General features: G+C 72.0%; 47 protein-coding genes (1 of these 47 running past the window's edge). 17 read left to right on the plus strand and 30 right to left on the minus strand.

Going from position 1 to position 57,671, the window contains the following annotated elements:
• Positions 1 to 227: 227 nt before the first annotated feature.
• From ACFWZ5_RS10555 to ybaK, 3 genes are read left to right on the plus strand one after another with little or no spacing between them, the layout of a single operon-like run.
• Positions 228 to 1,247 carry a hypothetical protein gene (locus ACFWZ5_RS10555; protein WP_384795480.1) on the plus strand — a complete coding sequence of 340 codons (1,020 nt, stop codon included), beginning with the start codon at positions 228 to 230 and terminating at the stop codon, positions 1,245 to 1,247.
• Positions 1,248 to 1,258: 11 nt separating this feature from the next.
• Positions 1,259 to 1,999, plus strand: a complete 741-nt coding sequence (locus ACFWZ5_RS10560; protein ID WP_384795482.1) for an LON peptidase substrate-binding domain-containing protein — start codon at positions 1,259 to 1,261, stop codon at positions 1,997 to 1,999.
• 22 nt (positions 2,000 to 2,021) lie between these two features.
• The gene (gene ybaK / locus ACFWZ5_RS10565; RefSeq protein WP_384795484.1) at positions 2,022 to 2,522 is read left to right on the plus strand and encodes a Cys-tRNA(Pro) deacylase; all 501 of its coding nucleotides are present in this window, start codon (positions 2,022 to 2,024) and stop codon (positions 2,520 to 2,522) included.
• A gap of 222 nt (positions 2,523 to 2,744) precedes the next feature.
• On the opposite strand, the gene ACFWZ5_RS10570 is transcribed toward ybaK, so the two are convergent.
• The 4 genes from ACFWZ5_RS10570 to ACFWZ5_RS10585 form a co-directional block, all read right to left on the minus strand.
• Positions 2,745 to 3,437 (minus strand): DUF2567 domain-containing protein, encoded by a 693-nt coding sequence (locus ACFWZ5_RS10570; protein WP_384795486.1) that lies wholly within the window; start codon positions 3,435 to 3,437, stop codon positions 2,745 to 2,747.
• Positions 3,438 to 3,492: 55 nt separating this feature from the next.
• Positions 3,493 to 4,314: an ABC transporter permease gene (locus ACFWZ5_RS10575; RefSeq protein ID WP_384795488.1), complete on the minus strand. Its 822-nt coding sequence runs from the start codon at positions 4,312 to 4,314 to the stop codon at positions 3,493 to 3,495.
• A gap of 88 nt (positions 4,315 to 4,402) precedes the next feature.
• Entirely contained in the window at positions 4,403 to 5,440 is a 1,038-nt protein-coding gene (locus ACFWZ5_RS10580) for an ABC transporter ATP-binding protein (protein ID WP_384795490.1), read from the minus strand.
• 50 nt (positions 5,441 to 5,490) lie between these two features.
• On the minus strand, positions 5,491 to 6,708 hold the full coding sequence (locus tag ACFWZ5_RS10585; RefSeq protein WP_384795492.1) for an NYN domain-containing protein: 1,218 nt from the start codon (positions 6,706 to 6,708) through the stop codon (positions 5,491 to 5,493).
• A 276-nt stretch (positions 6,709 to 6,984) separates the two neighbouring features.
• On the opposite strand from ACFWZ5_RS10585, the gene ACFWZ5_RS10590 reads away from it, so the two are divergent.
• Positions 6,985 to 7,164 carry a hypothetical protein gene (locus ACFWZ5_RS10590; protein WP_384795494.1) on the plus strand — a complete coding sequence of 60 codons (180 nt, stop codon included), beginning with the start codon at positions 6,985 to 6,987 and terminating at the stop codon, positions 7,162 to 7,164.
• Positions 7,165 to 7,298: 134 nt separating this feature from the next.
• Here the strand turns inward: ACFWZ5_RS10590 and dnaE are convergent, their stop codons facing one another.
• Entirely contained in the window at positions 7,299 to 10,841 is a 3,543-nt protein-coding gene (gene dnaE / locus ACFWZ5_RS10595; protein ID WP_384795496.1) for a DNA polymerase III subunit alpha, read from the minus strand.
• A gap of 180 nt (positions 10,842 to 11,021) precedes the next feature.
• Between dnaE and ACFWZ5_RS10600 the strand changes: the two genes are divergently transcribed.
• The 5 genes from ACFWZ5_RS10600 to ACFWZ5_RS10620 all read left to right on the plus strand — a co-directional run bounded on the left by ACFWZ5_RS10600 (position 11,022) and on the right by ACFWZ5_RS10620 (position 17,373).
• A complete protein-coding gene (locus tag ACFWZ5_RS10600) occupies positions 11,022 to 12,350 on the plus strand; it encodes a DUF2252 domain-containing protein (protein WP_384795498.1) in 1,329 nt (442 codons plus the stop codon).
• A gap of 103 nt (positions 12,351 to 12,453) precedes the next feature.
• Positions 12,454 to 13,140: a hypothetical protein gene (locus tag ACFWZ5_RS10605; protein ID WP_384795500.1), complete on the plus strand. Its 687-nt coding sequence runs from the start codon at positions 12,454 to 12,456 to the stop codon at positions 13,138 to 13,140.
• A gap of 43 nt (positions 13,141 to 13,183) precedes the next feature.
• Entirely contained in the window at positions 13,184 to 14,002 is an 819-nt protein-coding gene (locus ACFWZ5_RS10610) for a thioredoxin domain-containing protein (RefSeq protein WP_384795501.1), read from the plus strand.
• Positions 14,003 to 14,214: 212 nt separating this feature from the next.
• Complete coding sequence (locus ACFWZ5_RS10615) at positions 14,215 to 15,831, plus strand: alkaline phosphatase D family protein (protein ID WP_384795519.1); 1,617 nt, start codon at positions 14,215 to 14,217, stop codon at positions 15,829 to 15,831.
• A 33-nt stretch (positions 15,832 to 15,864) separates the two neighbouring features.
• A complete protein-coding gene (locus ACFWZ5_RS10620; protein WP_384795503.1) occupies positions 15,865 to 17,373 on the plus strand; it encodes a protein kinase in 1,509 nt (502 codons plus the stop codon).
• Between the two features lie 37 nt (positions 17,374 to 17,410).
• Here the strand turns inward: ACFWZ5_RS10620 and ACFWZ5_RS10625 are convergent, their stop codons facing one another.
• A complete protein-coding gene (locus ACFWZ5_RS10625; protein ID WP_384795505.1) occupies positions 17,411 to 17,980 on the minus strand; it encodes a dienelactone hydrolase family protein in 570 nt (189 codons plus the stop codon).
• A 49-nt stretch (positions 17,981 to 18,029) separates the two neighbouring features.
• Between ACFWZ5_RS10625 and ACFWZ5_RS10630 the strand changes: the two genes are divergently transcribed.
• Positions 18,030 to 19,124 (plus strand): mechanosensitive ion channel family protein, encoded by a 1,095-nt coding sequence (locus tag ACFWZ5_RS10630; RefSeq protein ID WP_384795507.1) that lies wholly within the window; start codon positions 18,030 to 18,032, stop codon positions 19,122 to 19,124.
• Between the two features lie 36 nt (positions 19,125 to 19,160).
• Here the strand turns inward: ACFWZ5_RS10630 and ACFWZ5_RS10635 are convergent, their stop codons facing one another.
• The 5 genes from ACFWZ5_RS10635 to ACFWZ5_RS10655 form a co-directional block, all read right to left on the minus strand.
• A complete protein-coding gene (locus ACFWZ5_RS10635; RefSeq protein ID WP_384795510.1) occupies positions 19,161 to 20,747 on the minus strand; it encodes a Na+/H+ antiporter in 1,587 nt (528 codons plus the stop codon).
• 140 nt (positions 20,748 to 20,887) lie between these two features.
• Positions 20,888 to 21,370 (minus strand): GNAT family N-acetyltransferase, encoded by a 483-nt coding sequence (locus ACFWZ5_RS10640; RefSeq protein ID WP_384795512.1) that lies wholly within the window; start codon positions 21,368 to 21,370, stop codon positions 20,888 to 20,890.
• Positions 21,367 to 22,308 carry an RluA family pseudouridine synthase gene (locus ACFWZ5_RS10645; protein ID WP_384795513.1) on the minus strand — a complete coding sequence of 314 codons (942 nt, stop codon included), beginning with the start codon at positions 22,306 to 22,308 and terminating at the stop codon, positions 21,367 to 21,369. The genes ACFWZ5_RS10640 and ACFWZ5_RS10645 overlap by 4 nt, the downstream gene beginning before the upstream one ends.
• 63 nt (positions 22,309 to 22,371) lie before the next feature.
• Complete coding sequence (lspA, locus tag ACFWZ5_RS10650) at positions 22,372 to 22,956, minus strand: signal peptidase II (protein WP_384795515.1); 585 nt, start codon at positions 22,954 to 22,956, stop codon at positions 22,372 to 22,374.
• Positions 22,957 to 23,033: 77 nt separating this feature from the next.
• The gene (locus ACFWZ5_RS10655; protein ID WP_384890621.1) at positions 23,034 to 24,356 is read right to left on the minus strand and encodes a TraR/DksA family transcriptional regulator; all 1,323 of its coding nucleotides are present in this window, start codon (positions 24,354 to 24,356) and stop codon (positions 23,034 to 23,036) included.
• Between the two features lie 607 nt (positions 24,357 to 24,963).
• Between ACFWZ5_RS10655 and ileS the strand changes: the two genes are divergently transcribed.
• The gene (gene ileS, locus ACFWZ5_RS10660) at positions 24,964 to 28,110 is read left to right on the plus strand and encodes an isoleucine--tRNA ligase (protein ID WP_384806264.1); all 3,147 of its coding nucleotides are present in this window, start codon (positions 24,964 to 24,966) and stop codon (positions 28,108 to 28,110) included.
• Positions 28,111 to 28,322: 212 nt separating this feature from the next.
• Here the strand turns inward: ileS and ACFWZ5_RS10665 are convergent, their stop codons facing one another.
• The 16 genes from ACFWZ5_RS10665 to rsmH all read right to left on the minus strand — a co-directional run bounded on the left by ACFWZ5_RS10665 (position 28,323) and on the right by rsmH (position 46,251).
• Complete coding sequence (locus ACFWZ5_RS10665; RefSeq protein WP_384801316.1) at positions 28,323 to 29,411, minus strand: DivIVA domain-containing protein; 1,089 nt, start codon at positions 29,409 to 29,411, stop codon at positions 28,323 to 28,325.
• 46 nt (positions 29,412 to 29,457) lie between these two features.
• On the minus strand, positions 29,458 to 29,742 hold the full coding sequence (locus ACFWZ5_RS10670) for a YggT family protein (RefSeq protein ID WP_030361669.1): 285 nt from the start codon (positions 29,740 to 29,742) through the stop codon (positions 29,458 to 29,460).
• A gap of 78 nt (positions 29,743 to 29,820) precedes the next feature.
• Positions 29,821 to 30,468: a cell division protein SepF gene (locus ACFWZ5_RS10675; protein ID WP_384801312.1), complete on the minus strand. Its 648-nt coding sequence runs from the start codon at positions 30,466 to 30,468 to the stop codon at positions 29,821 to 29,823.
• Between the two features lie 125 nt (positions 30,469 to 30,593).
• Entirely contained in the window at positions 30,594 to 31,313 is a 720-nt protein-coding gene (locus ACFWZ5_RS10680; RefSeq protein ID WP_384801309.1) for a YggS family pyridoxal phosphate-dependent enzyme, read from the minus strand.
• A 6-nt stretch (positions 31,314 to 31,319) separates the two neighbouring features.
• On the minus strand, positions 31,320 to 32,024 hold the full coding sequence (pgeF, locus tag ACFWZ5_RS10685) for a peptidoglycan editing factor PgeF (RefSeq protein WP_384801306.1): 705 nt from the start codon (positions 32,022 to 32,024) through the stop codon (positions 31,320 to 31,322).
• 26 nt (positions 32,025 to 32,050) lie between these two features.
• The gene (ftsZ, locus tag ACFWZ5_RS10690) at positions 32,051 to 33,277 is read right to left on the minus strand and encodes a cell division protein FtsZ (protein ID WP_384801303.1); all 1,227 of its coding nucleotides are present in this window, start codon (positions 33,275 to 33,277) and stop codon (positions 32,051 to 32,053) included.
• Positions 33,278 to 33,553: 276 nt separating this feature from the next.
• A complete protein-coding gene (locus tag ACFWZ5_RS10695; protein WP_384801300.1) occupies positions 33,554 to 34,345 on the minus strand; it encodes a cell division protein FtsQ/DivIB in 792 nt (263 codons plus the stop codon).
• A 14-nt stretch (positions 34,346 to 34,359) separates the two neighbouring features.
• Complete coding sequence (gene murG / locus ACFWZ5_RS10700; RefSeq protein ID WP_384801297.1) at positions 34,360 to 35,454, minus strand: undecaprenyldiphospho-muramoylpentapeptide beta-N-acetylglucosaminyltransferase; 1,095 nt, start codon at positions 35,452 to 35,454, stop codon at positions 34,360 to 34,362.
• A gap of 6 nt (positions 35,455 to 35,460) precedes the next feature.
• Positions 35,461 to 36,801, minus strand: coding sequence for a putative lipid II flippase FtsW (ftsW, locus tag ACFWZ5_RS10705; protein WP_384801294.1), 1,341 nt, complete (start codon positions 36,799 to 36,801; stop codon positions 35,461 to 35,463).
• 118 nt (positions 36,802 to 36,919) lie between these two features.
• Positions 36,920 to 38,353 (minus strand): UDP-N-acetylmuramoyl-L-alanine--D-glutamate ligase, encoded by a 1,434-nt coding sequence (gene murD / locus ACFWZ5_RS10710; RefSeq protein WP_384890624.1) that lies wholly within the window; start codon positions 38,351 to 38,353, stop codon positions 36,920 to 36,922.
• Positions 38,335 to 39,408, minus strand: a complete 1,074-nt coding sequence (gene mraY / locus ACFWZ5_RS10715; RefSeq protein WP_384801288.1) for a phospho-N-acetylmuramoyl-pentapeptide-transferase — start codon at positions 39,406 to 39,408, stop codon at positions 38,335 to 38,337. The genes murD and mraY overlap by 19 nt, the downstream gene beginning before the upstream one ends.
• Positions 39,405 to 40,841 carry a UDP-N-acetylmuramoyl-tripeptide--D-alanyl-D-alanine ligase gene (gene murF, locus ACFWZ5_RS10720; protein ID WP_384801285.1) on the minus strand — a complete coding sequence of 479 codons (1,437 nt, stop codon included), beginning with the start codon at positions 40,839 to 40,841 and terminating at the stop codon, positions 39,405 to 39,407. Before murF ends, mraY begins: the two co-directional genes overlap by 4 nt.
• A gap of 4 nt (positions 40,842 to 40,845) precedes the next feature.
• Complete coding sequence (locus ACFWZ5_RS10725; protein WP_384801282.1) at positions 40,846 to 42,546, minus strand: UDP-N-acetylmuramoyl-L-alanyl-D-glutamate--2,6-diaminopimelate ligase; 1,701 nt, start codon at positions 42,544 to 42,546, stop codon at positions 40,846 to 40,848.
• A 13-nt stretch (positions 42,547 to 42,559) separates the two neighbouring features.
• Positions 42,560 to 44,578 carry a peptidoglycan D,D-transpeptidase FtsI family protein gene (locus ACFWZ5_RS10730; protein ID WP_384890627.1) on the minus strand — a complete coding sequence of 673 codons (2,019 nt, stop codon included), beginning with the start codon at positions 44,576 to 44,578 and terminating at the stop codon, positions 42,560 to 42,562.
• 5 nt (positions 44,579 to 44,583) lie between these two features.
• Positions 44,584 to 45,159 (minus strand): septum formation initiator family protein, encoded by a 576-nt coding sequence (locus ACFWZ5_RS10735; RefSeq protein ID WP_384890630.1) that lies wholly within the window; start codon positions 45,157 to 45,159, stop codon positions 44,584 to 44,586.
• A 132-nt stretch (positions 45,160 to 45,291) separates the two neighbouring features.
• Positions 45,292 to 46,251, minus strand: a complete 960-nt coding sequence (gene rsmH / locus ACFWZ5_RS10740) for a 16S rRNA (cytosine(1402)-N(4))-methyltransferase RsmH (RefSeq protein WP_384805156.1) — start codon at positions 46,249 to 46,251, stop codon at positions 45,292 to 45,294.
• Between the two features lie 394 nt (positions 46,252 to 46,645).
• Here rsmH and ACFWZ5_RS10745 point away from each other — a divergent pair, with 394 nt between their 5' ends.
• From ACFWZ5_RS10745 to ACFWZ5_RS10760, 4 genes are all read left to right on the plus strand, one after another.
• A complete protein-coding gene (locus tag ACFWZ5_RS10745) occupies positions 46,646 to 47,233 on the plus strand; it encodes a beta-class carbonic anhydrase (RefSeq protein WP_384805158.1) in 588 nt (195 codons plus the stop codon).
• Between the two features lie 282 nt (positions 47,234 to 47,515).
• A complete protein-coding gene (locus ACFWZ5_RS10750; protein ID WP_384805160.1) occupies positions 47,516 to 48,535 on the plus strand; it encodes an AAA family ATPase in 1,020 nt (339 codons plus the stop codon).
• Complete coding sequence (locus ACFWZ5_RS10755) at positions 48,535 to 49,902, plus strand: DUF58 domain-containing protein (RefSeq protein ID WP_384805162.1); 1,368 nt, start codon at positions 48,535 to 48,537, stop codon at positions 49,900 to 49,902. The genes ACFWZ5_RS10750 and ACFWZ5_RS10755 overlap by 1 nt, the downstream gene beginning before the upstream one ends.
• Positions 49,899 to 52,319 carry a transglutaminaseTgpA domain-containing protein gene (locus tag ACFWZ5_RS10760; RefSeq protein WP_384805164.1) on the plus strand — a complete coding sequence of 807 codons (2,421 nt, stop codon included), beginning with the start codon at positions 49,899 to 49,901 and terminating at the stop codon, positions 52,317 to 52,319. The genes ACFWZ5_RS10755 and ACFWZ5_RS10760 overlap by 4 nt, the downstream gene beginning before the upstream one ends.
• Positions 52,320 to 52,632: 313 nt before the next feature.
• Here ACFWZ5_RS10760 and ACFWZ5_RS10765 read toward each other — a convergent pair whose 3' ends face one another.
• The 3 genes from ACFWZ5_RS10765 to ACFWZ5_RS10775 all read right to left on the minus strand — a co-directional run bounded on the left by ACFWZ5_RS10765 (position 52,633) and on the right by ACFWZ5_RS10775 (position 54,841).
• Positions 52,633 to 53,049: a DUF3040 domain-containing protein gene (locus ACFWZ5_RS10765; protein WP_384800116.1), complete on the minus strand. Its 417-nt coding sequence runs from the start codon at positions 53,047 to 53,049 to the stop codon at positions 52,633 to 52,635.
• A 303-nt stretch (positions 53,050 to 53,352) separates the two neighbouring features.
• Positions 53,353 to 54,195 (minus strand): methyltransferase, encoded by an 843-nt coding sequence (locus ACFWZ5_RS10770; protein ID WP_384800118.1) that lies wholly within the window; start codon positions 54,193 to 54,195, stop codon positions 53,353 to 53,355.
• A gap of 118 nt (positions 54,196 to 54,313) precedes the next feature.
• Positions 54,314 to 54,841 (minus strand): SAV_6107 family HEPN domain-containing protein, encoded by a 528-nt coding sequence (locus ACFWZ5_RS10775; RefSeq protein WP_384800121.1) that lies wholly within the window; start codon positions 54,839 to 54,841, stop codon positions 54,314 to 54,316.
• 272 nt (positions 54,842 to 55,113) lie between these two features.
• Between ACFWZ5_RS10775 and ACFWZ5_RS10780 the strand changes: the two genes are divergently transcribed.
• Both ACFWZ5_RS10780 and ACFWZ5_RS10785 read left to right on the plus strand, forming a co-directional pair.
• Positions 55,114 to 55,896, plus strand: coding sequence for an ATP-binding cassette domain-containing protein (locus ACFWZ5_RS10780; RefSeq protein WP_384800124.1), 783 nt, complete (start codon positions 55,114 to 55,116; stop codon positions 55,894 to 55,896).
• Positions 55,868 to 57,671, plus strand: partial view of a YhgE/Pip family protein gene (locus ACFWZ5_RS10785; RefSeq protein ID WP_384800127.1) — the 5' portion only. It continues 281 nt past the right edge of the window; 1,804 of the gene's 2,085 nt are visible here — the first part of the coding sequence; it begins with the start codon at positions 55,868 to 55,870; its stop codon lies beyond the right edge, outside the window. Before ACFWZ5_RS10780 ends, ACFWZ5_RS10785 begins: the two co-directional genes overlap by 29 nt.

The following is a 57,671-nucleotide window of genomic DNA, read 5'->3' on the forward strand; positions in this document are numbered from 1 at the left end:
CCGTCCGGCGTTTGAGGACGAGCGCGAAGCGCGGATAAAAGGGGTCCTAGGGGCGAGCCCCTAGTTTCGGGAAGGGGCGGGCCTGGGGCGCCCCCGCGAGGCACCACCCACCCGCACCCGAAAAACTTGCCGAACCGTTACCCAACCCCGGACAACCATCCCCCGCCCCCACCCGTCAACCAACAGCGACCGCACCAGACCACCCAGGCGCAAAGGGGGACCGCACCATGCCACTGCTGCGCGCCCTCATCCGCACGGCCCGCATGGTCCGCCACACCCCCCGCCTGGCCACCGGCCTCACCCCCGACGACGACGTACTCCTGGACGTCCCGGACGACCGCCTCGCCCCCGCCCTCGTCGCCGCGGGCCGCGGCGAGTACGGCCCGGCGGCCAAACTGCTCGCCACCACCCGCGAAGCCGCCGAGTGGGAGAACCGCGACCGCTACGCGACCCGCCTCGCCGCCTTCGCCCGCTCCCGCTGCGAGTGGTTCGACGACTGGCTGACCGCGGCCCCGCACGACCCGGACGCCCTGCTGCTCAAGGCCGAGCTCGCCGTCGTACGCGGCTGGGAGTCCCCCGCCCGCGCCGAGCTGCTCCGCGAGGTGAGCCCGCTGCTCACCGCGGCCGCGGACGCCGACCCCCGCGACCCCGTGCCGTGGCGCGTCGCGCTCGACCACGCCCGCGGCACCCACGCCTCGCACTCGGAGTTCGAGGAGCTGTGGGCGCAGGCGGTCCGGCGCTCCTCGTACCACTACGGCTGCCACGCCTCGGCCCTGATGTACCTGTCGGCGGACTGGTACGGCTCGCACGCCGAGTGCTTCGACTTCGCGGAGCGCGCGGCCGCGGACGCGCTGCCCGGCTCGTTGATACAGGCCCTCCCGGTGCGCGCCGCGTTCGCGTACCTGACGAGCACCGGCGGCAAGCTGCCCCGCGAGCGCCTGGACGCGGCCGCCGACCTGGCGATCGCCCTGTCGGCGGCGTACGCGCCCGCCGACCCGTGGCCCGCGGAGGTCCGCAACCTCCTCGCGTACGTCCTGATCCGCCTGGAGCGCTGGCAGGACGCCCTCGCCCAGCTGCGCCTCATCGGCCCGTACGCGACGTCCTTCCCGTGGGACCGGATCGCCGACGATCCGCTCGGCCAGTTCCTCGAGCTGCGCGACGGCGTCCGCATAGAGGTGGCCTCGCGGATGCCGCTGCGGTCCGCGCGAAACGGGCACGAGGCGGGACCGGGTGCCGACGGCCGTTAGGCTTTCGGCTCGTGACGACCGTCCGGCTCCCGCTCTTCCCGCTCAACTCGGTGCTGTTCCCGGGGCTCGTGCTGCCCCTGAACGTGTTCGAGGAGCGATATCGCGCCATGATGCGCGAACTGCTCAAGACTCCCGAGGACGAGCAGCGACGGTTCGCCGTCGTGGCGATCCGCGACGGACAGGAGGTCGCGCCGAGCTCCCCCGGCCTGCCCGACCAGACGACACAGCCCGAGCAGGGGCCCGGCGCGGGCTTCGGCGACGACCCGGTCAAGGCCTTCCACACGGTCGGCTGCGTCGCGGACGCGGCGACCATCCGCGAGCGCGAGGACGGCGGCTTCGAGGTGCTCGCCACCGGCACGACCCGGGTGCGGCTGCTCTCCGTGGACGCGTCGGGGCCGTTCCTGACCGCGGAGCTCGAAGAGCTCGGCGAGGAGCCGGGCGACGAGGCGGGCGCGCTCGCCGAGGGCGTCCTGCGGGCGTTCCGCTCGTACCAGAAGCGCCTGGCCGGGGCCAGGGAGCGCTCCCTGTCGACGGGCGCGGAGCTGCCGGACGACCCGTCGGTGGTGTCGTACCTGGTCGCGGCGGCCGCCGTCCTGGACACCCCCACGAAGCAGCGCCTCCTCGAAGCCACCGACACGGCGTCCCGGCTGCGCGACGAGCTGACCCTGCTGCGCACGGAGACCGCCATCATCCGTAATCTGCCGTCGTTGCCCGCGACCGAGCTGACGCGCGGCGCGACGAGCCTCAACTGACGCATCCCGACGGGCAGGCGAAGTGGCGAAGAAGCAGAAGAAGTCCCAGGCGGGCGGCACCCCCGCGACGGTCGCCCTGACGGCCGCGGGCACGCCCCACACCCTTCACGCGTACGAGCACGATCCCTCCCACCCCTCGTACGGCGAGGAGGCGGCCGAGGCCATGGGCGTGTCCCCGGACCGGGTCTTCAAGACCCTGGTCGCCGACGTCGACGGCGAGCTGACGGTCGCGGTGGTGCCGGTCGCGGGCACGCTGAACCTCAAGGCCCTGGCCGCGGCGGTCCACGGCAAGCGCGCGACGATGGCCGACCCGGCCGCCGCGGAGCGCACCACGGGCTACGTACGCGGCGGCATCTCCCCGCTGGGCCAGCGCAAGAAGCTCCGCACGGTCCTGGACGACTCGGCGTCGGCCCACACCACGATCTGCGTATCGGCGGGCCGCCGCGGCCTGGAGGTCGAACTGTCCCCCGCCGACCTCACCACCCTGACGAACGCGGTCCTCGCCCCCATCGGACGTGAATGACCCCTCGACGCGCCACCGGTCTTCGACTAGGACCACACCCATGTCGAAGAAAACAAGAAAGCGCAAATGGCGGGTGAAGAAGTCCAAGTCCAACCATGGAAGGCGCCCGGCCTAAATCAGCCCGTCCGGCGTTTGAGACGAGCGCGAAGCGCGGAAAAAGGGGTCCTAGGGGCGGAGCCCCTAGTTTCGGGAAGGGGCGGGACTGGGGCGCCCCCGCGAGGCCTACCGCCCCGCACCTTCCTCCGCAGCCCCCGCCTCCGCCCCCACCCCATAGGACGCGAACGGCTCAGGATCCCGCGGCCCGAAGATCGCCGTGAGCACCAGATGCACCACCATCGCGGCAACGGGCCACGCAAGCAGCACCCCCTTGGCCTTCAACTCCATGGGCGCGTCGAACACGACCCCCCGCCCCACGGACCGCGCATGGGCCACCACATCGGTCTCGGGCCCGAACCACACCCCCACCTTCCAGGCGAGCACCGCCCCGAGCAGCGCACCCGCGGCGAGCCCCACGACGAGCGGAATCCCGCCCCGCCGCCGTACCCAGAAGACGACGAGCGCGCTGACGAAGCCGAAGCCGAGCCCGAGCAGGGTGAACGTTCCATCGACCCCGATGGCCTGCTCCCCCTCGGTGTCCTTGAGGTAGACCGCCTCCTTGTCGGCGATCAGCGGCACCCGCGGGGCGAGCCAGAGCCACAGCAGCCCGAGCAGCACGCCGCTGACCGCCACCGCGACCATGACCACCGCGGCCTGGACGACCTCACGCTTCATGCCGGGGTCGCCCTCCTCGTGCCAGGGGCCGGACACGGCCCCTGGCGCCTGCGCGGATACGTGCGGCGCTTGCCAGGGGTTGTACTCAGGCTGGTGCTCGGGCTCGTCGCGCGGGGGTTGGGAGGGTGTCAGCGGAGCAGTCACGCACACATGGTGCCAGCTCCACCTGGGAACCGCCCCACCGGACGGCACAACGGCGTCAGCGGACGGCGGCCCTGCGGTAGGCCCAGGTGGCGACGGCGAGCGAGACGACGCCGACGCCCGCGCACACGCCGAGGTCCAGCGCGACGGCGCCCCAGTCGGGGTCGGCGCCGAAGGTGCGGGCGAGGGCCTCGACGCCGTACGTCGACGGCAGCAGGTCCCGCGCGTACTGGAGTAGCTCCGGCATCCGCGAGGCCGGGAGCACCCCGAGCAGCAGCGCCGCCGACATGCCCATCTGGCCGAGCAGGGTGGCCAGTTCGGGCCGGGGCGCGAGCAGGCCGAGCGCCGCGCCGAGCCCGGCGAGGGCGGCGCCGGCGAGCGGGATCACCGCGGCGAGCACCCACAGGTGCGTCAGCGGCAGGCCGAACAGGGCACAGCCGACGACGGCCGTGACGATGGTGCCGGGCACGGTGAAGGAGGCGTACGCGGCGGCGGCGCCGAGGACGACGGCGGCGGGCGGCACGGGCAGCGTGGCGTAGTGGTCGAGCCCGCCGGCGCCGCGCAGCTGCCCGAAGTACTGTGCGAGCAGGTTCAGGGCGACGAAGGCGACGACGAGCACGGACGACCCGGCGACGACGGCGTGCGCCTCGCCGCCCCCGTCCACCACGCCCCGCATCAGGACCATGATCCCGACGGACTGGAAGGTGGCGACGAAGAGCAGCGGAAGCCGGGCGACCCGCGCGCGGGACAGCTGCGCGCGGTAGACGGCCGCGAGGGCGGGCAGGAGCCGCGCCCGCGGGCCGAGCGGCGCCGCGACGTCCGGCACGGCCTCCGGGCCGCCCTCGACCCGCGCCACGGCTTCCAGGGAAACGGCACTCACCGATGAACCTTCCTGCCGAAAACGGGTGGGTGGGTGGGAGGAATCCGCCCCGGAGCGGCGTCGGGGAACCCCACCACGACAGCGGCGCTCACGACTTGACCAGCCCCTCCCCGCCCAGCCCGCCGAGGGCGAGATACACATCCTCCAGCGACGGCGTCGCCAGCGTGAAGTCGTCAAGGGCGGCGAACGCGCTCCCGCCGGTCACCGCCGCGACGGCCGCCCGCGCCTCGTCCGGGGCGAGCCGCAGCGTCCAGCGCCGCCCGGACTCGACGGCGAAGGACTTGAGCGCGGCGACCTCCGGCACGTCCACGGGCGCCCGGTCCCGCCACACGAGCTCGACCCGCACCTCGCCCGCGACCTGCTCCTTGAGCCCCGCGGGCGTGTCGCAGGCGATGACCTTGCCGCGGTCGAGCACGGCGACGCGGTCGAGGACGGTCTCGGCCTCGATGACGTTGTGGGTGACGAGCAGGACCGTCGTGCCGCGCTCGGAGCGCCGCCGGTCGACGGCGCCCCACACGGCGCGCCGCGCCACGGGGTCCATGCCGGTCGTCGGCTCGTCGAGCACGAGCAGCTGCCGCTCGCCGACCAGGGCGGTGGCGAAGCAGGCGAGGCGGCGCTGGCCGCCGGAGAGCTTCTTCAGGGGCATGGAGGCGAGCGGGAGCAGCCCCAGCTCCTCCAGGACGGCGTCGCGCTGGGCCCGCGCGTCCGGCACGTCGAGCCCGCGCAGGCGCGCGGTGGTCTCGACGGCGAGGGCGACGGTCAGCTCGTCGAGCGCCGTCGACTCCTGCCCCAGATAGGCGAGGAGCCGGGCGGCCCGCTCGGGGTGGCGCACGATGTCGTGGCCGAGGACCTCGACGCTGCCGCTGTCGGGCCGCATCAGACCGGTCAGCTGGCGCACGAGGGTGGACTTGCCCGCGCCGTTGGGGCCGAGGAGCCCGAAGATCTCACCGCGGCCGACCTCGATGCCGATGCCGTCGGACGCCCGCACCTCGGGCGTCGCGGGCCTGCCGCGTCTGCCGCGGGCCGCGGGGTAGACCTTGACCAGGTCGCGCACCACACAGACGGCATCGCTGCCGTGCCCCTGCCGGAGCCCCTGTCGGACTGCCTGTGCCGCGCGCGTACTCACGAAGGACGAGGGTACGGGGTCCGATGTCCGGTATGGCGCCCGGGGCGGTCTCACTCCCCCGCGGGCGCGTGCTCGGCGGCGGTGCGCACGTCGATTTCGCGCCAGAATCCGGCCCTGATCGCATACCGGTCGTGCTCGTCGATCTGGTCGTCCTTGTGGGCGAGGAGGCCGAAGCGGGCGGCGTACCGCAGCAGTTCGCCGTCGATGCGGTGCGGGATGCGGGGGTACATCGTGGACAACTTCTGCAGGTTGTGCTGTTCGGGCAGGCGCGCCATCCAGCGGCGGGCGAAGACCTGCCCGACCTCGTACGGGTCGCCGCCGACCGTGGTGATGTCCTCCTCGCGGTCGGCCCACCGCTGCTCGGCCGTCGTGAGCTGGGCGAGCGTGGGAAGCACCGCGGCGTCGGGAGGCTCGGAGGGGATGCCGGGGCGGTCCACCCAGCCCTTGTCGGACGACCAGCGCAGGGTCGCGCTCGCCTGCTCCTTGCCGGGCTGCGCCGGGGCGGGGCCGCGCAGCGCGGCGAGGTCCTTGGGCGTGGGGACGCCCTTCGCGGCCCGGTCGCCGTTCTCCTGCGCCCGGGCGGGGGCGCCCGCGGCCACCGCGGCGGCGGGCTCGGCGGGCTCGGCGGCCGTGGTGAGCGTCGATTCGGGCAGCGGCGCGGAGAGGATCGCGGCGATCTCGGGGCGCGGCGCGGGCGGCGGCGCGCAGACCCCGCCGAGCTCCTTGGCGCGCACGGCCTTGGTGATCCAGACGCGGTCGAGGACCCGCCGCTCGTCGGCCTCGGCGACCAGGTCCTCGGACTGGTTGTAGTCGCCGTCGGCGGCCTGCACGGCCCACAGGTGGACGGCGACGCCGTGCTCCTTGGCGGCCATCATGCCGGGCAGCAGGTCGCCGTCGCCGGTGACGAGCACGACGTCGGAGCAGGCACGGTTGCGGGCGAGCTCGGTCAGCTCGGCGTGCATGGCGGCGTCCACGCCCTTCTGCGCCCACCGGCCGTCGCTGCGGGTCAGCGCGCCCAGGCGGACGGTCACGCGGGGCATGACGCGCAGCCTGCGGTGCTCGGGCTGCGGTACGCGGTCGGGGGCGCCGTCGAACCAGTAGATGCGCAGCAGGGGCTGCTGCGTATCGGACTCGGCGCGTTCGCGCAGGCCCTGGATCAGGGCGGTGTGATCGACGGTGATCCGGGACCGGGACGGCTCTCCCGCGAGGAGGCTCGCGGCGGCTCCCAGCAGATACCCGGCGTCCACCAGGACGACGCAGCGGTCCACGCGATCCACCCTCTTTCGCTGGTTTACCTGGCCTTGCCTGACAGCTCCCTGTGGGTACTCCGAACGGTCCCCACGGGGGTCACTTCGGGTTTGCTTCGAGTCTGCCCGACCTCGCGGAGGTTAACGGCCGGAACTCGATCTTCGGCGTGGCGTAACCGCTCCGTACCCTCCGGTGGCCCTTATTACGCACGGTGATTGCCCAAAATGCGGCTTTACATATTTCATGTGAGCCTTGTCGGGTCTGGCCCCCAGGTCCCCCGCAGGAGGAAGATCACCATGGCCAAGAACAAGAACCGTAAACAGGGCTCCCAGCAGAACCGCGCCTCGCAGGCCGAGCAGGCCCAGGAGCGGGCGAAGTCGGCGGCGACGGACGCGCAGCAGGCGATGCAGTCGCAGGCCCAGGGCAGCCCGGCGGACGTCGCCCGCAAGCACCAGCGCCGTTTCGGCCACAACTGACATCTGCACAGGCACACATGAGGGGCGCACCCGATCCGGGTGCGCCCCTCAGTCGTGCTCCGGCGCGGTCAGTCGTGCTCCGGCGCGGACCAGCCGTGTTCCGGCACAGGTCGGCCGCGTTCCGGTGCGGCCGGTCAGCCCGCCAGGCAGGACGGGCCGAGCAGCACCTTCAGATCACCGAAGAGCGCGGGGTCCGGCTTCACCCGGTGCCGGTCGAGTCGGAGCACGGTGGTCTTCTGCGCCCCCTGGAGCTTGATGCGCACCTCGCTGTTGCCCTTGTGGTGGCTGAGGATCTCGCCGAGGCGCGTGACCATCGGCGGGCTCACCTTCACCGTCGGGATGGTGATGAGGACGGGGGCGTTGGTGCCCGCGTTCGACAGGTCGGGGACCTGCATCTCCATGGCGACGAGGCGCGGCACGTCCTCGCGCTTGTCCAGGCGGCCCTTGACGAAGACGACGGCGTCCTCGACGAGCTGGGTGGAGACCAGCTGGTAGGTGGCGGGGAAGAACATGCACTCGATGGACCCGGCGAGGTCCTCGACGGTGGCGATGGCCCAGGCGTTGCCCTGCTTGGTCATCTTGCGCTGGAGGCCGGAGATGATGCCGCCGATGGTGACGACCGCGCCGTCGGAGAAGTCGCCGCCGGTGAGCTGGCCGATGCCCGCGTCGGCCTTGTCGGACAGGACGTGCTCCAGGCCGAACAGGGGGTGGTCGGAGACGTAGAGGCCGAGCATCTCGCGCTCCTGGGCGAGGAGGTAGGTCTTGTCCCACTCGTCGGTGGTGAACTCCACGTCCAGGCCGAAGCCGGGCTCGTCGGCGCCCTCGTCGCCCATGCCGCCGAAGAGGTCGAACTGGCCCTCGGCCTCCTTGCGCTTGACCGCGACCACGTTGTCGATCATGGGTTCGTACTGTGCGGTCAGGCCCTTGCGGGTGTGGCCCATGGTGTCGAAGGCGCCGGCCTTGATCAGCGACTCCGTGGTGCGCTTGTTGCAGGCGGCGGCCTCGACCTTGTCCAGGTAGTCGGGGAAGGAGGCGTACTTCCCCTTGGCCTTGCGGGAGCGGATGATCGCGTCGACGACGTTGGTGCCGACGTTACGGACGGCCTCCAGGCCGAAGAGGATGACGTCGTCGCCCTGGGCGGCGAAGTTGTGCACCGACTCGTTCACGTTCGGCGGCAGGACCTTGATGCCCATGCGGCGGCACTCGTTCAGATAGACCGCGGACTTGTCCTTGTCGTCCTTGACCGAGGTGAGCAGCGCGGCCATGTACTCGGCCGGGTAGTTCGCCTTCAGATACGCGGTCCAGTACGTGACCAGGCCGTACGCGGAGGAGTGCGCCTTGTTGAACGCGTATCCGGCGAAGGGGACCAGGACGTCCCACAGGGCCTGGATGGCCTCGTCGCTGAAGCCGTTCTTGCGGGCGCCCTCCTGGAAGATGGTGAAGTTCTTCGCCAGCTCCTCGGGCTTCTTCTTGCCCATCACGCGGCGCAGGATGTCGGCCTCGCCCAGCGAGTAGCCGGCGACGATCTGCGCGGCCTTCTGCACCTGCTCCTGGTACACGATGAGGCCGTAGGTGAGGCCCAGCGTCTCCTTCAGGGGCTCTTCGAGCTCCTTGTGGATCGGCGTGATCTCCTGGCGGCCGTTCTTGCGCTCCGCGTAGTTCGTGTGCGAGTTCATGCCCATCGGGCCCGGCCGGTACAGGGCCGAGACGGCGGAGATGTCCTCGAAGTTGTCGGGCTGCATCTGGCGCAGCAGCGAGCGCATCGGGCCGCCGTCGAACTGGAACACGCCGAGCGTGTCACCGCGGCAGAGCAGCTCGTACGTCTTGGGGTCGTCGAGCGGGATCTCGAGCATCTCCAGCTTGACGCCCTTGTTGGCCTCCACCATCTTCACGGCGTCGTCCATGATGGTGAGGTTGCGCAGGCCCAGGAAGTCCATCTTGATCAGGCCGAGCGACTCGCACTGCGGGTAGTCCCACTGCGTGATCGTGACGCCGTCGGTGTGCCGCACCCAGATCGGGGCGTGGTCGATGATGGGCTCGCTGGACATGATCACGCCGGCGGCGTGCACGCCCATCTGCCGGACCAGGCCCTCGACGCCCTTGGCGGTGTCGATGACCTTCTTGACGTCCGGCTCGTTCTCGTACATCCCCCGGATCTCGCCCGCCTCGCTGTAGCGGGGGTGGCTGGGGTTGGTGATGCCGTCCAGGTCGATGCCCTTGCCGAGGACGTCGGCGGGCATGGCCTTGGTGAGGCGGTCGCCCATCGCGTACGGATAGCCGAGGACGCGGGCGGAGTCCTTGATCGCGTTCTTCGCCTTGATCTTGCCGTACGTACCGATCATGGCGACCTTGTCCTCGCCGTACTTCTCGGTCACGTACCTGATCACTTCGACGCGCCGACGCTCGTCGAAGTCGATGTCGACGTCGGGCATCGAGACGCGCTCGGGGTTGAGGAACCGCTCGAAGATCAGACCGTGCTCGATCGGGTCGAGGTCGGTGATGCCCATCGCGTACGCCACGATCGAACCGGCCGCGGAGCCACGGCCCGGACCCACCGCGATGCCGTTCTTCTTCGCCCACATGATGAAGTCGGCGACCACGAGGAAGTAGCCCGGGAACCCCATCTGGATGATGATGTCCATCTCGTACTCCGCCTGCTTCTGGCGGTCGTCCGGGACCCCGTTCGGATAGCGGCGGGCCATGCCGCGCCGCACTTCCTCCTTGAACCAGGTGACGTTGGTGTAGCCCTCCTCCGGGATGTCGAACTTCGGCATGAGGTCGCGCTTCTCGAACATGCCGGTCGTGTCGATCTGCTCGGCGACCAGGAGGGTGTTGCGGCAGCCCTCCTGCCAGGCGTCCGAGGAGTCGACCGCGTACATCTCGTCGGTGGACTTCAGGTAGTAGCCGGTGCCGTCGAAGCGGAAGCGGTCCGGGTCCGAGAGGTTCTTGCCGGTCTGGATGCACAGCAGGGCGTCGTGGGCCGTCGCCTCGTGCGCGTACGTGTAGTGCGAGTCGTTGGTGACCAGCGGGGGGATGCCGAGCTTCTTGCCGATCTCCAGGAGCCCGTCGCGGACCCGGCGCTCGATCTCGATGCCGTGGTCCATCAGCTCCAGGAAGTACCGGTCCTTGCCGAAGATGTCCTGGTACTCGGAGGCCGCCTTCAGGGCCTCGTCGAACTGGCCGAGGCGCAGACGGGTCTGGAGCTCGCCGGACGGGCAGCCGGTGGAGGCGATCAGGCCCTCCGACCACTGGGAGATCGTCTCCTTGTCCATGCGCGGCCACTTCTGCAGCCAGCCCTCGGCGTACGCGTCCGAGGACAGCTTGAACAGATTGTGCAGGCCCGTCTTGTTCGCCGCCCAGATCGTCTTGTGCGTGTAACCACCGGAGCCGGAGACGTCGTCCCGCTTCTGGTGCGGCTGGCCCCACTGGATCTTGCGCTTGTTGCGCCGGGACTCCGGCGCCACGTACGCCTCGATGCCGATGATCGGCGTGACGCCCGCCTTCTGCGCCGAGTGGAAGAAGTCGTACGCCCCGTGCAGGTTGCCGTGGTCCGACATGGCGATGTGCGTCATCCCCATCTCGTTGCACGCCTGGAACATGTCCTTCAGCCGCGCCGCGCCGTCCAGGAGCGAGTACTGGGTGTGCACGTGCAGGTGCGTGAAGGGGGGCTTCGACACGGCTGTGGCCTCCAACGGAAACACTTGGCGACAGGCTGCGGACAGTCTGGGGGGACAGCGGGGAAGTCTAGTCCGGGTCACTGACAGCCGACGGGCACTCGGGGGTACGGTCGAGCGTTGGAGAAGGACAGGGGGACAAGGAACACCTGTCCCACGTCATGCACCAGGAGGCACCCCGCGATGTCGGTCCCGCAGCCCACCGCCGAGCAGCGCGGTGAGCAGATCCTCGCCGTCTTCGACACCGCGTTCGGCGAGCTCCTCGCCGCCGACCCCGCGGCGTTCCGGGTGAAGTTCCGGAAGATGGCGGCCTCCGCCTTCGCGTTCTACCGGGGCACGGCCTGCCTCTTCTACCAGGACCTGGAGCGCGAGCAGCACGGCGGTCCGTACGTGGACGACCGCACGGGCCGGGTGTGGATCCACGGCGACCTGCACGCGGAGAACTTCGGCACGTACATGGACGCCCAGGGCCGCCTGATCTTCAACGTGAACGACTTCGACGAGGCGTACGTCGGCCCCTTCACGTGGGACCTGAAGCGCTTCGCCGCGTCCGTGGCCCTCATCGGCTACGCGAAGGCGCTCAGCGACGAGCAGATCACCGACCTGGTGCGCACGTACGCGACGGCGTACCGCGCGCGCATCCACGACCTGGCCACGGGCGCGAAGAGCGACGAGGTGCCGCCCTTCACCCTGGACACCGCCCAGGGCCCGCTCCTGGACGCGCTGCGGGACGCCCGCTCCCTGACCCGCTTCGGCCTGCTCGACTCCATGACCGAGATCCGTGACTTCGAGCGCCGCTTCGCGCCGGGCGGCGGCTCCATCGAGCTCGACGCCGCCACGCGGTACAAGGTCCTCGCCGCGTTCGACGGGTACCTGGAGACGCTGCCGGAGTCCTCCCTGTCCCGCCCGGACTCCTACCGCGTGAAGGACGTCGTCGGCCGCCGCGGCATCGGCATCGGCTCCGCGGGCCTGCCCTCGTACAACATCCTCCTCGAGGGCAACAGCGACGCCCTGGAGAACGACGTCGTGATCTACATGAAGCAGGCCCAGACCCCGGCCGTCTCGCGTCACCTCACGGACCCGGCGATCCGCGACTACTTCCAGCACGAGGGCCACCGCACGGTGATCTCCCAGCGCGCCCTGCAGGCGCACGCCGACCCCTGGCTCGGCTGGACCGAGCTCGACGGCGCGGGCCAGCTGGTCGCCGAGGTGTCGCCGTACGCCGTGGACCTGGACTGGTCGGACATCGACGACCCGGAGGAGATCGCCGCCGTGGTCGCCGACCTGGGCCGGGCCACCGCCACGATGCACGCCGCGGCGGACGACGAGAGCGGCCACTCGGACCTGGTGCCGTTCTCCACGGAGCGGGCGATCGACGCCGCGATCGCGGCCGACGAGGACGGCTTCGCCGGCCTGCTCGTGGACTTCGCGCACAGCTACGGCGCGCGGGCGCGGGCGGACCACCAGATCTTCGTCGACCTGTTCCGCAACGGCCGGATCCCGGGGCTGTAGGAGGCAGGAGCGGGGTCGTCCCGGCCGCCCGGTGATTCTCATGGGATTCAAAGGCCCCCTTTGGGGGTGTCCTACGACGGCTCATGGCACACTCGCTTGCGCGATGGACATATCCGGGACCCAGATCAGAGTGGTGCGCGCGGCACTGTTCACGGCGCTCGCCGTGACGCTGTCCGCCGCGTCGCACGTGCTGCTGTCCCGGGCCCCGCTGCCGCTCACGACGTGCCTGGCGGTCACGGCCGGCATCTACGTCATCGCGTACGCCCTGGCCGGGCGTGAGCGCGGCTTCGGCAGGATCGCCGCGCTCCTCGTCCCGCTCGAGCTCGCCGCCGACACGGCCTTCACCACCGGCCAGCACGTCTGCTACGGCGAGGCGGGCGGCCCGGTCGCCGGGCCCCTGCGCTCCGTCGGCTTCGACGTGCTGTGCGGCGGCAGCAGCGTCGGATCGCCGCTGGCCCGGATGGCGGGCGGCGAGGCCCACGGCGCCGCCGCGCTGCTCGCCGACGCCGATCCGGCCGCGGCCTGGCTCCTGCTCGGCGCGCACATCGGCGTCGGCCTCCTCGCCGCCGCCTGGCTGCACCGCGGCGAGCGCGCCATCTCCCAGCTGCTCCGTGCCGTGGCCGCGGCCACGTTCCGGCCGCTGCTCATCGCCGTCGCCGCGGTGACCGCCCGGGTCGCTCCGGGGCGCCGCCTGCCGAGGCCCGTCCGCCGTACCGTCGCGGTGCGGACGCGGCTGCTCGTGCACTGCGTGGGGCGGCGTGGACCGCCGTGCTCGGCCGTTCTCGCCTGAGCACACCCAGTCCACAGCACCGCCACACCCACGGAGTACCGCCATGAGCAAGCGCAACAGCCAGGCCTCGAAGCAGGCCGCCCGCGAGCGGATCCGCGCCCAGCAGGAGGCCGAGCGCCGCCGCGAGAAGCGCAAGCGGTCCACGATCGTCGGCGCGTCCATCGTCGCCGTCCTCGCCGTCGCGGGCGGCATCAGCTACGCCGTCGTCCAGAACAACAAGCCCGGCTACTGGGACGAGGCCAAGGACCAGAAGCTGGTCAAGCCCGCCAACACCTCCGGCGCGAACGGCACGACCGTCGTGCTCGGCAAGGAGAGCGCCAAGAAGACCCTGAAGGTCTACGAGGACCCGCGCTGCCCCGTCTGCGCCGGGTTCGAGCAGACCGTCGGCCCGACGGTCGAGAAGGACCTCAAGGACGGCAAGTACAAGGTCCAGTTCGTCGGCGCCACCTTCCTCGACAGGAACTTCCCGGGCGAGGGCTCCCGCAACGCGATGAGCGCGCTCGGCGCCGCCCTGGACGTCTCCCCGGACGCCTTCCTCGCCTACAAGAAGGCGCTGTACTCGGAGGCCAACCACCCGGCCGAGAGCGACGACAAGTTCAAGGACGACGCGAACCTCCTGAAGATCGCGAACGAGGTGCCCGAGCTCAAGAAGAGCGCGGCCTTCAAGAAGGCGGTCAAGGACGGCACGTACGACCGCTGGGCCCTGGAGATGTCGGACGCGTTCCAGGACAACAAGGACGGCGTCGAGGGCACCCCGGCCTTCGTCATGAACGGCAAGCAGCTCAAGGGCCCCGACGGCCGGAACGCGCCGATGACGGTCGAGGACTACAACAAGGCCGTGAACGAGGCCATCAAGGGCTGATCGGGAGCTATCACGCAAGCGGAGTAGACGACTTGCGGAAGAGCGGGCGAACTTTTCGAAAGGCGCCCGCTCTTCGCCGTTACCGGTCCGTAGGGTTCCTCCTCGTGACCCATCGAATAGGCACCGCATCGCCCGAGCCCGCCGAGGTCTCCGAGAGACCCCAGGCCCCCGCGCTCACGCCCCGCCGCCGCACCGTCGTCAAGGCGGCGGCCGTGACCGCCGCCCTCGCCGCCGCGCCCCTCGCGGCCTCCTCCCCGGCGTACGCCGCCGAAGGCCCCGCCTTCCTGCACGGCGTCGCCTCCGGTGACCCGCTGCCCGACGGTGTCCTGCTGTGGACGCGGATCACGCCGACACCGGACGCGGTGCCCGGCTCCGGCAAGGGGCCGGACGTACAGGTGCGTTGGGAGGTGGCCGAGGACAAGGACTTCACCCGGGTCGTCGGGCGCGGCGCGACCACCGCGAAGGCGGCGAGCGACCACACCGTCAAGGCCGATGTAAGGGGCCTGCGCCAGGCGACGGCCTATTACTACCGCTTCTCCGTAGAAGGCGGTTCGACAGGAGCCGGTTCGGCAGGAAGCGTCCACTCCCCCGTCGGCCGCACCCGCACCACCCCCGCCCACGACGCCACCGCCCCCGGCGTCCGCTTCGGCGTGGTGTCCTGCTCCAACTGGGAGTCCGGCTACTTCTCCGCGTACCGCCACCTCGCGGCCCGTACCGAGCTCGACGCGGTCCTGCACCTCGGCGACTACCTGTACGAGTACGCGTCCGGCGGCTTCGCCTCGCCCGGCGGCGTCGTGCGCGAGCACCAGCCCAAGCACGAGATCGTCACGCTCGCCGACTACCGCGTCCGGCACGCCGCCCACAAGACCGACCCCGACGCGCAGGCGATGCACGCCACCCACCCGGTCATCGCGATCTGGGACGACCACGAGGTCGCCAACGACGCCTGGTCCGGCGGCGCCGAGAACCACCAGCCGGACACCGAGGGCCCCTGGGCCGCGCGCGTCGCGGCCGCCAAGCAGGCGTACTTCGAGTGGATGCCGGTGCGCCCGGCCACGGAAGGCACCGTCTACCGCCGCCTGCGCTTCGGCAAGCTGGCCGACCTGCACCTGCTCGACCTGCGCTCCTTCCGCTCCCAGCAGGCGAAGGTGGGCAGCGGCGCCGTGGACTCCCCGGAGCGCACGATCACGGGCCGCGCCCAGCTCGACTGGCTGAAGGCGGGGCTCGCCTCGTCGGACGCCGCGTGGAAGCTGGTCGGCACGTCGGTGATGATCTCGCCGGTCGCCTTCGGCTCGCTCCCCGCCTACCTCCTCGCGCCGCTCGCGGAGCTGCTCGGCCTGCCCAAGGAGGGCCTGGCCGTCAACACCGACCAGTGGGACGGCTATACGCACGACCGCAAGGAGCTGATCGGGCACCTGCGGGACAAGGGCGTGCGGAACACCGTCTTCCTGACCGGTGACATCCACATGGCGTGGGCGAACGACGTGCCGGTGACGGCCGCCACGTACCCGTCCTCGCCGTCGGCGGCCACGGAGTTCGTCGTGACGTCCGTGACCTCCGACAACGTCGACGACTTCCTGAAGGTCCCGCCGCACACCCTGTCGCTGGCCGGCGTCGCCGCCGTCAAGGCCGCCAACCGCCATGTGAAGTGGCTCGACATGGACTCGCACGGCTACGGCGTCCTCGACGTGACCGCCGAGCGCTCGCAGATGGACTACTACGTGATCTCCGACCGCGAGGACCCGAAGGCGACGTCGTCCTGGGCCCGTTCGTACCGCACGCTCAGCGGCACGCAGAAGGTGGAGCGGGCGCAGGCGCCGGTGCGCTGACCGGCGCGCGCCCGAGCGCCTACCCTGTCGCCCATGAGTGGCCAGGGGGATGTGATCGACGGCCGCTTCGAGCTCGTCGAACGGCTCGGCAGCGGCGGCATGGGCACGGTGTGGCGGGCCCGCGACACCGTGCTCCACCGCGAGGTGGCGCTGAAGGAGGTACGGCCTCCGGGTCCCGGTGCGACCGGCGAGTCCGCCGCCGTCCTGCGCGAGCGGGTGCTGCGCGAGGCACGGGCGCTCGCCCGCCTCAACCACCCCCATGTGGTGACGGTCCACCAGATCGTCGACACCGCCGCCGGTGCGCACCCCTGGCTGGTGATGGAGCTGCTGCCCGGCCGCACCCTCCAGGACCTCCTGGAGGAGCGGACGCTGCCGCCGCACGAGGCGGCGCGCCTGGGCCGCGAGCTGCTCTCGGCCCTGCGCGCCGCCCACGCGGCGGGCGTCCTGCACCGCGACCTCAAGCCCGCCAACGTCCTGCTGCGGGAGCCGCCCCGGCCCGGCGCGCTGCCGCCCGCGGTCCTCACGGACTTCGGCATCGCCGCGCTCCAGGGCGCCACGCAGCTCACCGCCACCGGCGAGCTGATCGGTTCCCCGGAGTACATCGCGCCCGAGCGCGTCCGCGGCACCGGCGAGGGCCCGGCGGCCGACCTGTGGTCGCTCGGCCTCGTCCTGTACGTCGCCGTGGAGGGCGTCAGTCCGCTGCGCCGCGCGTCGACCCTCGCCACGCTCGCCGCCGTGCTGGAGGACCCGGTGCCGCCGCCGGTGCGCTCCGGCCCGCTCGCGCCGGTCCTGGCGGCGCTGCTCGTCCGGGATCCGGCGCTGCGGCCGGACGCGGAGCGGCTCGACGCGATGCTGGCGGCGGTCGCCGAGGGCGGAGGGGCAGTGGCCGAGGGCGGAGAGGCAGTGGTCGAGGGCGGGCCCGCGGTGCCGCCCGACGCGGTCGCGTACCGGCCGACGGTGACCGCGGCCCGCCCGGGGCCGCCCGCCGCGCCGCCGCGTCCGGGGCCCCGGCGGCGTACGCCAGTCCTCGTCGCGGCCGTCTCCGTGGCCCTCGCCCTGGTGGCGGGCGTCGCCCTCGTGCTCGCCCTGGAGGACGGGGACGAGCCGGACGGCACGGCGGGCGGGGAGCCGACCAGGATCACGGAGTCCACCCCGCGGGACGGCGGGAGGCGTTCGCCGACGCCCTCGACCCAGCACGCCTCGAAGCCCGCCCCCGGGCGCTGGATCGCCCAGCTGCACTCCGAGCCGGACACGTCGTCCCCGGCGACGCGCGACCGCAAGCTCGCGGCCGTACGCAGGCAGGTGCCGGAGGCCCAGTACCTGCACAGCGACGACTACGCCTCGCTGCGCCCCGGCTTCTGGGTGTTCTACGCGCCGGGGCCGTTCGCGGACGGGCGGGCGGCGCTGCGGTTCTGCGCGGAGCGCGGCCGGACGTCGGGCACCGCGTGTCTGGGCCGGTACCTCAGCACGAACGGCGCCGACTTCGGCCTCCAGTGCAAGCCGCCCCTGAGCGCCCCGGCCGGACGCTGCACCAGGCCCTGAGCGAGCCCCGAACCCCGAGCCTCAACAGCTCAACGGCTCACAGCGTCTCCAGGAACCCGAGCGCCGTCCGCCACGTGGCGTCGGCCGCCTCGGCGTCGTAGTCGTCCAGGTCCGGGTCGGTGTACAGGTGCCCGGCACCGGCGTAGCGGTAGATCTCCACGTCCGCCCCGGCCCGGCCCATCTGCAGGTACCAGGCGCTCAGCCAGTCGTCGGTCTCGAACGGGTCGGGCTCGGCGACGTGCAGCTGCACCGGCAGCTCGTCCACCGACGCGTTCTCCGCGATGTCGGACGTGCCGTGCAGGAGCAGCAGCCCGCGCGCCTTGTCGTCGCCGAGGGCGAGGGTCTGCGCGACCGAGGCCCCGAACGAGAAGCCCGCGTAGACGAGGCCCCGCTCCGAGTACGGCGCCGCGGCCAGGACGGCGCGCTTGAGCAGCTCGTCCCTGCCGAGCTCGTCCCGGTGGGCCATGCCCTCCTCGACGGTCTCGAAGGTGCGGCCGTCGAAGAGGTCCGGGGTCCACACCTCGTGCCCGGCGGCGCGGAGCCGGTCGGCCGCCGCGCGCACCGCGGGCCGGAGCCCGTACGTCGAATGGAAAAGCATGATGTTCATGAGGCCATCGTGCCACCTGCGCCGGAAGGCTCCGCCTACCCTCGGAGGCATGGAGAACGTCCTGCGCCCGTTGATCGTGGTCGGCGCCTCGGTCGTGCTCACGCTGGCCGTCGGCTGGCTGGTGGACGCGGCCCTGCGCCGCGCCGACGCCCGGCAGCCCGAGCGCCCGCTGTGGGGCCTGCTGCGCCGCTGCCGGCTGCCCCTGCAAGTCGTGCTGTGCACCGCCCTGCTGCGGGGGTCGTACGAGCACGCGAAGGTCGCCGAGGACCACTCGGCGGGCATCGCCAGACTCCTCTCGCTGGTGCTCATCGGGTCGGTGGCCTGGCTGGCCGTGCGGATCGCGGCGGCCATAGTGGAGGCGTCGTACGCGCGCTACGCCGCCGCGCACCGCGACCCGGCCCGGGTCCGCCGGGTCCGGACGCAGGTCACGCTGATCCAGCGCGTGGTCACTGCCCTCATCGGCGTGGTGGCCGTCGCCGCGATGCTGCTGACGTTCCCCGCGATGCAGGCCGCGGGGACCTCGCTGCTCGCGTCGGCGGGCATCCTCGGCATCGTCGCGGGCGTGGCGGCGCAGTCCACGCTCGGGAACCTCTTCGCGGGCCTGCAGATCGCGTTCGGGGACATGGTGCGGATCGGCGACACGGTCGTCGTGGACGGCGAGTGGGGAACGGTCGAGGAGATCACGCTGACCTTCCTCGCCGTGCGCACCTGGGACGAGCGCCGGATCACCATGCCCGTCTCGTACTTCACGTCGAAGCCGTTCGAGAACTGGTCGCGCGGCGGCGCCCAGATGACCGGGACCGTCTTCTTCCAGCTCGACCACACGGCCCCGGTGGCGGCGATGCGCGAGAAGCTGCACGACATCCTGCGCGAGTGCGCCGCCTGGGACGGCCGCGACTGGGGCCTCGCCGTCACGGACACGACGGTGAGCACGATCCAGGTGCGCGCGCTCGTCACCGCCAAGGACGCCGACGACATCTGGACGGTGCGGGTCACGGTCCGCGAGCAGCTGGTCGCCTGGCTGGCCGCGCACCATCCGTACGCGCTGCCGCGGGTCAACACCGCCTGGGCCGAGCTGCCGCCGGACGGCGACGACCGCCCGTCCCCGGCGGCGCCGCACGTGCCGCGCACGGGCCGGGGCTGAGGCCCGGCCGAGGCGGCGGGCGTCAGGCGTCGGGCGTCAGCGCAGGCTGCGTACGTCCAGGTGGTGCAGGACCCGGTCCACGACCTCCGGGTCGGAGCCGGGCTCGCTGCGCGCGGCGAGGACCGCGTGGCGGGCGGCCGACATCATCTCGCGCTGGATGCGCTGGACCGCCTTGAACCGGTCGACGCGCTTGGCGTACCGCTCGCGCCGCTCGTCGTCCACGATGTCCGGGCTGATCCGGGCGCCGATGTCGAAGGCGCCGCGCAACAGGCGCTCGGAGATCTCCTCGGGCAGCTCCTCGACCTCCTCGATCTCCTTGAGGCGGGCCTTGGCGGCCTTGGCGGCGCGCAGGGCGAGGTCGCGCTCAAGGGCCCGCTCGGCATCGGTGTCCGCGCGCACGCCGAGCCGCTTCACCAGCCACGGCAGCGTGAGGCCCTGCGCGACGAGCGTCGCCATGATCACGCAGAAGGCGATGAAGACGATCTCGTCGCGGGCCGGGAACGGAGCTCCGTCGTCCGTCTTCAGCGGGATGGCGAGGGCGAGCGCCACCGACGCCACGCCGCGCATCCCCGACCACCACATGACGACCGTCTCGCGCCACGACACCGGGATCTCCTCGTCGTAATCGCGCCGCTTGTGCAGCCGCTTGGCGAGCCAGGTCGCGGGCAGCAGCCACAGCAGGCGGACGCCGACGACGACCGCGACGACCACCGCGCCCCAGCCGAGCATCTGTCCCTCGCGCCCCTGGGACGTGCCGAAGACGTTGTGCAGTTCGAGCCCGATCAGGCCGAAGGCGACGCCGGTGACGAGGGTGTCGACGATCTGCCAGAAGGTCTGGCCGGTGATCCGGCCGAGCACGTCGTCGGCGTCGACGGCGCGCTCGGCGAGGTAGAGGGCGGTGGTCAGGACGGCGAGGACGCCGGAGCCCTTCAGCTCCTCGGCGAGTACGTAGGCGACGAACGGCACGAGCAGCGTCAGGCCCGTCTGCAGCGTCGCGTCGGCGAGCAGACCCATGAGCTTGTTGCTGAGCCAGCCGAGCGCGAGCCCCACGGCGACGGCGACGACCGCGGACAGGACGAGCTGGCCGACGGCCGAGGGCCAGGAGAAGGTGCCGCTGACGGCGGCGGCGATCGCCACGTGGTAGAGCACGATCGCGGTGACGTCGTTGAAGAGCCCCTCGCCCTCCAGGATCGACACCAGGCGGCGCGGCAGGCCGAGGGAGCCCGCGACGGCGGTGGCGGCGACCGGGTCGGGCGGCGCGACGAGGGCGCCGAGCGCGAGCGCGGCGGCGAGCGGAAGCCCCGGCACGATCGCGTGGGCGACGGCCGCGACCGCCGTCGTCGTGACGAAGACGAGCGCGACGGCGAGCAGCAGGATGGGCCGGATGTTGGCCGTGAACTGCCGCCAGGACGTGCGCTGCACGGCGGCGTACAGGAGCGGCGGCAGGACCAGCGGCAGGATGAATTCCGGCGGGATGTCGACGTTCGGCACGAAGTGCAGGAAGGCGAGGACGATGCCCACGAGCGTCATGAGCACCGGCGCGGGGAGCCCGAGCCGGTCCCCCAGCGGCACGGTCACCAGGGCGCCCAGCAACAGCACGAGCAGCAGCGCCAGTTGATCCATGGGGCGCCCTCCGGGGGTACGAGGCCTGACCGGTCAAGACCTCAACCTTGCCACGGAATGCGGTAAATGCCGCAAAAGCGACATCGATGGCGCTCCGCGCGGACAGCGCTCCCCGTGGAGGGCGCTACCCGCCGGGGGCGCTACCCGTGCAGCGGCTTCCTCATCGCCCGGTGCGGAATCCCGGCGTCCGGAAACTCGGGCCCGTACGCCACGTATCCGAGGCGCTCGTAGAACCCGAGGGCCTGCGTCTGCGCGTGCAGGTCGACAGCGGCGAGCCCCCGCTCCCGGGCGGCGTCCTCGATGGCCCGCACCAGCGCGGCGCCCGCCCCGAGCCCGCGCGCGGACCGCAGGACGGCGAGGCGCCCCAAGGCACCCACGCCCGCGTCCCCGCCGTTCTTGACGGCCGCCGCCTCGCCCGTGAGCAGCCGCCCGGTCCCCACCGGCGCCCCGTCGGAGGCGCGGACCGCGAGCACGTGCACGGCCCCCTCGTCGTACTCGTCGTACTCCAGGTCCTCCGGGACCCCCTGCTCGGCGACGAAGACCTCCTTGCGGACGGCGAAGCACGCGTCCAGGTCCGCCCGGCCCTCCGCGACCCGGCAGCTCACGCCGCCCGCGGCGGTCATGCGCTCTCCGCCCTGACCCGGTCGAGCGCCAGCTGGAGGTCGTCGGGGTAGGCGCTCTCGAACTCCACCCACTGGCCGTCCCCGGGGTGCTCGAAGCCCAGCCGCACCGCGTGCAGCCACTGGCGGGTGAGGCCGAGGCGCTTGGCGAGCGTCGGGTCCGCGCCGTACGTCATGTCGCCCACGCACGGGTGCCGGTGGGCCGCCATGTGGACGCGGATCTGGTGGGTGCGGCCCGTCTCCAGCTTGATGTCGAGCAGCGACGCCGCGCGGAAGGCCTCCACCAGGTCGTAGTGCGTGACCGACGGCTTGCCCTCGGCGGTGACCGCCCACTTGTAGTCGTGGTTCGGGTGGCGGCCGATGGGGGCGTCGATGGTGCCGCTCATGGGGTCGGGGTGGCCCTGGACCAGCGCGTTGTACCGCTTGTCGACCGTGCGCTCCTTGAACTGGCGCTTCAGCGACGTGTACGCCCGCTCGGACTTGGCGACGACCATCAGGCCGGACGTGCCGACGTCCAGGCGGTGCACGATGCCCTGGCGCTCGGCGGCGCCCGACGTCGAGATGCGGTACCCGGCGGCCGCGAGGCCGCCGATCACGGTCGTGCCCGTCCAGCCCGGGCTCGGGTGCGCGGCCACGCCGACGGGCTTGACGATCACGACGATGTCGTCGTCGTCATGCACGATCTCCATGCCCTCGACGGGCTCGGCGACGATCTGCACCGGCGCGGGGGCCTGCGGCATCTCCACTTCCAGCCAGGCCCCGCCGTGCACGCGCTCGGACTTGCCGGCCACCGTGCCGTCGACCAGCACCTTGCCGGCGGCCGCGAGCTCGGCCGCCTTCGTGCGGGAGAACCCGAACATGCGCGAGATGGCGGCGTCGACGCGCTCGCCCTCAAGGCCGTCGGGCACGGGCAGGGTACGGATCTCGGGAATCGTGCTCACCCCACGAGTATGCAGGAGGGGTACGACACTCCGGCACCAAAGGCCCTGCCGGGCGCCTCCGCCTCAGTCCTTGTGGACGGTCCCGTCCGGGTCGAGCCCCCGGAACGAGAGCAGCACGATCAGGATTCCGCCGCACACGATCGCGGAGTCCGCGAGGTTGAAGACCGCGAACCCCTTCGGCGCGATGAAGTCGACCACGGCGCCCTTGAAGACGCCGGGCGAGCGGAAGAGCCGGTCGGTGAGGTTGCCGAGCGCGCCGCCGAGCAGCAGGCCGAGCGCGATCGCCCAGGGCAGGCTGTAGAGCTTGCGCGCGAGCCGGGCGATCACCACGATCACGCCCGTGGCGATCACCGTGAAGATGATGGTGTAGGCCTCACCCATCCCGAAGGCGGCGCCCCGGTTCCGGATCGCGTTGAAGCGCAGCAGGTCACCGACCACGTCGATCGGCTCGTGGTGCTCCAGCTTGGCGACCACGACCATCTTGCTGACGAGGTCCAGGGCGTACGCCAGCAGGGCCACCCCGAACAGCACGGCGATCTTGCGCCTGCCCCGGGGCTTCCGCTCGCCGTCGGGCTCCTGCCCGCCGTCGGCGTTGTGCTCTGCCTCAGGGATTTCCGGCGTACCGATGATGCGCTCCGCCTCTGCCACGTGAGTCCCTCAACCTAGGTACCTGACTGGGACGAGGGTACGGCACACACGTACGGACCAAGGCGTCCAGGCGGCCCTCAGGAGCGCCGTTCCTGCTTCTGCTTGCACTCCACACACAGGGTCGCGCGCGGGAAGGCCTGCATGCGTGCTTTGCCGATGGGCTGTCCGCAGTTCTCGCAGAGCCCGTACGTCCCCGCGTCGAGCCGCTCCAGGGCGCGCTCGGTCTGCTCCAGCATCTCCCGGGCGTTCGCGGCGAGCGCCATCTCGTGCTCCCGGGTGATGTTCTTCGTGCCGGTGTCGGCCTGGTCGTCGCCCGCGCCGTCCCCGGAGTCCCGCATCAGACCGGCGAGCGAGTCCTCGGACGCCTGGATCTCGCTGCGCAGCCGCAGCACCTCGGACATCAGCTCGGTCCGCGCCTCGGCGACCTCCGCCGGGGTCCACGGATCCTCGCCGGGGCGCACCGCCAGTTCGCCGGGCACCACGGCGGCGGCCCGTGCCTTGGGCACCGCCCCCGGCTGCTTCGCCGCCGTCGCCGTGCCCGGAGTCTTCTTCGCAACCACTGTCGTGGCTCCCGTCGTCTCCGCGGCCAAAGCCGCATCCTCGGCCGCGGACGCGGCCGCCTTCTTGGCCGTACGCTTCCTGGCCCCTGGGCCCTTCGCGGCGGCCCTCCCGGCCGCGGGCCCGGTGGCCGCCTCCGTCCCGGCCTCCCCGCCCTCGTCGGCGGGCGCCTTCGCGGCGGGTGCCTTCTTCGCCACCGTCTTCTTGGCCGCCGTCTTCTCCGTCGCCGCAGTCGCTGTCTTCTTGGCCGCCGCCTTCTTGACCGCCGCCTTCGTGGTGGCGGTCTTCTCCGCCGCCTTCTTGGTGGCGGTCTTCGCGGCAGCCCCCTTCCCGGCTGCCGCCTCCTTGGAGGACGCCTTTTGGGCGGCGGTACCTCCCGTGGCGCGGCCCGCATCGGTGTCCCCGGCCGCCGCCTTCTTGGCCACGGCTCCCTTGGCGGCGGTCTTGGCGACGGTCTTGGCAGCGCTCTTCTTGGTGGCGGCCTTCCCAGCGGTGGCCGTCCCGGTGGCGCTCTTCTTGGCGGTGGGCTCCGCAGCGGTGGTCTTCTTGGCCGCCGCCTTCTTGGCGGTGCTCTTGGCGGTGCTCTTCGTAGCCGCGGGTTTCGCAGCCGTGGCCTTCTTGGCTGCCGTCTTGGCCGCCGACCCCTTCGTCGTGGTCTTCTTCGGTCCCGAGGGCGCGGCCGCGGCGGCCTTGCCGGCCCGCACGGTCTTCACCGCGCGGGTGCCCTTGCCGCCCGTTTCCCCGGCCGCCCCGCCGGCCTCCGCGCCGCCCTTTCCCTTGGCCGCCGAACCTGTGGATCTGCTGGACGCCGACTGCTGTACGGCGGTCTTCTTCGCCACCATGCCCGCGGCCCCTTCACATATTGTGATCTTGCTCGCGAATCGTGCTGGGACGATAAATCGACTCCAGGCCCGCGGCAACGGGGCACGCCGCCCGATCCGCCCGCCCCGCGGGTGCCGCACGGCGAGCCTGCATGCGTTGTGCCCAGCTCTTCGCCGGGTAATCCGACGGCCGGGGCGCACCGGGACGCGTCGGCGTGCGTCTCGCCATTCGGGTCAGTACGGCCCCCGCGCCCGCACCGCCCCGGGCCCGCCCTGGGGCCGCCGGAAAACCGGTCGGCGCCCCCACCCCGGGCGCCGTACACTGGGCGGAGCGAAAAGCGTGGATGGGGACGAGTAGCGACGTACGCAGCCATGAGCGACCCGGGGACGGTGAGAGCCCGGGGGCGAGCGCGACGCGAAGATCACCCCGGAGCCGCCGGAAGAAAGCCGCAGCCCAGAGCCGAGCCAGGCCGGGGCGGGCGAGTAGACCCGGCATCGCGACCCCAATGAGGGGGCCTTCCCGGCACGAGCGCCACCGGAGGGCCAAGGAGGGTGGTACCGCGGGAGCGCCGGACGACGGCTCTCGTCCCTCCGACGGATCGGAAAGCTGTCCGCCGGAGGAAGCTCGTTGAATACGCAGCCGCAGTACCGCCAGGTACCCGCCCAGGTCGATCTGCCCGCCCTCGAGCACGCCGTGCTCGACTTCTGGGAAGAGCAGAAGATCTTCGCCAAGAGCCTCGAGCAGTCCGAGGGCCGCCCCGAGTGGGTCTTCTACGAGGGCCCGCCCACCGCCAACGGCATGCCGGGCGCCCACCACATCGAGGCCCGCGTCTTCAAGGACGTCTTCCCGCGCTTCCGCACCATGCGCGGCTACCACGTGGCCCGCAAGGCCGGCTGGGACTGCCACGGCCTGCCCGTCGAGCTCGCGGTGGAGAAGGAGCTCGGCTTCAGCGGCAAGAAGGACATCGAGTCGTACGGCATCGCCGCGTTCAACGCCAAGTGCCGCGAGTCGGTGACCCGGCACACGGACGCCTTCGCCGAGCTGACGACCCGCATGGGCTACTGGGTCGACCTGGACGACGCGTACCGCACGATGAACCCGGAGTACGTCGACTCCGTCTGGTGGTCCCTGAAGGAGATCTTCAAGAAGGACCTCCTCGTCCAGGACCACCGCGTCGCCCCCTGGTGCCCCCGCTGCGGCACCGGCCTGTCCGACCACGAGCTGGCCCAGGGCTACGAGACGGTCGTCGACCCGTCCGTCTACGTCCGCTTCCCGCTCACCGGCGGCCCCCTCGCGGGCGAGGCCGCCCTCCTGGTGTGGACGACCACTCCGTGGACCCTGGTGTCCAACACGGCGGTGGCCGCGCACCCGGACGTCACCTACGTGGTGGCCACCGACGGCAAGGAGAAGCTGGTCGTCGCCGAGCCCCTGGTGGAGAAGGCCCTCGGCGAGGGCTGGGAGACCACGGGCCAGAAGTTCACCGGCACCGAGATGGAGCGCTGGACGTACCAGCGCCCCTTCGAGCTGGTGGAGTTCCCCGCCGAGGCGCACTACGTGGTCAACGCCGAGTACGTGACCACGGAGGACGGCACGGGTCTGGTCCACCAGTCCCCCGCCTTCGGCGAGGACGACCTCAAGGTCTGCCGTTCGTACGGCCTGCCGGTGGTGAACCCGGTCCGCCCGGACGGCACCTTCGAGGAGGACGTCCCCCTCGTGGGCGGTGTCTTCTTCAAGAAGGCGGACGAGAGCCTCACCAAGGACCTGGCCGACCGCGGCCTGCTCTTCAAGCACATCGCGTACGAGCACAGCTATCCGCACTGCTGGCGCTGCCACACCGCGCTCCTCTACTACGCGCAGCCGTCCTGGTACATCCGCACCACGGCCGTCAAGGACCGCCTCGTCCAGGAGAACGAGAAGACCAACTGGTTCCCCGACTCGGTCAAGCACGGCCGCTTCGGCGACTGGCTGACCAACAACGTCGACTGGGCGCTCTCCCGCAACCGCTACTGGGGCACCCCGCTGCCCATCTGGCGCTGCGAGGAGGGCCACCTCACCTGCGTCGGCTCCCGCGCCGAGCTCACCGAGCTCACCGGCACCGACCAGTCGGGCCTCGACCCGCACCGCCCGTTCATCGACGAGGTCACCTTCGGCTGCACCCACGACGGCTGCTCGCTCACGGCCACGCGCGTGCCCGAGGTCATCGACGCCTGGTACGACTCGGGCTCGATGCCGTTCGCGCAGTGGGGCTACCCGTACAAGAACAAGGAGCTCTTCGAGAGCCGCTACCCGGCGCAGTTCATCTCGGAGGCCATCGACCAGACCCGCGGCTGGTTCTACACGCTGATGGCCGTCGGCACCCTGGTCTTCGACAAGTCGAGTTACGAGAACGTCGTCTGCCTCGGCCACATCCTCGCCGAGGACGGCCGCAAGATGTCCAAGCACCTGGGCAACATCCTGCAGCCGATCCCGCTGATGGACCAGCACGGCGCCGACGCGGTCCGCTGGTTCATGGCGGCCGGCGGCTCCCCGTGGGCGGCCCGCCGCGTCGGCCACGGCACGATCCAGGAGGTCGTCCGCAAGACCCTCCTGACGTACTGGAACACGGTCGCCTTCCAGGCGCTCTACGCCCGTACGTCGAAGTGGGCCCCCTCGGACACCGACCCGGCGCCCGCCGACCGCCCGCTCCTCGACCGCTGGCTGCTCAGCGAGCTGCACGCGCTCACCGACCAGGTGACGCAGGCCCTGGACGCCTACGACACCCAGCGCGCGGGCAAGCTCCTGTCCGCCTTCGTCGACAACCTCTCCAACTGGTACGTACGCCGCTCGCGCCGCCGCTTCTGGCAGGGCGACGCGGCCGCGCTTCGCACCCTGCACGAGGTCGTCGAGACGGTCACGCGCCTGATGGCCCCGCTGACGCCGTTCATCACGGAGCGCGTCTGGCAGGACCTCGTCGTCCCCGTCACCCCGGACGCCCCGGAGTCGGTGCACCTCGCCACCTGGCCCGAGGCCGATCTGACGGCGGTCGACCCCGACCTGTCGAAGCAGATGACCCTGGTCCGCCGCCTCGTCGAACTGGGCCGTGCCTCGCGCGCCGAGTCGGGCGTCAAGACCCGCCAGCCGCTGTCCCGCGCCCTCGTCGCGGCGACCGGCTTCGAGTCGCTGAGCCCCGAACTGCGCACGCAGATCACGGAAGAGCTGAACGTCTCGACCCTGGCCTCGCTCTCCGAAGTCGGCGGCTCCCTGGTCGACACCACGGCCAAGGCCAACTTCCGTGCCCTGGGCAAGCGCTTCGGCAAGGGCGTCCAGGCGGTGGCCAAGGCCGTCGCCGAGGCCGACGCGGCCGCGCTGTCCCTCGCCCTGCGCGAGGGCACGGCGTCGGTGGAGGTCGACGGCGAGACCGTGACGCTCGCCCCGGACGAGGTCATCATCACGGAGACGCCGCGCGAAGGCTGGTCGGTGGCGTCCGACTCCGGCGCCACGGTCGCCCTCGACCTGGAGCTCACGGACGAGCTGCGGCGCGCGGGCCTGGCCCGTGACGCGATCCGCCTGATCCAGGAGGCCCGCAAGAACAGCGGCCTGGACGTCGCGGACCGCATCGCCCTGCGCTGGACCTCCCCGGACGAGGCCGTCACCACGGCCCTGACCGACCACGCCGCGCTCATCGCGGACGAGGTCCTCGCCACGGACTTCGCCCCGGGCGGGGCGGACGACACCTACGGCGAGCCGTTCACGGACGACTCCCTGAACCTCACGTTCCGCCTCCGCAAGGCCTAACAGCACCACCGAAGGCCCGGTCCCCCAAGCCACTTGGGGAACCGGGCCTTCAGCGTTACCCGCTGTGGGCAGCTGGTCCGCCCAGAGGGCGGAACGGGTGGGCACAGCCCACAACGGCGGGGCCACCCTCAACGCAAAAGGGCGGAGCCCCCGGATACTCCGGGGGCTCCGCCCTGAACGCGCTGCCGACGCCTACGGCGTACTACCGCCCGTCAGTTGTCGTCCTCATCGATGAGGAAACCCCGCATCGGAGACGGCGCCTGCTGCATCGGCTGCGGAGCCTGCGGCCGCACCGGCGCCATCGGCTGGGTCATCGCCGGGGACATCTGCTGCTGACCGCCGTACGACGGGCCGCCCGCGGACTGCGGGTTGCCGCCCATCGACTGGTTGCCGCCGTAGGACGGGGCACCCGCGCCGGCCGGGGCCATCGAAGGCGCCGGGGACGGCGGAAGGGAGGCGGTCGCCGGGGTCCGCGGCGGAGCCAGCGAGTCGTCGGCCTGGGTCTCCAGCTGACGCAGCTGCGACTCCAGGTAGGACTTCAGACGCGTGCGGTACTCGCGCTCGAAGCCGCGCAGGTCCTCGACCTTGCGCTCCAGCGTGGCGCGGGCGGACTCCAGGGAGCCCATCGCGACGCGGTGCTTCTCCTGCGCGTCCCGCTCCAGGGCGTCGGCCTTGGCACGGGCGTCGCGCTCCAGGCCCTCGGCGCGCGAACGGGCCTCGCCCACGATCTTGTTGGCCTCGGAACGGGCCTCCGCGATCGCCTGGTCGGCGGTCTGCTGCGCGAGCGAGAGCACACGGGCGGCGCTGTCGCCGCCGGGGCCCTGGCCGGGCTGCGGCATCTGCGGGCCGTGGCCGCCCATCGGACCGCCCATGGGGCCGCCCATCGGACCCTGACCCATCGGGCCGGGACCCTGCGGACCGCCCTGCGGTCCGTGGCCGCCGGCGCCCGGGGGCAGCTGCGGGGCGCCGCCGGGCAGCTGGGGCGGACCGCCCATCGGGTGCTGCTGCTGCGGCGGAACCGGCTGCGGACCCGATATTGCGGCGGGCACGGGCGCGCCGGGGCGCTGGTCCTGGGGAGGACCGTCGGGGCCCTTGCGCATGCCGCCCTGCTGCTGGTTCTGCGCGGCGGCGCGCGTGGCCGCGGCCAGCTTGGCGCGCAGGTCCTCGTTCTCGCGGAGCAGGCGGGTCAGTTCGGCTTCGACCTCATCGAGGAAGGCATCGACCTCGTCCTCGTCATAGCCTTCTCGGAGGCGGACGGTCGTGAACTGCTTGTTCCGCACGTCCTCGGGGGTCAACGGCATCTCTTCACCTCAACGTAGTCGTCGGCATTCGGCAAGACCGTATCGTTCACAGCCGGCTCACGACGGAGATCAGGATGTAGACGATGATCATCAGTACGAAGAAGGACAGGTCGAGCGCCACGCCCCCGAGACGCAGCGGCGGAATGAACCGCCGCAGAAGCTTGAGCGGTGGATCGGTGACAGTGTAGGTGGCCTCCAGAACGACCACCATCGCCTTGCCGGGTTGCCATGAGCGGGCGAACTGGAAGACGTAGTCCATGACCAACCGGAAGATCAGCACGATGAGGAAACACATCAGCGCGATGTAGATCACTTGCAAGACCACGCCCATGTCCGCGTTTCCCTCTCCCCTGCATCTGGTCGCATCCGCGCTGTGTCGGTCCGGTACTGCTGGTTACTGCACTGCGTCTCAGCTCTGGTTGAAGAACCCGCCCTCTGCGATACGGGCCTTGTCCTCCGCCGTGACATCGACGTTAGCAGGCGACAACAGGAACACCTTCTGCGTCACTCGCTCGATACTGCCATGCAGACCGAAGACGAGACCGGCGGCAAAGTCGACAAGTCGCTTCGCGTCCGTGTCGTCCATCTCCGTCAAGTTCATGATCACCGGGGTGCCTTCGCGGAAGTGTTCCCCGATGGTACGGGCTTCGTTGTAGGTCCGGGGGTGAAGCGTGGTGATGCGGTAGGGCTCACGCTCGGACACGACCTTGGGCATGATCACCGGTGCGTTCTTCTCCAGGCTCTGGCGTTCAGGTGTGATAGATGCCACGGGGGCGATTCGCGCCGGTCGTACCGATTCAGCGGGAAGCGAAGCGGGCCGCGGCGCGGCTTCCCGCGGCGCCGACGGCTGCACCACTCGTACCGGTTCGTCCCTTTCCAAGTCCCGGTCCGACAGATGGGACTGGTGGGACTGGTGCGGCGGTTCGTGCCGCCGGCGGTCGCGCTCGGGCTCCGGCTCGGGTTCGAAATCGTCATCGGGGTCGAATCCCCGGCCGTCGTAACCGTCGTCCTCCACGAGGCCGAGGTAGACCGCCATCTTGCGCATCGCGCCGGCCATGCTCTGAGTCCTCCGCTCTGTGGTGGATCGAGAGGTCGTCACCAACTTCCCGCGATCCACGAGGTATCCCCGCCTATCAGCGGGAATGACCATATTTTCTGCTGTGGTCCGACTTCTTGGCGACGTTACCCGAGCCCGTGGCGGACTCCGAGTACCGCCGTACCGACGCGCACATGTGTCGCCCCGGCCGTCACGGCCTCTTCGAGGTCCGCACTCATCCCTGCCGACACCATGTTCGCAGCCGGATGGGCCACGCGCAGGGCAGTCGACAAATCCATCAGCCGCTCGAACGCCGCCTGTTGCCGTCCCGCATATTCCCCGGTGAGCGGCGCGACCGTCATCAGGCCGTCGAGCCGCAGCCCCGGAGCGTCGGCCACGAGACCGGCCAACTCCTCGATTCCGCCGGGTCCCACGCCACCGCGGTCCCCGCGTCCGCTCGCCCCCGCGTCGAGGGCGACCTGGATCAGGCAGCCGACCTCCCGCTCGGCCCGGACGGCCGCGGCCGACAGGGCGGAGACGAGCTTCGGCCGGTCCACCGACTGCACCACGTCCGCGTAACCCACCACGGAACGCACCTTGTTGGTCTGCAGCTGGCCGACGAAGTGCCAGCTCAGCGGCAGATCCGCGCAGTCGGCGGCCTTCGGTGCCGCGTCCTGGTCGCGGTTCTCGGCCACATGGCGCACACCGAGTTCCGAGAGAAAGCGCACATCGCTCGCGGGGTAGGTCTTCGTGACCACGATCAGGGTCACTTCCTCCCGCTTGCGGCCCGCGGCCGCGCAGGCCGCCTCGATGCGCTCTTCGACTTTCGCCAGATTCGCGGCGAGTTCCGACTTACGGTCCGTCATGCCCCATCAGTCCAGCCAGACGTAGCCCGCGAGCCGACCGGTGGTGCGGTCGCGGCGGTACGAGAAGTGGTCAGCCGACTCCAGCGTGCACACCGGCGAGAGCTCCCGGTCGCGCACCCCGAGCCGGTCGAGCTGGGCGTGCACCCCGGCGGTCACGTCGACCGCGGGCGTGCCCCAGCTCGTCTCGGCGTACGCCGCGGGTTCCACGGCGGCGACGTCGGCGCGCATGTCCGCGGGTACTTCATAGCAACGGCCGCAGACGGCGGGGCCGGTGCGGGCCACGATCCGCTCGGTCCTGGCGCCGAGTCCCACCATGGCCTCGACGGCCGCGGGGACGACTCCGGCGACCATGCCGGGACGGCCCGCGTGGGCCGCGGCGGCGACGCCCGCCACCGGATCGGCGAGGAGCACCGGAGTGCAGTCGGCGGTGAGAACGGCGAGGGCGAGGCCGCGCCGAGCGGTGACCACCGCGTCGACCTGGGGAATCTCGTCCCCCCACGGCCCGTCGACCACGGCGACGTCCGAGCCGTGCACCTGGTTCATCCAGACCACGCGCGCGGCGTCGATGCCGAGGGCCTTGGCCGCCAACGCGCGGTTCTCGCGTACGGCGTCGGGGTCGTCGCCGACCGCCCCGCCGAGGTTGAGCTCTTCGTACGGAACGGCGCTCACCCCGCCCCACCGGTCGGTGAAGGCGAAGTGCGCGCCGCTCACTGTGCTCGTTCCGGAGCCCTTGGTTATCACTTCAGGAAGTCCGGCACGTCCAGCTCCTCGGCCTGGCTGTCCTGGTGCAGTCGGGTCGAGGGCACCTGGGGCGGTGCCACCGGGGTCGCGGGGGCCTCGTTCACCGGGGCGGGCTCGGCCGGCTCCGGGGTCGGGGGCTCCTCGCGCGGGGTGACGCTGCCGAGGCCACCGAAGGCCGGGCCCGGGCGGGACGATTCAGCGGGACGGCCGCTCGCCTGCGGTTCCTCGCGCTTGGCGGACGCCGAGCCGAGGACGTTGTCCCGCTTGGACGGGGGCTGGCCGCCGTCGAAGCCGGCCGCGATGACCGTGACCCGGACCTCGTCGCCGAGCGCGTCGTCGATGACCGCGCCGAAGATGATGTTGGCCTCGGGGTGGGCGGCCTCGCTGACCAGCTGGGCGGCCTCGTTGATCTCGAACAGGCCGAGGTCGGAGCCGCCGGAGATGGAGAGCAGGACGCCGCGGGCGCCGTCGATGGACGCCTCGAGGAGCGGCGAGGAGATCGCCATCTCGGCGGCGGCCACCGCGCGGTCGTCGCCGCGGGCCGAACCGATGCCCATGAGCGCCGAACCGGCCTCCGACATGACCGACTTGACGTCGGCGAAGTCGAGGTTGATCAGGCCGGGCGTGGTGATGAGGTCCGTGATGCCCTGGACGCCGGAGAGCAGCACCTGGTCGGCCGACTTGAAGGCGTCGAGCACGCTGACCTGGCGGTCCGAGATGGACAGGAGCCGGTCGTTCGGGATGACGATGAGGGTGTCGACCTCTTCGCGGAGCTCGGCGATGCCGTCCTCCGCCTGGTTCGCGCGGCGGCGGCCCTCGAAGGTGAACGGCCGGGTGACCACACCGATCGTCAGGGCGCCGAGCGAGCGGGCGATGTTGGCGACCACGGGCGCGCCGCCCGTGCCGGTGCCGCCGCCCTCACCGGCCGTCACGAAGACCATGTCGGCCCCCTTGAGGACCTCCTCGATCTCCTCACGGTGGTCCTCGGCCGCCTTGCGGCCGACGGCCGGGTTGGCTCCGGCGCCGAGTCCGCGGGTGAGTTCACGGCCGACGTCGAGCTTGACGTCGGCGTCGCTCATCAACAGGGCTTGCGCGTCGGTGTTGATGGCGATGAACTCGACGCCCTTGAGACCGACCTCGATCATCCGGTTGATGGCATTGACACCACCGCCGCCGACACCGATGACTTTGATGACTGCGAGGTAGTTCTGCGGTGCTGCCACGTCGAAGGCCTCTCGCCTCGAGTTACGTGTCGTCGTCCCGCCCTTGGGCGAAACGGCGACTGATGCCGAATGGGACGGTCCGATACGCCGACCCGAACCCTAACGCTGAAGTTTAGGGTTACCAGTGTGTCTGTTCCCTGGACTCTTCCGAACAGGACACTAAGTCGACAAGTGGCGCACGTTCAACGAACACGCCGAACCTCCCGTTTTTCTTTTCACCCTATGTGATCAGGCTTAAGCATGCCCATCCAGGGTGCTGGCCTGCGCTGATGTACGTCAACTTGCCGATGACGCCGGGGCGGTGGGGACGCTCACATCGAAGTGCCGTGCCTTCGGAACGGCTTTCATCAGGGCGGTGAGCGCCTCGGCCTTTGCCCGGCCCCGTTCGCTGCTCCCCCACGCGACGTCCCGGCCGTCGGCCAACTCCAGCGAGATGGAGTCGTACGAGCGGACCTTCACGGCCCTGGTCTCGGCCGCCACCGAACCGGGCAGGTCGGCGACGACCCGGACCGCCTCCCTGCGCAGCCGGTCGGGTCCGAACCGGCGCAGGCTCGCCGCGGCGTCACCGGAGCGGTCCGCGGCCAATTCGAGCAGCGGTGCGCCCTTCGGGGCCTTGTCCACCGTGGCGAAACGCACACCCTTCGCGTCCACTTCGACGAACTTTCCGCCCTTTTCCACGAGAAGGACCGGAGTACGTTCCGTGACCTTCAGGGCGATTCCGTGGGGCCAGGAGCGGACGATGTCAACCGAGTCAATTCGGGGCAATTTCCTCCGCAGCCGCTCCTCGATGGCGCCGGAGTCGACCGAAATGAGCGGTCCGCCGAGCGGGACGTCGGCCGCTTCAAGCACCGCGTCCGGGGTGAGCTTGACGGTTCCCGACGTCGTCACCCGCTCCACCCGCAGCCACGGCGAGCCGTAGAGCACCCAGACGCCGCCCCCGCCGACGAGGGCGAGGGCGACGGCGAGGGCGATGAGGGTGCGCGGCCGGGGCAGGCGCGGGCGGCGCGAGCGCGGGCGGGGCGGGCCGGACTTGGGCCTGCGCCGTTCGGCGGTCTTCGCTCCGGCCACGCTCCCCTGCCTTCTCACGCGCTGCGGCGTGACGCAATCGCCTCGTACACCATGTTGACGAGGAGGTCGTCCGCGTCCCTGCGCCCGAACTCCGATGCGGCGCGGGACATCTCGTACAGACGGTGCGGGTCGGCGAGCACGGGCAGGACGTTGCCCTGGACCCATTCGGGCGTCAGTTCCGCGTCGTCGACGAGCAGTCCGCCGCCCGCCTTGACCACCGGCTGGGCGTTCAGCCGCTGTTCGCCGTTGCCGATGGGCAGCGGGACGTACGCGGCCGGGAGTCCGACGGCGGAGAGCTCGGCGACGGTCATCGCGCCCGCGCGGCAGAGCATCATGTCGGCCGCGGCGTACGCGAGGTCCATCCGGTCCACGTACGGTACCGGGATGTAGGGCGGCATTCCGGGCATGTTCTCGACGTACGGCAATTCGTTCTTCGGCCCGACCGCGTGCAGGATCTGGATGCCCGCGCGCTGGAGGACCGGGGCGACCTGCTGGACGACCTCGTTGAGGCGGCGGGCGCCCTGGGAGCCGCCGGAGACCAGGAGGGTCGGCAGGTTCGGGTCGAGGCCGAAGGTGTCGCGGGCCTCGGGGCGGACGCGGGCGCGGTCCAGCATGGCGATGGCGCGGCGCAGCGGGATGCCGATGTAGCGCGAGCCGCGCAGCTTGCTGTCCGGCGTGGAGACCGCGACGGCCGCGGCGTACCGGGAGCCGATCTTGTTGGCGAGGCCGGGCCGCGCGTTGGCCTCGTGCACCACGATCGGGACGCCGCGGCGCTTGGCGGCGAGGTAGGCGGGCAGCGCGACATAGCCGCCGAAGCCCACGACGCAGTCCGCCTTGGTCCGCTCCAGGACCTGCTCGGCCGCCTTGATGGTGCCGCGCAGGCGCCCGGGCACGGTGATGAGCTCGGGGGTCGGCTTGCGCGGCAGGGGTACGGCGGGGATCAGGGCGAGTTCGTAACCGCGCTCGGGTACGAGTCGGGTCTCGAGGCCGCGCTCCGTGCCGAGGGCCGTGATGCCCACGGTCGGGTCCTGCCTGCGCAGGGCGTCTGCGAGGGCAAGCGCGGGCTCGATGTGGCCGGCGGTCCCCCCACCGGCGAGTACGACATGCACCGAAATTCACCGCTCTCCGGACGAGCGCGCCTTGACGCGCCGTCGCATCGTGTTCCATCTCACCCGAGGTTGCCGCATGGCCAGGGCCGCCTTCGCCGCGGGGTCCTCCCGCGCGAAGGCGATGAGGAGTCCGACGGCGAACATGGTCGGCAGCAGGGCTGAGCCTCCGTAGGAGAACAGCGGGAGCGGGACACCGGCGATCGGCAGCAGGCCGAGCACCGCACCGACGTTGACCACGGCCTGGGCCGTGATCCAGGTGGTCACACCTCCCGCGGCGTACCTCACGAAGGGGTCCTCCGTGCGTCCGGCCACGCGGATACCCGCATAGCCTAGAGCCGCGAACAGGGCGAGCACCGACAGTGTCCCCGCGAGACCGAGTTCCTCCCCGGTGATCGCGAAGATGAAGTCGGTGTGCGGTTCGGGTAGTTGACCCCATTTTTCCACACTCGCGCCCAGACCGGAACCGAAGAATCCGCCGGAGGCGAGCGCATAGATCCCGTGCACGGCCTGCCAGCACTGGTCGCCGGGCCCCGGGTCGGTCGCGCCGATGCAGCCGAGCCGGGCCATGCGGTTGGGGCTCGTCTTGATGAGGATCACACCGAGGACGCCCGCGATGCTCAGCACCCCCGCGAACAGGCGCGTCGGCGCGCCCGCGAGCCACAGGAGCCCGAAGAGGATCGCGGTGAGGATGATCGCGGTGCCCATGTCGCCGCCCAGCATGATCAGGCCGAGCAGCATGAACGTGACCGGGACGAGCGGCACCAGCATGTGCTTCCACTGCGTCAGGAGCCGCTTGTCGTGCTTGCGCGCGAGCAGGTCGGCGCCCCAGAGCACCAGGGCGAGCTTGCCGAACTCGCTGGGCTGGAGCTGGAAGGGACCCCCCAAATAGATCCAGTTCTGATTGCCGTTGACGCTGCGCCCTATCCCGGGGATCTGCACGAGGACCATCAGGAACACGGACGCCGCGAGGATCGGGTAGGACAGGGCCCGGTGCAGCTTGACCGGGATGCGCATGGCGATCAGGAGCAGCGCGGTGCCGAGCACGGCGGCGACGAACTGCTTGCGGAAGAAGTACGAGGCGGGCAGGTTCAGCTGCAGCGCCTGGATCATCGACGCCGAGTAGACCATGACGAGGCCGAGCGCGGTGATCAGCAGGCTGCTGCCCAGGATCAGGTAGTACGCGGTCAGCGGCCGGTCCCAGGCGCGGCGGGCCCTGACGTACAGGCGCCGCGCCGCGCTCTCCCGCACCCCCGGGGTGCGGCGGGGACCGGTGGTCTTCTTCGGCGTACGGGGCGTACGGGGTGTACGCGGAGTCCGGGGCGCCCGCACGGGAGCGCGCCCGGCCATCAGGAGCGCCCCAGTCCGGCGCGCGGCATCTCCTCGGTCCCCCGCCACGACGACGCTGTCACGTGCCCTCCTCCACGGTGCCGGGTGCCTGACGTCGGCGCCCCACGCAGGGCCCGCGTCAGGCGCTCGCGCCGAGTTCGCGAACCGCTGCCGCGAACGCGTCACCACGCTTGTTGTAGTTGGTGAACATGTCCATCGACGCACAGGCCGGGGCCATCAGGACGGTGTCCCCCGGCTCCGCGAGCCGTGCCGCCTGCCGTACCGCTTCGGACATCGCACCAGTGTCGGTCCGGTCGAGGTCCACGACGGGTACTTCCGGCGCGTGTCGCGCGAGGGCTTCCCTGATCAGCGCGCGGTCGGCGCCGATCAGAACGACGCCGCGCAGGCGCTTCGCCGACGTGGTGACGAGCTCGTCGAAGGTCGCGCCCTTGGCGAGCCCGCCCGCGATCCACACGATCGACTCGTACGCCGCCAACGAGGCCTGGGCCGCGTGGGTGTTGGTGGCCTTGGAGTCGTCGACGTAGGCGACGTCCGCGACGTCCGCGACGTGCTCGATGCGGTGGGCGTCCGGGCGGAAGGCCCGCAGGCCGTCGCGGACGGCCGCCGGCTCCACGCCGAAGGCCCGCGCGAGCGCCGCCGCCGCGAGGGCGTTGGCGATGTTGTGCGGGGCCGAAGGACGCACGTCGGAGATCTCGGCGAGCTCCTGGGCCTGCTTCTGGCGGTCCGGTACGAAGGCACGGTCGACCAGGATGCCGTCCACGACGCCGAGTTGCGAGGGGGCCGGGGCGGTCAGGGTGAAGCCGATGGCGCGGCAGCCCTCCTCGACGTCGGCCTCGCGGACCAGGTCCTCGGTGGCCTGGTCCGCGACGTTGTAGACGCACGCCACCCGGTTGCCCTCGTAGACGCGGCCCTTGTCGGCGGCGTACGCCTCCATGGAGCCGTGCCAGTCGAGGTGGTCGGGGGCCAGGTTGAGGACGGCCGCGGAGTGGGCGCGCACGGAGGGCGCCCAGTGCAGCTGGTAGCTGGAGAGCTCGACGGCGAGGACGTCGTACGCGTCGTCGCCCTCCTGGACGACGTCGACGATCGGCGTGCCAATGTTGCCGACGGCGGCGGTGCGCAGGCCCGCGGCCGTCAGGATGGACGCGAGCATCTGCGTCGTCGTGGTCTTGCCGTTGGTGCCCGTGATCGCGAGCCAGGGGGCGGCGCCGGGGCCGCGCAGGCGCCAGGCGATCTCGACGTCGCCGACGACGTCGACGCCCGCCGCCGCGGCGGCCGCGAAGAGCGGGCTGTCCGGCTTCCAGCCCGGCGAGGTCACCACCAGGTCGGTGCCGTCCGGAAGCGTTTCAGCATCTCCCAGGCGTACGGAGATGTCCGCGCTCTCCAGCGCGGCCGCCCGCTCGCGGTGGGCCTCGGTGGCGCCCCCGTCCACGACGGTGACCCGCGCGCCGAGGCCGGCGAGGGCGCGCGCGGCGCTGATGCCGCTCACGCCGAGCCCGGCGACGGTGATCCGCTTGCCCCGGAATTCCACGGACGTCACTTCTTGGCTGCCCATCCCGCGTAGAAGAGGCCGAGACCGACGATCACGCACATGCCCTGGATGATCCAGAAGCGGACCACGACCAGGACCTCGGACCAGCCCTTGAGTTCGAAGTGATGCTGGAGTGGCGCCATCCGGAAGACCCGCTTGCCCGTCAGGCGGAAGGAGCCGACCTGGATGACCACCGACATGGTGATGAGGACGAAGAGGCCGCCGAGGAGGGCGAGCAGCAGCTCCGTGCGGGAGCAGATCGCGAGGCCGGCGAGGGCGCCGCCGAGGGCGAGGGAACCGGTGTCACCCATGAAGATCTTCGCGGGCGAGGTGTTCCACCACAGGAAGCCGAAGCAGGCGCCCATCAGCGCCGAGGCCACGACGGCCAGGTCGAGTGGGTCTCTGACCTCGAAACAGGCCGCCGGGTTGGTGAGGTCCGACGCGTTGGCGCAGGACTCCTGGAACTGCCAGACGCCGATGAACGTGTACGCGCCGAAGACCATCACGGACGCGCCGGTGGCGAGGCCGTCGAGGCCGTCGGTGAGGTTCACGCCGTTCGACATCGCGAGGATCATGAACAGCGCCCAGACGACGAAGAGCACCGGGCCGATCGACCAGCCGAAGTCCTCCGCGAAGGACAGCTTCGTCGACGCCGGGGTCTGGCCGCGGCTGTCGGCGAACTGCAGCGAGATCACGGCGAAGGACACGCCGACGATCAGCTGGCCCGCCATCTTCGCCTTGGCCCGCAGGCCGAGGGAGCGCCGCTTGACGATCTTGATGTAGTCGTCGAGGAAGCCGACCAGGCCCATGCCCGCCATCAGGCCGAGCACGAGCAGACCGGAGATGGTCGGCTCGGCACCGGTGATGATCTTGCTCAGGAAGTACGCGATGAGGGTCGCCAGGATGAAGGCGATACCACCCATGGTCGGCGTGCCGCGCTTGCTGTGGTGCTCGCGGGGGCCGTCGTCGCGGATGTACTGGCCGTAGCCCTTGCGCGCAAGGAGCTTGATCAGCAGGGGCGTCCCGACCAGGGTCAGGAAAAGACCGATCACCCCCGCGAAGAGGATCTGCTTCATCATCGGGCGTCAACTCCGCCCGTGGTGCCGGCCGCGTCGACGGCGTCGTCTACGAGTGCTTGCGCGACCCGCTCCAGACCCACCGATCTGGAAGCCTTCACCAGCACGACGTCTCCTGGGCGCAGCTCGCTGCGCAGCAGGTCGACCGCCGCCTGTGCGTCGGACACGTGCACCGACTCCTCACCCCACGAACCCTCGTTGTATGCGCCCAGTTGGAGCCAGGACGCTTCCCTGCCCCCGACTGCCACGAGCTTGTTCACGTTCAGCCGGACGGCAAGGCGTCCGACCGCGTCGTGCTCGGCGAGCCCCTCGTCACCGAGCTCGGCCATGTGGCCGAGCACCGCCCACGTGCGACCTCCCCTGGCCCGTGCGGCCTCGCCCATGGCGGCCAGGGCGCGCAGGGCCGCTCGCATGGACTCGGGGTTCGCGTTGTAGGCGTCGTTGACAACGGTCACGCCGTCCGGGCGCTCGGTGACCTCCATCCGCCAGCGGGACAGCGTGCCCGCATCGGAGAGCGCGACGGCGATCTCGTCCACGGACATGCCCAGCTCATGGGCGACGGCGGCCGCGGCGAGCGCGTTCGACACGTGGTGCTCACCGTACAGGCGCAGGCTCACGTCGCTGCACCCGGAGGGTGTGGTCAGCGTGAAGGACGGCTGTCCGTTCTCCGTGAGCCGGACATTCTCGGCGCGTACGTCGGCGTCCTCGGCCTCTCCGAAGAGCAGCACCCGGGCCTTCGTACGCGACGCCATGGCGCGCACCAGCGGGTCGTCGGCGTTGAGGATCGCGGCGCCGTCGGCGGGCAGCGCCTCGACCAGCTCACCCTTTGCTTCCGCGATCTGCTCGCGGCCGCCGAACTCGCCGATGTGGGCGGTGCCGACGTTCAGGACGAGGCCGATCCGGGGCGGCGTGAGCTCCGTCAGGTACCGGATGTGGCCGATGCCGCGGGCGCCCATCTCCAGGACGAGGAACCGGGTCTCCTCGGTGGCGGACAGGGCGGTCAGCGGGAGCCCGATCTCGTTGTTGAGCGAGCCCGGCGTCCACACCGTCGGCGCCTTGCGCTGGAGCACCTGGGCGATCAGGTCCTTGGTGCTGGTCTTGCCCGCGGAGCCGGTGAGGGCGACGAGGGTCGTGCCGAGCCGCGCCACGACGTGCCGGGCGAGGGCGCCGAGCGCCGTCTGCACGTCGTCGACGACGATGGCGGGCACGCCGACGGGCCGCTGCGCGAGCACGGCGACGGCGCCGGCCCCGACGACCTGGGCCGCGTAGTCGTGGCCGTCGACGCGCTCGCCGACGAACGCGGCGAACAGGCCGCCGGGCTCCACCTCACGGGAGTCCCTGACGACCGGAGCGGTCACCTGGAGCGACGGATCCGGTATGTCGTACGTCTGCCCGCCGACGACGGTGGCGATCTCGGCGAGGGAGAGGGCGATCACAACTTCATCCCTGGGTTTGCTCGATAGCTTCGCGAAGCACCTGGCGGTCGTCGAAGGGACGGACCACTCCGGCGATGTCCTGGCCCTGCTCGTGTCCCTTGCCCGCGACGAGGACGGTGTCGCCGGGGCGCGCGCGGGCGACGGCCGCGGCGATCGCGGCGGCCCGGTCCTCGAAGACGGCGACCTCGCCGCGCTCGTGGGCGGGCACGTCGGCGGCGCCCGCGAGCATCGTCGCCAGGATCGCGAGGGGGTCCTCGCCGCGGGGGTTGTCGGAGGTCAGTACGGCGGTGTCGGCGAGCCGGGCCGCGGCGGCGCCCATCGGCTTCCGCTTGGTCCGGTCGCGGTCGCCGCCGCAGCCGAGCACGATGTGCAGCTTGCCCTCGGTGACCTTGCGCAGCGCGCGCAGGACCGATTCGACGGCGTCCGTCTTGTGGGCGTAGTCGACGACCGCGAGGTAGTCCTGCCCGGCGTCGACGCGCTCCAGGCGGCCGGGGACACCGGGCACGGCGGCGACGCCGTCGGCGGCCTCCTGCGGGTCGATCCCGGCGACGGCGAGGGAGACGATCGCGGCGAGCGTGTTGGCGACGTTGAACGGGCCCGCGAGCGGCGACCGGGCGGCGATCCGCTCGCCCTTGGGGCCGACGGCGGTGAACGTCGAGTCGAGCGGACCGACTTGGACGTCCTCGGCGCGCCAGTCGGCGTCCGGGTGGCCCTCGGCGGAGAAGCTGGTGACCGGCAGCTCGGACTCGGCAAGGAGCCGGCGCCCGTACGCGTCGTCGAGGTTGACCACGCCGAGCCGGGCGCGCCGCTTGGTGAACAGCTGCGCCTTGGCCTGGAAGTAGTCCTCCATGTCGGAGTGGAACTCCATGTGCTCCGGGCTGAGGTTGTTGAAGACGGCGACGTCGAAGACGCAGCCGTCGACCCGGCCGAGCACGAGGGCGTGGCTGGAGACCTCCATCGCGACCGCCTGGACGCCGCGCTCGCGCATCACCGCGAACAGCGCCTGCAGGTCGGTGGCTTCCGGCGTGGTGCGCTCGGACTTGATGCGGGTCTCGCCGATGCGCATCTCGACCGTACCGATCAATCCGGTGCTGCGGACCGCCTTCAGCCCGCCCTCGATGAGGTAGGCCGTCGTGGTCTTGCCGGACGTTCCGGTGATGCCGATCTGCAGCAGGTCGCGGCCCGGGTGGCCGTACACCGTCGCGGCCAGCTCGCCCATCCGGCCGCGCGGGTCGTCGACGACGAGGACCGGCAGGCCGGTGGCGGCGGCGCGGTCGGCGCCGGTCGGGTCGGTGAGGATCGCGGCGGCACCGTGGTCGGCGGCCTGGGCGACGAAGTCGGCGCCGTGCAGGCGGGCGCCGGGAAGCGCGGCGTAGATGTCGCCGGGGCGGACGGCGCGCGAGTCATGGGTGATGCCGGTGATGCCTGGCGACGTGCCCGGGGCGGCGGCCCCCAGCTGATCGGCGAGCTCCGCGAGGGGGGTGGCGGAGACCTGGGCCGGACGTGGCGGTCCCGGATAGGTCACGGGAGCGCCCTTCTGGGTGGTTTGGGACTGATCAGCGTGTGGCACGGCGGTGAGCGTACCGGGCGCACCCCCGGTGGGGCCAAAAGGGAGGGGGCCGTGCGGAGTGCGCGCGGGCGGGGGCGGCGGCGCTGACGAGGTGGGCGAGCGGCGGTTCCCCGGGTCCGGGGTGATCGTTGTCACGAGCGGTTCCTGATCAGGCTCCGGGCTTGCCGGGCGTGGCGGGCCTGCCGGGCTTCTCCGGTTTGCCGGGGGTGAAGGTGACCGGCAGATGGGCCGGAGCGGTGCCGGTGGGCGGGACTTGGAGGGTCTTGAGGGCGAACTGCATGACCTTCTTGTAGATGGGTCCGCAGATCTGGCCGCCGTAGTAGCTGCCCTTCTTGGCGTTCTGGATGACGCAGTAGACGGTGACGCGCGGCTTGTCGACGGGCGCGAACCCGGCGAACGACGAGGTGTAGCCGTGGTAGCGGCCGGTCTGGGGGTCGACGCGGTTGGCCGTGCCGGTCTTGCCCGCGACGCGGTAGCCGGGGATGCGGGCCCTGGTGCCCGTGCCCTCCTGGTCGTCGACGACGGACTCCAGCATCTGCGCGACGGTCCGCGCGGTCTTCTCGCTGACCACCCGGTTCTTCCGGGGTGCGGGCGCGGGCGTGAAGCGGCCGTCGGGGCCCTTCGTGCCGCGGACGAGCGTCGGTTCGACGCGTACGCCGCCGTTGGCGATCGTCGAGTACACGGAGGCCGCCTGCATGGCGTTGATCGAGACGCCCTGGCCGAACGGGATGGTGAACTGCTGCGAGGTGGACCACTTCTCGGGCGGCGCGAGGATGCCCTTGGTCTCGCCCGGGAAGCCGAGCCCGGTGGGCTTGCCGATGCCGAACTTCCGCAGATACGAGTGGAGGACCTTGTTGGCCTCCCGCTGCGTGTCGCCGAGCTCGCCCGTGGCGAGGATCGTGCCGATGTTGCTGGACTTGGCGAGCACGCCGTTGAGCGTGAGGTACCAGGTCGGGTGGTCGATGTCGTCCTGGAAGAGACGGTCGCCGCGGTGCAGCCGGTTGGGCACGGTCACGCGGGTGCCGGGCGTGGCCGCGTTCTCCTCCAGGACGGCGGCCATCGACATGATCTTGGCGGTGGAGCCCGGCTCGTACGCGTCCTGGAGCGCCGCGTTGCCGAGGCTGGCGCCCGCGGCCCCCGACAGGTCGTTCGGGTCGAAGCCCGGGGCGTTGGCCATGGCGAGCACCTCGCCGGTCCTGGTGTCCTGCACGATCACGTAGCCGCGGTCGGCCCTGGACTTCTTGACCTGCTCGGTGATGGCGTCCTGGGCGGCCCACTGGATGTCGCGGTCGATGGTCAGCTCGACGTCCGAGCCGGGCACGGCGGGCGTCTCGGTGCTGCCCGCGGTGGGCACCTGGTGGCCGCCGGACTGGGCGTAGCGGATCTCGCCCTGCTTGCCCGCGAGCTTCTTGTTCAGCTGCTGCTCGACCCCGCCGCCGCCCTTGCCGTCGGCGTTGACCCAGCCCAGTATCCCGGCGGCGAGGCCGTCGTTCGGGTACACGCGCTTGCTGGTGGGCACGGCGAAGACGCCCGCGAGGACGTTCACCGCCTTGGGGTCGGCGCCCGCCTTGTCGGCGAGCGTGGCGCGCAGGTCCTTGATCTGCTTCCAGACCTGCGGGGACTCGCGTCGGGAGAGCAGCGTGAAGCGTGTGTCCGGCGTCTTCAGCTTCTCGGTGAGGCGCTCGGCGTCCTCGTCGAGGATGGGCGCGAGCAGCGCGGCGGCCTGCTCGGGCGCGTCCCCGATCCGCGTCTCCTTCTTCGTGAAGAGGGAGGGGTCGGCCGTGATGTCGTACGCGTCCACGCTGGTGGCGAGTTCGACTCCCCTGCGGTCGGTGATGGCCCCGCGCTCGGCGGCGATCTTGTGCCGGGAGTACCGGTTCTTCTCGGCCTTGGTGGCGTACACGTCCGCGTCGACGGCCTGCACCTGGAAGAGCCGCACCACGAACGCCAGCATCACCAGGGTCAGGCCGAGGCTGACCATGCGCAGGCGGGGCCGGGGGCTGCCCAGGCGGATGGTCTTGGGCCGCCCCGGTGCCGCCGGGCGCGGGGCGCGCGCGGCGGGCCGGGAGCCGGGTCCCGGGCGGCGCTGACCGGCGCCGTCCCGTGCGGGGCGCGAGGGCCGTGCCGGTCCCGGGACGCGGCGGCGCGGAGGTTCCCTGTCGCTCACTGACGTCACCTGCCGGAGGTCGTGGGGGCTGGCTTCGCGGACGGTGCTGGGGGTGACGTCGGCCCCGGCGGCTCGGGCGCGGGGCCCGCCGACGGCGCGTCGGACGGGCCGGTGGCGGCGGCCACCGGCGACGGCGCGGGCACCGGCGACGCGGGCGGGGCCGGGGGCAGGAGCGCGGGCGGGCGGGCCGCGGACTCGTGCAGCGCGGACGGCGCCGCGGCGGCGGGGCCGGGGACGCCGCGGACGGTGCCGTCGGGGTTCAGGAAGGCCGGGTCGCCGCCGGGGACCATGCCGAGCTCGCGTGCGCGGCGCTGGAGCGCGTCCGGCGCGGCGTACTCGTCGACCTCCTTCTGCAGCTCCTGCTCCTCGTCGGTGAGCTCCTGGGTGTCCTTCTTCAACTTGCTGAGCTGGAAGGACCCTTCGTTGAGCGAGGAGTTGAGCAGCAGGAGCGTGATCAGGCCGCCGCCGAGCAGCAGCACGACCAGGAGCGTGAAGGGGGTGCGGGCGGCCTGGCTCGGGCCCGCGGGCAGCAGCCGCGCGAGCCGCGCCGCCCTCCCCCGCAGCTGGGGTTTCCTGCTCATGGAGCCTCCTCGCGGACGCGTCTCAGGCGGCTTCTGACGGGGTCTTTCGGGTCTGACAGGTCTGACGGGTCTGACCGGTCCGACGGATCCGCTGCACGGATTCCGGTGCGGTCCCGCGCCGGGCGGTGCCGGTCACAAGGCGTCCTCGCGGATGCGCTCGGCCCCGCGCAGGCGGGCCGGTGCGGCCCTGCGGTTCTCGGCGATCTCCTCGTCGGTGGGGAGTTCGGCGCCGCGCGTGAGCAGCTTGAGCCGGGGCTGGTACTGCTCGGGCACCACCGGCAGGCCGGGCGGCGCCGTGGTGGCGGCACCGGCCGCGAACACCTGCTTGACCAGGCGGTCCTCAAGGGAGTGGTACGACAGGACGGCGATCCGGCCGCCCACGGCGAGCGCCTTCACGGCCGCCGGAATGGCCCGCTCCAGAACGCTGAGCTCGCCGTTGACCTCGATGCGCAGGGCCTGGAAGGTGCGCTTGGCGGGGTTGCCGCCGGTGCGCTTGGCGGCCTGCGGCAGCGCGTCCCTGATGAGCTCGACGAGCCGCGCGCTGTTGCTGAACGGCTCCTTCTCGCGCTCGCGCACGACGGCCGACACGATCCGCTTGGCCTGCTTCTCCTCGCCGTACGCCCGCAGGATCCGCACCAGCTCGCCCGGCGGGTAGGTGTTGAGCACCTCGGCCGCGCTCATGCCGGTCGTCTGGTCCATGCGCATGTCGAGCGGCGCGTCCTGCGCGTACGCGAAGCCGCGGTCCGCCTCGTCCAGCTGCATGGAGGACACGCCGAGGTCGAACAGGACGCCCTGGACGCGCGGGATGCCGAGCCGGTCGAGCACGTCGGGCAGCTCGTCGTAGACCGCGTGCACGAGCGTCGCCCGGTCCCCGTACGGGGCGAGCCGCTCGCCGGACAGGCGCAGCGCTTCCTTGTCGCGGTCGAGGCCGATGAGGCGGGCCGAGGGGAAGGCGGCGAGCAGCGCCTCGCTGTGGCCGCCGAGCCCGAGGGTGCAGTCGACGACGACGGCCCCCGGCTGCGCGAGCGCCGGGGCCAACACGTCCAGGCACCGCTGGAGCATCACCGGGACATGTCGACTGTTGCCGCTCAAGGGGCCCTCTCAGGTCCGGCGGGCTCGTGCGCACCGCCGGATCCCCGCCGCTCGAAGAAGGGAGCCGGGCCGCCGGCGCCTGTCGAAGGGGCGTCAGCCGACCGGGAGCGGGAGGAGGCCGAGCCGTACGTACGCGCCACGCACGTGGGGGGATTCTGGGAATCTCCGGGATCTACCAGCAGGGAGCAGGTCGGCTCTCCCGCTTCGCGTCACTTTAGTCCACCCTGTCTCGCGGTCAATCAACCGGCCTGCGCGGCGCGTGCCGGGCCGCGTCGGGCGCCGCGCGCCCCGCGGCGTCACCCGTTCGGCCCCGGCCTGGTCGACCCTGTGGGTTAGCTCACAACAAGAGCCATTGACGTTCTTTGTCCGTTCTCACAGCGGGCTCCCACGATCGATGACCATTACCGTCGACTTCATGTCGACTTCTCCCTCGGGTTCTCCCACGGGCCGCACCCCCGCGGAGCCCACCGGCGGCATAGCCGTCAACGGCACCGTCACCGACCGGCTCGTCGAGGCGAACCAGCGGTACGCCGCCGACTTCACGGACCCCGGCATGGACGCCCGCCCCGTCCTGCGGGTCGCCGTCGTCGCCTGCATGGACGCCCGTCTCGACCTGCACGACGCGCTCGGCCTCGACCTCGGCGACTGCCACACCATCCGCAACGCGGGCGGCGTGGTCACCGACGACGTCATCCGCTCCCTGACCATCAGCCAGCGGGCCCTCGGCACCCGCAGCGTGGTCCTCATCCACCACACGGGCTGCGGTCTCGAGTCGCTCACCGAGGACTTCCGGCACGAGCTCGAGGACGAGGTCGGCCAGCGGCCGCCGTGGGCGGTGGAGGCGTTCCGCGACGTCGACCAGGACGTGCGGCAGTCCATGCAGCGCGTGCGGACCTCGCCGTTCCTGCTGCACTCCGACGACGTGCGGGGATTCGTCTTCGACGTGAAGACGGGGCTGCTGCGCGAGATCGATCCTGCGTGACCGGATCGACAGTGTGTGACGGGTGAGTACCGGGTACCGGACAATCTTCGGCGCCCGAAACACCGCAAGACCCGACATAACGCCGCCAGTTATCCACAGGCGAGTGACACGAACCGGTAAGCCCAACAAGAATGCGTGTGTGGCATCACGCTGAACCATTCACGCGTGGTGTCCGTGTTTCGGGGTGGGCCGGTCCGCACGCGAGCGTCGGCCCGGGGAACCAGCAAAAAAGAGGTATCCCTTGCTCCTTGTCGAGCGCGGGGAAGGGCCGAGGAGGGCCGGGTGACGACCTATGACGATCGAGCGAGCCTCACAGATCTGACCACGACTGCGGAGCGGGTCCGCAGGTCGGTCGAAGGTGTGATCGAGGGCAAGCCGGAGGTCGTACGGCTTTCGCTAACGGTGCTGCTCGCGGAGGGGCACCTGCTCATCGAAGACGTGCCGGGCGTGGGCAAGACCATGCTCGCCAAGGCACTCGCCAAGTCCATCGACTGCTCGGTCCGGCGCATCCAGTTCACGCCGGACCTGCTGCCGTCGGACATCACGGGCGTGTCCATCTGGGACCAGCAGCGCCGTGACTTCGAGTTCAAGCCGGGAGCGATCTTCGCGCAGATCGTGATCGGCGACGAGATCAACCGCGCGTCTCCGAAGACGCAGTCCGCGCTCCTGGAGTCCATGGAGGAGCGCCAGGTCACCATCGACGGGCAGACGTACGAGCTGCCCAGCCCCTTCATGGTGGTGGCCACGCAGAACCCCGTGGAGATGGAGGGCACGTATCCGCTCCCCGAGGCGCAGCGCGACCGCTTCATGGCGCGCGTCTCGATCGGCTATCCGGGGCCGGAGGCCGAGCTGCAGATGCTGGACGTGCACGGCGGCGTGTCGCCGCTGGACGACCTCCAGCCGGTGGCGCACGCGCACGACATGGTGAAGCTCATCGACGCGGTCCGCACGGTCCACGTCGCCGACTCCGTGCGGCGGTACGCGGTCGACCTGGTCGCCGCCACGCGCAACCACCCGGACCTGAGACTCGGCGCGTCCCCCCGCGCGACGCTGCACCTGCTGCGCGCCGCGAAGGCGTCGGCGGCGCTCAGCGGCCGCGACTTCGCGCTGCCTGACGACGTGCAGGCGCTGGCCGTCGCGGTCCTCGCGCACCGCCTGCTGCCCACGGCCCAGGCGCAGTTGAACCGCCGCACGGCCGAGTCGGTCGTCCTGGAGATCCTGCAGCGCATCCCGGTCCCGGCGTCCCACCAGACCGGCGGAGGGTTCTTCGGCCAGCAGCCGCCCGGCGCGCGGAGGCTGTGATGTCCACCGGGGGGAGGCCCGCGCCGCGCTCCGACGAGGAGCGGGGCGGGCTGCGGACGGCGCTCGCGGGCCTGACCACCCGCGGCCGGTCCTTCTTCGCGGCGGGCATCGCCGCCGCCGTGTGCGCGTACGTCCTCGGCCAGAGCGATCTGCTGCGCGTCGGGCTGCTGCTCGCGGTGCTCCCGCTGGTCTGCTCCGTCGTGCTCTACCGCACGCGCTACCGCGTCGCGGGCAGCCGCCGCCTGTCCCCCGCGCGCGTGCCCGCGGGCTCGGAGGCGCGGGTGCACCTGCGGATGGAGAACGTGTCGCGGCTGCCCACGGGCCTGCTGATGCTCCAGGACCGCGTGCCGTACGTGCTCGGTCCGCGGCCGCGGTTCGTGCTCGACCGCGTGGAAGCGGGCGGGCGCCGCGAGGTGTCCTACCGCGTCCGCTCCGACCTGCGCGGCCGCTATCCGCTCGGCCCGCTCCAGCTGCGCCTCACCGACCCGTTCGGGATGTGCGAGCTGACCCGCTCCTTCTCCACGTACGACACCCTGACGGTGGTCCCGCGCGTGGAGCCGCTGCCGCCGGTGCGCCTGACCGGCGAGGCCAAGGGGTACGGCGACGGCCGGCACCGCTCCCTCGCGCTCGCGGGCGAGGACGACGTCATCCCGCGCGGGTACCGGTACGGCGACGACCTGCGCCGCGTCCACTGGCGCTCCACCGCGCGGTACGGCGAGCTGATGGTGCGCCGAGAGGAGCAGCCGCAGCGCTCCCGCTGCACGGTGCTCCTGGACACCCGAGCGGTGGCCTACCAGGGCGCGGGCCCCGACTCGGCCTTCGAGTGGGCGGTGTCGGGCACGGCGTCCGCGCTGGTGCACATGCTCGAACGGGGCTTCTCGGTACGCCTGTTGACGGACACCGGCAGCTCGCTGCCCGGCGAGGGCGCCGACGGCTTCGCGGGCGCCACCCAGGAGTCGGCGGACGCGGCCGGCCTGATGATGGACACGCTCGCGGTGATCGACCACTCGGACAACACCGGGCTCTCCCGCGCGTACGACGTGCTGCGCGGCGGCAACGAAGGCCTGCTCGTGGCCTTCCTCGGCGACCTGGACGAGGAGCAGGCCGCGGTGCTCGGCAAGATGCGCCAGCGCACCGGGGCGGCCCTCGCCTTCCTCCTGGACAGCCACTCCTGGATCCAGGGTCCGGGGGCGCCGCTGTCGGCACCGGCCGCCGACCGGCTGCGGCTGCTGAGCGAGGCGGGCTGGACGGCGGTCGCCGCCCCGCCCGGGGCACCGCTGGTCGACCTGTGGCGCCAGGCGGACCACCTGCGCACGGGCGCGGGCCCCGCACCGACGGCGGGAACGACGACAGGGGGATGGACATGAGCGGGCGTACGCGGCTCGCGCTGTGCGCCACGGCCGCCACGCTGATGGCGTCGGGTGCGCTGCTGCCGCTCGTCGACAAGGCGTCCTGGCTCGTGCAGGCGGCGATCCTGCTCGCGCTGCAGAGCGGTGTGGGCGGGCTCGCCCGGCGCGTGCCGCTCGCGCGGCCGGTGACCGTGGGCGTCCAGGCCCTGGTGACGCTGCTGCTCCTGACGCTGGTGTTCGCGCGGGAGCAGGCCATCGCCGGGATCGTTCCGGGACCCGACTCCTTCCAGCACCTCAGCCTGCTCCTCGACGCGGGCGGCGACGACGTCGGGCGGTACGCGATCCCGGCGCCGCTCACCGACGGCATCCGGCTGATGCTGGTCGGCGGCGTCCTGGTGGTCGGCCTGGTGGTGGACGCGCTCGCGGTGACGTTCCGCACGGCGGCCCCGGCGGGCCTTCCGCTGCTCGCGCTGTACTCGGTCGCGGCGGGGCTCTCCGACGACGGCGCCGGGTGGCTGTGGTTCCTGCTCGCGGCGGCCGGCTATCTGCTGCTGCTCCTCGCGGAGGGCCGGGACCGGCTCTCGCAGTGGGGCCGGGTCTTCGGCGGCGCGGCGCGGGCGCCCGGGCGGGTCGCCGGTGGCCTGGACGGCGACAGCGGCGCGATCGCCCCGGTGCGCACGGGCCGCCGCATCAGCGCCGTGGCCCTGGGCGTGGCGCTCGTGGTGCCGCTCGCCCTGCCCGCGCTCGACGGCGGCATCCTGGACGACGCGGGCGGCGGCGGTGTCGGCGGCAGCGGCAAGGGCGGCACGATCTCCGCGGTGAACCCGCTGGTCGCCCTCCAGGACAGCCTGAACCAGCCGGAGGACCGCGAGGTCATCTCGTACCGCACGAACGCGAAGGACACCCAGAACCTGTATCTGCGGATCGTCTCGCTCGACCAGTTCGACGGGACGACCTGGAAGACCACCGTCCGGGACATCACGGACGTGCCCGACCGTCTACCGAACCCCCAGGGCCTGTCCCCCACCGTCCGCAGGACGGAGATCCAGACGAACATCTCGGCGGCCGACTCGTACGCGCAGAACTGGCTGCCGATGCCCTACCCGGCGAGCCAGGTGAAGATCGACGGGCGCTGGCGGTACGAGCCCGTGGGCCGTGCCGTCGTCGGCGACCGCGGCCAGACCACGCGCGGCGCGCAGTACTCGGTGAGCAGCCTGGTCATGGAGCCGACGGCCGAGCAGCTCGCGGCGGCGCCCGCGCCGCCCGAGGCGATCGTCCGGGAGTTCACCAAGGTGCCGGACTCGCTGCCGTCGGTGGTGGAGGAGACGGCCCGGAAGGTCACCAAGGGCTCGGCGAACGACTACGAGCGCGCGGTGAAGCTCCAGGAGTGGTTCGCTTCGGAGGGGGGCTTCTCGTACAACACGCAGGTCAGGGCGGGCAGCGGTCCCGCGGCGATCGCCCGGTTCCTGGAGCAGAAGGAGGGCTTCTGCGTCCACTTCTCCTTCGCCATGGCGTCGATGGCGCGCACGCTCGGCATTCCGGCGCGCGTCGCCGTGGGCTTCACGCCGGGTGCCCCTCAGGCGAGCGGCGCGATGTCCGTCGGCCTGAAGGACGCCCACGCCTGGCCTGAGCTGTACTTCGAGGGCGTGGGCTGGACCCGCTTCGAGCCCACGCCGAACCGCGGCTCGGTGCCCGAGTACACCCGCGACGCCGGCCCCTCCGAGGACACGAGCGACCCGGCGGTGCCCGAGCCGTCCACGTCGGCGGCGCCGTCGCAGAAGCCTTCCGAGTCCGCGGACTGCCCGCGTGACCGGCAGCAGCAGGACGGCTGCGCGAGCCCGCTGCCGCAGCTCGCGGGCGGTTCCGGTGACGACGGACCGCCGGTCGGGATGATCGTGGGCGGCTCCCTTGCGGGGCTCCTGGTCCTGGTGGTGCCGCTGCTGCCGATGCTGTGGCGGACCCGGGTGCGCGCGCTGCGCCTCGGGGTCGGCGGGCGCACGGACGCGGACGCGGCGGCGCGGACCCTGGCGGCCTGGCTTGAGGTCACCGACACGGCCTGGGACCACGGGATCGCGCCGGACGAGTCCCGGACCCCGCGCAAGGCGGCCGCCCGGATGGTCGCCGTCGGCCGGCTCGGCCCGGAGGCCGCGCAGGCCGCGCACCGCCTCGCGGCCGCGGTCGAGCAGGTCCTGTACGCGCCGCAGCCGCGGCCCACGTCGGGGCTGCCCGACGACGTGCGGCGCGTGCGGGACGGGCTGCGTGCCTCCGTGAGCCGCTCGACCCGCTGGCGTGCGACGCTCGCGCCCCGCTCGGCCGCCCGGGTGATGTGGTCGGCGTCGGACCGCTGGACGGCGGCCCGGGTCCGGTGGTCGGAGCGGCTCGCCAAGCGCTGGCCGCCGCGGGCGACGCAGCCTCCGGCACGCCAGGAGGGCTGAGCTCGCGGCGTACGCGTCGGGGGGTGACCGCTGGGAGGCGGTCACCCCCCGTTAAGTTTTCGGGGCGGGGTTTCCGGGCGCTTCTCGACCCGTTCCCTGGGCCTCCTCCACCCGATTTCGAGCCTCCCCGGACGGGTCTCGGGGATCTCCGTGGACGCGCGTGGGCGACCTCCACGGACGGGTTTCGGGGGCCGCGGCAGCCCGGGAGCGTGTGCGAGTGCACACATGGGCGCAAACGACTGAGGCCCGGCGCGCGGGGCGTCCGGGCCTCAGGAAGGCAAGGGAGAAGTCAGGCGCGACGGGCGGCCGGGGGCTACTGCCCGCCCTGCTGCTCGTCCCGGCGGCGCTGCCAGCGCTGCTCGATGCGGTCCATCATGGAACGTCGCTGCTTGGGCTGATGCCGACGGCCGGGCGGTGCACCGGGTCCGGTGGCCGCACCGGGGGTCTGCTCACCCGGCTTGGGCGCTTTGCGCCATCCGGTGACGGCGAGCACCGCGCACCCCAGCATGACGAGGAAGCCCACGACGCTCACCCAGATCAGCTGGGCGACCATTCCGGCCATGAGAAGGGCAATGCCCACCAGGAAGCCCGCGACCGCTTGGTAGACCCGCTTCCGGGTGTACGTACGCAGCCCGCTTCCCTCAAGCGCTGTCGCGAACTTGGGATCTTCGGCGTACAGCGCTCGCTCCATTTGCTCGAGCATGCGCTGCTCGTGCTCCGAGAGCGGCACGGAGTCCTCCTCATCGTGCAGTCGCCGGGGCGACCGGGGGGTCCCCTTCAGGATAGGCAGGGAATCGCCCCCGTGAAACCCGCCCCTCTGCGCCAACTTCGCCAAACCGGACCGCCAGGTCGCTCCGGCTCGCTGAAGCCTGCATTCCCCAGCGGCCGGTCCGTCATGCCGGACGGTGTGCCTCGATCATACGGCGCCCGTAGCCCGTTCGGGGGGCCTGTGGCGTACTCCATGTGCGGCTGCGCCGCTGATCAGCGACCCAGTCCCGCCCCGTGCACGCGCCCCGGGCGGACCCGGCACCCCTCAGGCCCCGCCCGCCTCAGGCGTCTCACCGAGCACGTGCAGCTGGGTGGCGACGGAGTGGAACGCGGGGAGCTCGGCGGCCGCGGCCTCCAGCTTCAGGAGCGCCTCCAGGGCACCGGGCTCGGTGTCGACGAGGACGCCGGGGACCAGGTCGGCGAAGACGCGCACGCCGTGCACGGCGCCGACGCGCAGGCCCGCGCCCTCGGCGAGCTCCGTGAGCTGCTCTGCGGTGAAGCGCCGGGGCACGGGGTCACCCTCGCCCCAGCGCCCCGCCGGGTCGTCGAGGGCGTGCCTGGCCTCGGTGAAGTGCCCGGCGAGCGCCCTGGCGAGGACGGCGCCGCCCAGGCCCGCGGCGAGCAGGCTCACGACGCCGCCGGGGCGCAGCGCGCCGACCACGTTGCGCACGCCCTCGGCCGGGTCGTCCACGTACTCCAGGACGCCGTGGCAGAGCACGGCGTCGTAGCCGCCGCGCTCGACCACGTCGAAGAGGCCGTGCGCGTCGCCCTGGACGCCGCGCACGCGGTCGGCGACGCCGGCCTCGGCGGCGCGGCGCTCCAGGGCGAACAGCGCGTTCGGGCTGGGGTCGACGACGGTGACGCGGTGGCCGAGGCGGGCGACGGGCACCGCGAAGTTGCCGCTGCCGCCGCCGGTGTCCAGGACGTCGAGCGCGTGCGGGCCGCCCGGGTCGGCCGCCGCGGCCTTGACCCGGCGGTCGAGGGCGTCCTTGAGGACGTCCCAGACCACGGCGGTACGCAGAGAGGCGCGCGGACGAGGGGGGTCGGAGCGCAGCGACGCCGTGTGCGGGTGCTGGGGGGAGGCGGGTGGGCGCATCGGGTCCGACACGGCAGTTGACTCCTCGGCGCGGCTCCGCCTGCATGTCGGCGGGCCTTTCGGGTGCGGGCGCTCCCAACCCTAATAGGAACCCAAGAGACCGTTCGCCAGCGGCTCTGCGGGGTGCGCCTCAGCCCGCGTCCGGCGGCTCCTGGCGCGGCTGGGGCAGGACCGGCTGGAGGACGAGCATGCGCTCGACCAGGCGCAGGAACATCGCCACGTCGCGCAGCAGGTCGTCGGCGTCGCGGCTGGTGGCCGCGCCCCGTATCCCCGCTTCTGCGCGGGCCCTGCGGGCGGCTCCGGAGGCGAACAGGGCGCTCCACTCGGTCAGCTCGGGCGCTATCTCGGGGAGGACTTCCCAGGCGCTGCGGATGCGCTGCCTGCGGCGCGGGACGGGATCAGGGCGGCCGCGGGCGGCGAGGACCGCGGCGGCGGTGCGCAGGGCGGCGAGGTGGGCCGTGGCATAGCGCTCGTTCGACGTCTCCAGGCGGGCGGCCTCATCGAGTCCGGCGCGGGCCTGGGCGAGCAGTTCGAGGGCGGCGGGCGGGGCCGTGGTCCGGCGGAGCACGGGGTGGACGTCGCTCGCCGGGCCGGTCAGTGAGGGGGCAGGGCCGGTGGAACGGCGCCGGTGTGCGGCTGCTGCGTGAGTCCTGGCCATGACGAACCTCCTGTCGTCTGTGTGACGGCGCAGTGGCCGTATGTGCCCATCGTGGAGTACGCCACTGACAATCGGCGCTGACCTGGGCCTTTGCCTCGATCGCGGGTTCGGGCTAACTTTTGTACTGACTAGTCAGTTCAAAAACTGCCCGCCCGACGGCACACGCGGCGAAGCGCACGGCGACACCTGCGACGGCACGCACGACGACACGCACGGCGACGGCACGCACGACCGACGGGCACGGGCGACGAACGGACGACGAGGAGGGGACCGTGGACGGTCCGCACGGCGCCGCGGTCAGCGCGGCGGACTTCGGGCTCAAGGGACCGCGGGGCTGGGTGTTCCGCGGCGTCGGCATCGCGGCGGAGCCCGGCTCGCTCATCGCGGTCGAGGGTCCTTCCGGGTCGGGCAGGACCTGTCTGCTGCTCGCGCTCACCGGACGGATGCGGGCCACCGAGGGCACGGCGTCCATCGGCAGGCACCGGCTGCCGAAGCAGCTGGCCGCCGTACGCCGGATCAGCGCCCTCGGCCCCGTGCCCGGCGTCACCGACCTCGACCCCGCCCTCACCGTGGCCGAGCACCTGCGCGAACGCGCGCTCCTGGAGCGCCGGTACGAGGGCTCGCTGCGCGCCCTGCTGCGGCCGCGCGCCGAGCGGGCCACCGAGTCCCGGCTGCGGATCGACACGGCGCTGCGGGCCGCCGGACTCGACGTCGAGGCACTGCCCAAGGGCTCCCGCACCTCCGTACGCGACCTGGAGCGGCTCGAAGCGCTGCGGCTCTCCGTGGCGCTCGCCCTGATCGGCCGGCCCCGGCTGCTGGGCGTCGACGACACCGACCTCAAGCTCTCGGACGCCGAACGCGAGGCCGCCTGGGACCTGTTGAGGTCCATCGCCGCGAGCGGGACGACCGTGGTGGCCGTGTGCAGCACGGCTCCGGAGGGCGCGGTGGTCGTACCCACCGCCCCGCGCGCGGGCGCCGACGCACGGGACGCACAGGACGTACGCGACGACGACAAGGAGACGGCGGATGCGGTCGCCGAAGCTGGCCGCGCTTGAGCTCAAGCGCTTCGGCAGGGGCAGGCTCCCGCGCGCGGCACTGGTCGCGCTGCTGCTGCTCCCCCTGCTGTACGGCGCGCTGTACCTGTGGTCCTTCTGGGATCCGTACGGCCGCCTCGACCGGATACCCGTGGCGCTCGTCAACGACGACCGGGGCGCGAGTGTCGACGGCAGGAAGCTCGCCGCGGGCGACGGGATCGCCGGACGGCTCCTGGACAGCAAGACCTTCGACTGGCACGAGGTGAGCGCCGCCGAGGCGCGCAAGGGCGTCGAGGACGGCACGTACTACCTGTCCCTCACCATGCCGCCGGACTTCAGCGCGCGCGTCGCGTCGAGTTCGGGGGCCTCTCCGGAGACGGGCGCCCTCCAGGTGCGCACGAACGACGCCAACAACTACATCGTCGGGCAGATCTCCCGCACCGTGTTCGCCGAGGTGCGCTCGGCCGCGTCCACGAAGGCCTCGCGCACCTTCCTCGACAGGATCTTCATCTCGTTCTCCGACATCCACGGGCAGACGGAGAAGGCCGCCAAGGGCGCCGACCGGCTCAAGGGCGGCATCGGGAAGGCGAAGAAGGGCTCCGAGGACCTCGTCGACGGCCTGAAGAGCGCCAAGGCGGGCAGCGGCAGGCTCGCCGGAGGCATCAAGAAGCTGCACACCGGGGCGGGCGACCTGGAGACCGGCGCACGCCGGGTCGCGGACGGCACCCAGAAGCTCGCCGACCGCGTCAACGGCGGGGCGGCCAAGGTGCGGCCCTACCTGAAGGACAACGGCAAGACCCTCGGGGACACCGCACAGCTCGTCGCCGACTCCTCCAAGGCGGTGCGCCACAACCTGGACACCCTCGTGGAGAAGGCTCCCAAGGCGGCCACGGACGCCAAGGAGGCCTCCGCCGCCCTGAACGGCCTCTACGTAGAGCGCTGCGAGAAGCTCCCGGACGCCGACCCGTGGTGCCCGCAGCTGAAGAAGGCCAAGGAGACGGCGGCCGACGTCGCGGTCATCGCGGCGGACGTCGACACGCTCGTCGAGGACCAGAACGGCGACCTGAAGAAGCTCGACACCAACCTCGCCCAGCTCCAGAAGAAGGCCCAGGGCCTCGCCGACCGCGCGCCGCACCTGGACGAGGACCTGGACAGGACCGTCCGGGACGTCAACGCGCTGAACAAGGGCGCCGGAGAGGTCGCCAAGGGCGCCAAGAAGCTCCACAAGGGCCTCGGCACCGCCAAGACCGGCTCCTCGGACCTGGACACGGGCGTGGGCAGGCTGAAGACGGGCGCGACGGACCTCGACGGCGGCATGTTCAAGCTGGCCGACGGCTCCCAGGACCTCGCCGGCGGCCTGCACGACGGCGCCGAGAAGATCCCCGACTACGACAAGAAGGACCGCGACCGGCGCACGGACGTCATGGCCGACCCCGTGCGGCTCGCCTCCAAGGCGCTGCACAAGGCGCCCAACTACGGCACCGGTTTCGCCCCGTACTTCATCCCGCTGTCCCTGTGGGTCGGCGCGATGGTGGCGTACATGCTGATCCAGCCGCTCAACCGGCGCGCGCTCGCCGCGGGCGCCTCCGCGGGGCGGATCGCGCTCGCGGGCTGGCTGCCCGTCGCCGCCCTCGGCGTGCTCCAGGTCGTGGCCCTGATGTCGGTCCTGCACTGGCGGCTCGGCCTCCAGATGGACCGCGCGGCCGGGACGGTCGGCTTCCTCGCCCTGGTGACCGGCTGCTTCGCCGCGATCGTGCAGTGGCTCAACGCGCGCTTCGGAGCGGCGGGGCGGATCC

It is taken from the genome of Streptomyces sp. NPDC059003 (assembly GCF_042740445.1).
In the GTDB taxonomy this organism is placed as follows: domain Bacteria; phylum Actinomycetota; class Actinomycetes; order Streptomycetales; family Streptomycetaceae; genus Streptomyces.

Bases quoted from the DNA above. Each gene is read 5' to 3' on its own strand.
- ACFWZ5_RS10655 (WP_384890621.1), bottom strand. From the start codon at position 24,356: ATGGTGGCGAAGAAGACCGCCGTACAGCAGTCGGCGTCCAGCAGATCC.
- ACFWZ5_RS10735 (WP_384890630.1), bottom strand. From the start codon at position 45,159: ATGAGCAGGAAACCCCAGCTGCGGGGGAGGGCGGCGCGGCTCGCGCGG.
- ACFWZ5_RS10640 (WP_384795512.1), bottom strand. From the start codon at position 21,370: ATGACCGCCGCGGGCGGCGTGAGCTGCCGGGTCGCGGAGGGCCGGGCG.
- ACFWZ5_RS10755 (WP_384805162.1), top strand. From the start codon at position 48,535: ATGTCCACCGGGGGGAGGCCCGCGCCGCGCTCCGACGAGGAGCGGGGC.
- ACFWZ5_RS10610 (WP_384795501.1), top strand. From the start codon at position 13,184: ATGAGCAAGCGCAACAGCCAGGCCTCGAAGCAGGCCGCCCGCGAGCGG.
- ACFWZ5_RS10555 (WP_384795480.1), top strand. From the start codon at position 228: ATGCCACTGCTGCGCGCCCTCATCCGCACGGCCCGCATGGTCCGCCAC.
- ACFWZ5_RS10665 (WP_384801316.1), bottom strand. From the start codon at position 29,411: ATGCCGTTGACCCCCGAGGACGTGCGGAACAAGCAGTTCACGACCGTC.
- ACFWZ5_RS10625 (WP_384795505.1), bottom strand. From the start codon at position 17,980: ATGAACATCATGCTTTTCCATTCGACGTACGGGCTCCGGCCCGCGGTG.
- ACFWZ5_RS10775 (WP_384800121.1), bottom strand. From the start codon at position 54,841: ATGGCCAGGACTCACGCAGCAGCCGCACACCGGCGCCGTTCCACCGGC.
- ACFWZ5_RS10675 (WP_384801312.1), bottom strand. From the start codon at position 30,468: ATGGCCGGCGCGATGCGCAAGATGGCGGTCTACCTCGGCCTCGTGGAG.
- ACFWZ5_RS10745 (WP_384805158.1), top strand. From the start codon at position 46,646: ATGACCATTACCGTCGACTTCATGTCGACTTCTCCCTCGGGTTCTCCC.
- ACFWZ5_RS10605 (WP_384795500.1), top strand. From the start codon at position 12,454: ATGGACATATCCGGGACCCAGATCAGAGTGGTGCGCGCGGCACTGTTC.
- ACFWZ5_RS10760 (WP_384805164.1), top strand. From the start codon at position 49,899: ATGAGCGGGCGTACGCGGCTCGCGCTGTGCGCCACGGCCGCCACGCTG.
- ftsW (WP_384801294.1), bottom strand. From the start codon at position 36,801: ATGGCCGGGCGCGCTCCCGTGCGGGCGCCCCGGACTCCGCGTACACCC.
- ACFWZ5_RS10600 (WP_384795498.1), top strand. From the start codon at position 11,022: ATGTCGGTCCCGCAGCCCACCGCCGAGCAGCGCGGTGAGCAGATCCTC.
- murD (WP_384890624.1), bottom strand. From the start codon at position 38,353: ATGGGCAGCCAAGAAGTGACGTCCGTGGAATTCCGGGGCAAGCGGATC.
- ACFWZ5_RS10620 (WP_384795503.1), top strand. From the start codon at position 15,865: ATGAGTGGCCAGGGGGATGTGATCGACGGCCGCTTCGAGCTCGTCGAA.
- mraY (WP_384801288.1), bottom strand. From the start codon at position 39,408: ATGATGAAGCAGATCCTCTTCGCGGGGGTGATCGGTCTTTTCCTGACC.
- ACFWZ5_RS10635 (WP_384795510.1), bottom strand. From the start codon at position 20,747: ATGGATCAACTGGCGCTGCTGCTCGTGCTGTTGCTGGGCGCCCTGGTG.
- ACFWZ5_RS10670 (WP_030361669.1), bottom strand. From the start codon at position 29,742: ATGGGCGTGGTCTTGCAAGTGATCTACATCGCGCTGATGTGTTTCCTC.
- ACFWZ5_RS10630 (WP_384795507.1), top strand. From the start codon at position 18,030: ATGGAGAACGTCCTGCGCCCGTTGATCGTGGTCGGCGCCTCGGTCGTG.
- ACFWZ5_RS10680 (WP_384801309.1), bottom strand. From the start codon at position 31,313: ATGACGGACCGTAAGTCGGAACTCGCCGCGAATCTGGCGAAAGTCGAA.
- ACFWZ5_RS10590 (WP_384795494.1), top strand. From the start codon at position 6,985: ATGGCCAAGAACAAGAACCGTAAACAGGGCTCCCAGCAGAACCGCGCC.